The organism is Rapidithrix thailandica (genome assembly GCF_039710355.1).
GTDB classification, from domain to species: domain Bacteria; phylum Bacteroidota; class Bacteroidia; order Cytophagales; family Flammeovirgaceae; genus Rapidithrix; species Rapidithrix thailandica.
Window position 1 is genome coordinate 230687 of sequence record NZ_JBDKWZ010000006.1, and the last position, 57671, is coordinate 288357.

Annotated in this window: 51 protein-coding genes, 2 tRNA genes and 2 pseudogenes (2 of these 55 running past the window's edge); 20 read left to right on the forward strand and 35 right to left on the reverse strand. The window is 41.1% G+C overall.

Translation table 11 applies throughout. From position 1 onward, the window contains the following. The 4 genes from AAG747_RS12280 to AAG747_RS12295 form a co-directional block, all read right to left on the reverse strand. Positions 1–287, reverse strand: partial view of an RNA polymerase sigma factor gene (locus AAG747_RS12280; RefSeq protein ID WP_346821470.1) — the 5' portion only. 286 nt of this gene lie to the left of the window's left edge; only the first 287 of its 573 coding nucleotides appear in the window; its start codon is at positions 285–287; the stop codon falls past the left edge of the window. 17 nt (positions 288–304) lie between these two features. Then, the gene (locus AAG747_RS12285; protein WP_346821471.1) at positions 305–844 is read right to left on the reverse strand and encodes a hypothetical protein; all 540 of its coding nucleotides are present in this window, start codon (positions 842–844) and stop codon (positions 305–307) included. Positions 845–923: 79 nt separating this feature from the next. Beyond that, on the reverse strand, positions 924–1832 hold the full coding sequence (locus AAG747_RS12290; RefSeq protein ID WP_346821472.1) for an N-acetylmuramoyl-L-alanine amidase family protein: 909 nt from the start codon (positions 1830–1832) through the stop codon (positions 924–926). 250 nt (positions 1833–2082) lie between these two features. Further along, on the reverse strand, positions 2083–2559 hold the full coding sequence (locus AAG747_RS12295) for a low molecular weight protein-tyrosine-phosphatase (protein WP_346821473.1): 477 nt from the start codon (positions 2557–2559) through the stop codon (positions 2083–2085). Positions 2560–3362: 803 nt separating this feature from the next. Here AAG747_RS12295 and phhA point away from each other — a divergent pair. Next, a pseudogene (gene phhA / locus AAG747_RS12300) lies at positions 3363–4109 on the forward strand (phenylalanine 4-monooxygenase); the annotation flags it as partial. 281 nt (positions 4110–4390) lie between these two features. Here phhA and AAG747_RS12305 read toward each other — a convergent pair. From AAG747_RS12305 to AAG747_RS12365, 13 genes are all read right to left on the reverse strand, one after another. Then, a complete protein-coding gene (locus tag AAG747_RS12305) occupies positions 4391–5587 on the reverse strand; it encodes a DUF5690 family protein (RefSeq protein ID WP_346821474.1) in 1197 nt (398 codons plus the stop codon). A gap of 367 nt (positions 5588–5954) precedes the next feature. Continuing rightward, the gene (locus AAG747_RS12310) at positions 5955–6368 is read right to left on the reverse strand and encodes a hypothetical protein (RefSeq protein WP_346821475.1); all 414 of its coding nucleotides are present in this window, start codon (positions 6366–6368) and stop codon (positions 5955–5957) included. 181 nt (positions 6369–6549) lie between these two features. Continuing rightward, positions 6550–6957, reverse strand: a complete 408-nt coding sequence (locus AAG747_RS12315; RefSeq protein ID WP_346821476.1) for a hypothetical protein — start codon at positions 6955–6957, stop codon at positions 6550–6552. 90 nt (positions 6958–7047) lie between these two features. After that, positions 7048–7788: a DJ-1/PfpI family protein gene (locus tag AAG747_RS12320; RefSeq protein WP_346821477.1), complete on the reverse strand. Its 741-nt coding sequence runs from the start codon at positions 7786–7788 to the stop codon at positions 7048–7050. 63 nt (positions 7789–7851) lie between these two features. After that, a complete protein-coding gene (locus tag AAG747_RS12325) occupies positions 7852–8391 on the reverse strand; it encodes a DinB family protein (RefSeq protein WP_346821478.1) in 540 nt (179 codons plus the stop codon). Between the two features lie 791 nt (positions 8392–9182). Continuing rightward, complete coding sequence (locus tag AAG747_RS12330) at positions 9183–9674, reverse strand: GNAT family N-acetyltransferase (protein ID WP_346821479.1); 492 nt, start codon at positions 9672–9674, stop codon at positions 9183–9185. Between the two features lie 22 nt (positions 9675–9696). Further along, positions 9697–10368, reverse strand: a complete 672-nt coding sequence (locus AAG747_RS12335) for a YiiX family permuted papain-like enzyme (protein WP_346821480.1) — start codon at positions 10366–10368, stop codon at positions 9697–9699. Positions 10369–10379: 11 nt separating this feature from the next. Beyond that, on the reverse strand, positions 10380–10838 hold the full coding sequence (locus tag AAG747_RS12340; protein WP_346821481.1) for a RidA family protein: 459 nt from the start codon (positions 10836–10838) through the stop codon (positions 10380–10382). A gap of 150 nt (positions 10839–10988) precedes the next feature. Further along, positions 10989–11498 carry a GNAT family N-acetyltransferase gene (locus AAG747_RS12345; protein ID WP_346821482.1) on the reverse strand — a complete coding sequence of 170 codons (510 nt, stop codon included), beginning with the start codon at positions 11496–11498 and terminating at the stop codon, positions 10989–10991. Positions 11499–11584: 86 nt separating this feature from the next. After that, on the reverse strand, positions 11585–12043 hold the full coding sequence (locus AAG747_RS12350) for a hypothetical protein (RefSeq protein WP_346821483.1): 459 nt from the start codon (positions 12041–12043) through the stop codon (positions 11585–11587). A gap of 13 nt (positions 12044–12056) precedes the next feature. Then, on the reverse strand, positions 12057–13193 hold the full coding sequence (locus AAG747_RS12355; RefSeq protein ID WP_346821484.1) for a serine hydrolase domain-containing protein: 1137 nt from the start codon (positions 13191–13193) through the stop codon (positions 12057–12059). Between the two features lie 49 nt (positions 13194–13242). Continuing rightward, the gene (locus AAG747_RS12360) at positions 13243–13410 is read right to left on the reverse strand and encodes a hypothetical protein (RefSeq protein ID WP_346821485.1); all 168 of its coding nucleotides are present in this window, start codon (positions 13408–13410) and stop codon (positions 13243–13245) included. A gap of 453 nt (positions 13411–13863) precedes the next feature. Further along, positions 13864–14634 carry a hypothetical protein gene (locus AAG747_RS12365; protein WP_346821486.1) on the reverse strand — a complete coding sequence of 257 codons (771 nt, stop codon included), beginning with the start codon at positions 14632–14634 and terminating at the stop codon, positions 13864–13866. Between the two features lie 350 nt (positions 14635–14984). On the opposite strand from AAG747_RS12365, the gene AAG747_RS12370 reads away from it, so the two are divergent. The 7 genes and pseudogenes from AAG747_RS12370 to AAG747_RS29210 all read left to right on the forward strand — a co-directional run. Beyond that, a complete protein-coding gene (locus AAG747_RS12370) occupies positions 14985–15161 on the forward strand; it encodes a hypothetical protein (protein ID WP_346821487.1) in 177 nt (58 codons plus the stop codon). A gap of 220 nt (positions 15162–15381) precedes the next feature. Then, complete coding sequence (locus AAG747_RS12375; RefSeq protein ID WP_346821488.1) at positions 15382–15834, forward strand: DinB family protein; 453 nt, start codon at positions 15382–15384, stop codon at positions 15832–15834. An 83-nt stretch (positions 15835–15917) separates the two neighbouring features. After that, a complete protein-coding gene (locus tag AAG747_RS12380) occupies positions 15918–16151 on the forward strand; it encodes a hypothetical protein (protein ID WP_346821489.1) in 234 nt (77 codons plus the stop codon). Between the two features lie 159 nt (positions 16152–16310). Next, entirely contained in the window at positions 16311–16652 is a 342-nt protein-coding gene (locus AAG747_RS12385) for a YciI family protein (protein ID WP_346821490.1), read from the forward strand. Continuing rightward, complete coding sequence (locus AAG747_RS12390; protein ID WP_346821491.1) at positions 16652–17911, forward strand: RNA polymerase sigma factor; 1260 nt, start codon at positions 16652–16654, stop codon at positions 17909–17911. The genes AAG747_RS12385 and AAG747_RS12390 overlap by 1 nt, the downstream gene beginning before the upstream one ends. 76 nt (positions 17912–17987) lie before the next feature. Continuing rightward, positions 17988–18509 (forward strand): GNAT family N-acetyltransferase, encoded by a 522-nt coding sequence (locus AAG747_RS12395; protein ID WP_346821492.1) that lies wholly within the window; start codon positions 17988–17990, stop codon positions 18507–18509. Between the two features lie 62 nt (positions 18510–18571). Next, positions 18572–18709 (forward strand): annotated as a pseudogene (locus AAG747_RS29210) (zinc-binding dehydrogenase); the annotation flags it as partial. A gap of 258 nt (positions 18710–18967) precedes the next feature. On the opposite strand, the gene AAG747_RS12400 reads toward AAG747_RS29210, so the two are convergent. The 4 genes from AAG747_RS12400 to AAG747_RS12415 form a co-directional block, all read right to left on the reverse strand. After that, a complete protein-coding gene (locus AAG747_RS12400) occupies positions 18968–20050 on the reverse strand; it encodes an NAD(P)H-dependent flavin oxidoreductase (RefSeq protein WP_346821493.1) in 1083 nt (360 codons plus the stop codon). Further along, positions 20040–20414, reverse strand: a complete 375-nt coding sequence (locus AAG747_RS12405) for a nuclear transport factor 2 family protein (protein WP_346821494.1) — start codon at positions 20412–20414, stop codon at positions 20040–20042. The genes AAG747_RS12400 and AAG747_RS12405 overlap by 11 nt, the downstream gene beginning before the upstream one ends. 116 nt (positions 20415–20530) lie before the next feature. Then, complete coding sequence (locus AAG747_RS12410) at positions 20531–21097, reverse strand: Crp/Fnr family transcriptional regulator (protein WP_346821495.1); 567 nt, start codon at positions 21095–21097, stop codon at positions 20531–20533. A 199-nt stretch (positions 21098–21296) separates the two neighbouring features. Continuing rightward, a complete protein-coding gene (locus tag AAG747_RS12415) occupies positions 21297–23156 on the reverse strand; it encodes a T9SS type B sorting domain-containing protein (RefSeq protein ID WP_346821496.1) in 1860 nt (619 codons plus the stop codon). A gap of 300 nt (positions 23157–23456) precedes the next feature. Here AAG747_RS12415 and AAG747_RS12420 point away from each other — a divergent pair, with 300 nt between their 5' ends. The 3 genes from AAG747_RS12420 to sov all read left to right on the forward strand — a co-directional run bounded on the left by AAG747_RS12420 (position 23457) and on the right by sov (position 32987). Then, positions 23457–24536: a DUF4837 family protein gene (locus AAG747_RS12420; RefSeq protein WP_346821497.1), complete on the forward strand. Its 1080-nt coding sequence runs from the start codon at positions 23457–23459 to the stop codon at positions 24534–24536. A gap of 319 nt (positions 24537–24855) precedes the next feature. After that, positions 24856–25449: a Holliday junction branch migration protein RuvA gene (gene ruvA / locus AAG747_RS12425; protein WP_346821498.1), complete on the forward strand. Its 594-nt coding sequence runs from the start codon at positions 24856–24858 to the stop codon at positions 25447–25449. Between the two features lie 236 nt (positions 25450–25685). After that, positions 25686–32987 carry a T9SS outer membrane translocon Sov/SprA gene (sov, locus tag AAG747_RS12430; protein ID WP_346821499.1) on the forward strand — a complete coding sequence of 2434 codons (7302 nt, stop codon included), beginning with the start codon at positions 25686–25688 and terminating at the stop codon, positions 32985–32987. Positions 32988–33237: 250 nt separating this feature from the next. On the opposite strand, the gene AAG747_RS12435 is transcribed toward sov, so the two are convergent. The 6 genes from AAG747_RS12435 to AAG747_RS12460 all read right to left on the reverse strand — a co-directional run bounded on the left by AAG747_RS12435 (position 33238) and on the right by AAG747_RS12460 (position 41358). Further along, positions 33238–33873: a porin family protein gene (locus tag AAG747_RS12435; protein ID WP_346821500.1), complete on the reverse strand. Its 636-nt coding sequence runs from the start codon at positions 33871–33873 to the stop codon at positions 33238–33240. Positions 33874–34442: 569 nt separating this feature from the next. Continuing rightward, the gene (locus AAG747_RS12440; protein ID WP_346821501.1) at positions 34443–35099 is read right to left on the reverse strand and encodes a porin family protein; all 657 of its coding nucleotides are present in this window, start codon (positions 35097–35099) and stop codon (positions 34443–34445) included. A gap of 418 nt (positions 35100–35517) precedes the next feature. After that, a complete protein-coding gene (locus AAG747_RS12445) occupies positions 35518–36540 on the reverse strand; it encodes an SPASM domain-containing protein (protein ID WP_346821502.1) in 1023 nt (340 codons plus the stop codon). Between the two features lie 58 nt (positions 36541–36598). Further along, positions 36599–38998, reverse strand: a complete 2400-nt coding sequence (locus tag AAG747_RS12450; RefSeq protein WP_346821503.1) for an endonuclease MutS2 — start codon at positions 38996–38998, stop codon at positions 36599–36601. A 57-nt stretch (positions 38999–39055) separates the two neighbouring features. Continuing rightward, the gene (locus AAG747_RS12455) at positions 39056–39571 is read right to left on the reverse strand and encodes a shikimate kinase (protein ID WP_346821504.1); all 516 of its coding nucleotides are present in this window, start codon (positions 39569–39571) and stop codon (positions 39056–39058) included. A 197-nt stretch (positions 39572–39768) separates the two neighbouring features. Beyond that, positions 39769–41358: a toxin-antitoxin system YwqK family antitoxin gene (locus AAG747_RS12460; protein WP_346821505.1), complete on the reverse strand. Its 1590-nt coding sequence runs from the start codon at positions 41356–41358 to the stop codon at positions 39769–39771. Positions 41359–41891: 533 nt separating this feature from the next. On the opposite strand from AAG747_RS12460, the gene AAG747_RS12465 reads away from it, so the two are divergent. Next, on the forward strand, positions 41892–42980 hold the full coding sequence (locus AAG747_RS12465) for an AMP-binding protein (protein WP_346821506.1): 1089 nt from the start codon (positions 41892–41894) through the stop codon (positions 42978–42980). A 35-nt stretch (positions 42981–43015) separates the two neighbouring features. On the opposite strand, the gene AAG747_RS12470 is transcribed toward AAG747_RS12465, so the two are convergent. The 3 genes from AAG747_RS12470 to AAG747_RS12480 form a co-directional block, all read right to left on the reverse strand. Beyond that, positions 43016–43849, reverse strand: coding sequence for a transglutaminase-like domain-containing protein (locus AAG747_RS12470; protein ID WP_346821507.1), 834 nt, complete (start codon positions 43847–43849; stop codon positions 43016–43018). A gap of 365 nt (positions 43850–44214) precedes the next feature. Further along, the gene (locus AAG747_RS12475) at positions 44215–44595 is read right to left on the reverse strand and encodes a DUF1987 domain-containing protein (protein ID WP_346821508.1); all 381 of its coding nucleotides are present in this window, start codon (positions 44593–44595) and stop codon (positions 44215–44217) included. Between the two features lie 18 nt (positions 44596–44613). Continuing rightward, on the reverse strand, positions 44614–45162 hold the full coding sequence (locus AAG747_RS12480) for a DUF6272 family protein (protein ID WP_346821509.1): 549 nt from the start codon (positions 45160–45162) through the stop codon (positions 44614–44616). Positions 45163–45531: 369 nt separating this feature from the next. Here AAG747_RS12480 and AAG747_RS12485 point away from each other — a divergent pair, with 369 nt between their 5' ends. Further along, positions 45532–46551, forward strand: coding sequence for an oxygenase MpaB family protein (locus AAG747_RS12485; protein WP_346821510.1), 1020 nt, complete (start codon positions 45532–45534; stop codon positions 46549–46551). A gap of 223 nt (positions 46552–46774) precedes the next feature. Here the strand turns inward: AAG747_RS12485 and AAG747_RS12490 are convergent, their stop codons facing one another. Continuing rightward, the gene (locus AAG747_RS12490; RefSeq protein ID WP_346821511.1) at positions 46775–47707 is read right to left on the reverse strand and encodes a hydroxypyruvate isomerase family protein; all 933 of its coding nucleotides are present in this window, start codon (positions 47705–47707) and stop codon (positions 46775–46777) included. Between the two features lie 270 nt (positions 47708–47977). On the opposite strand from AAG747_RS12490, the gene AAG747_RS12495 reads away from it, so the two are divergent. Continuing rightward, on the forward strand, positions 47978–48922 hold the full coding sequence (locus AAG747_RS12495; protein WP_346821512.1) for an FAD:protein FMN transferase: 945 nt from the start codon (positions 47978–47980) through the stop codon (positions 48920–48922). Positions 48923–48979: 57 nt separating this feature from the next. Here the strand turns inward: AAG747_RS12495 and lpxB are convergent, their stop codons facing one another. Beyond that, complete coding sequence (gene lpxB, locus AAG747_RS12500) at positions 48980–50089, reverse strand: lipid-A-disaccharide synthase (RefSeq protein WP_346821513.1); 1110 nt, start codon at positions 50087–50089, stop codon at positions 48980–48982. A gap of 69 nt (positions 50090–50158) precedes the next feature. Continuing rightward, positions 50159–50578 (reverse strand): 6-pyruvoyl trahydropterin synthase family protein, encoded by a 420-nt coding sequence (locus tag AAG747_RS12505; RefSeq protein ID WP_346821514.1) that lies wholly within the window; start codon positions 50576–50578, stop codon positions 50159–50161. 161 nt (positions 50579–50739) lie between these two features. Here AAG747_RS12505 and rfaD point away from each other — a divergent pair, with 161 nt between their 5' ends. From rfaD to AAG747_RS12530, 5 genes are all read left to right on the forward strand, one after another. Beyond that, the gene (gene rfaD, locus AAG747_RS12510; protein WP_346821515.1) at positions 50740–51705 is read left to right on the forward strand and encodes an ADP-glyceromanno-heptose 6-epimerase; all 966 of its coding nucleotides are present in this window, start codon (positions 50740–50742) and stop codon (positions 51703–51705) included. A gap of 267 nt (positions 51706–51972) precedes the next feature. Beyond that, a tRNA-Phe gene (locus AAG747_RS12515) sits at positions 51973–52045 on the forward strand. A gap of 83 nt (positions 52046–52128) precedes the next feature. Further along, a tRNA-Phe gene (locus AAG747_RS12520) sits at positions 52129–52201 on the forward strand. Positions 52202–52439: 238 nt separating this feature from the next. Then, positions 52440–53747 carry a DUF3472 domain-containing protein gene (locus AAG747_RS12525; RefSeq protein ID WP_346821516.1) on the forward strand — a complete coding sequence of 436 codons (1308 nt, stop codon included), beginning with the start codon at positions 52440–52442 and terminating at the stop codon, positions 53745–53747. A 780-nt stretch (positions 53748–54527) separates the two neighbouring features. Beyond that, positions 54528–54968 (forward strand): DoxX family protein, encoded by a 441-nt coding sequence (locus AAG747_RS12530; protein WP_346821517.1) that lies wholly within the window; start codon positions 54528–54530, stop codon positions 54966–54968. A 68-nt stretch (positions 54969–55036) separates the two neighbouring features. Here the strand turns inward: AAG747_RS12530 and AAG747_RS12535 are convergent, their stop codons facing one another. Beyond that, a complete protein-coding gene (locus tag AAG747_RS12535) occupies positions 55037–55771 on the reverse strand; it encodes a 3-keto-disaccharide hydrolase (protein WP_346821518.1) in 735 nt (244 codons plus the stop codon). Positions 55772–56212: 441 nt separating this feature from the next. Further along, entirely contained in the window at positions 56213–56944 is a 732-nt protein-coding gene (locus tag AAG747_RS12540) for a TapB family protein (protein WP_346821519.1), read from the reverse strand. A 526-nt stretch (positions 56945–57470) separates the two neighbouring features. Between AAG747_RS12540 and cysS the strand changes: the two genes are divergently transcribed. Continuing rightward, a protein-coding gene (gene cysS / locus AAG747_RS12545) for a cysteine--tRNA ligase (RefSeq protein ID WP_346821520.1) crosses the window boundary here: on the forward strand, positions 57471–57671 show its start. 1293 nt of this gene lie beyond the right edge of the window; 201 of the gene's 1494 nt are visible here — the first part of the coding sequence; the start codon lies at positions 57471–57473; its stop codon lies off the right edge, out of view.

Genomic DNA, 57671 nt, shown 5'->3' on the forward strand with positions numbered 1-57671 from the left:
CGTTGAGACGAACGGTAGTATTCATTTACTTGATTCGAAGCGATCCGGTATAACCAGGCAGAAAAAGGAACGCCTTTAAACTTATAGCCAGGTAAATTCATCAAAGCCTTCAAAAACACTTGCGACACCAAGTCTCCAGCAACCGAAGCACCCTCTACCCTTCTCTCCACAAAATGGAAGATGGCAGAATAGTACTTTTCATATAAAAAGCCGAAAACTTCAGGGTCTTTTTTAGCTTGTTGAATAATTGCGAGCTCGTCCTGTATTTCTTTTTCAGATTGATGCACGAATGAAGTTGTTAATTTTACAAGGATCCACTCACGCGAAACTCTCCAAAAACATCCATCATCACCGTATCTTCCGGTTGAGCACTCATAAGAAGGAACAGTTCGTAATAAACCGTATCACTCGATAGAATGAGGGATTTCACAGATTCGATGCCTGGCCGGAGTTCTAACGCCTTGGAGGTTTCGCTGATATTACCCAAAGAAGCCACACTTACCTCATCGATACCATTACTCAATCGTAAATTAACCGAATCCAAGCCGGCAAATGTAGCCTCTTGACCGCTGCTCAATTGCAGCACAAAACGATTCGGTTTGATGTCATCCAAGCTCTTTGAGGAGATCTTATTAAAAGCAATCAACTCTTGGGTAAAATCCCAAGTGGTGTCCGCAGCGATCAGAAAAGGCACCTCTTCTGTAATTTGCCCCGGAAGAAAAGCAACCTTCCCGGTTACATTGGATTTAACCTCCAATTCGTCTAAAGAGCTGGAGCATGCTCCTGCGACTCCAAAAACAAGGAAGTATAGTACGATTCGAATACGTATTGATAAATCTTGCATACAAGCAAAGATATAAAACAGATATCAGTTTGCAGTGATCAAAATCCGGAGGATCCTCCCAACAACCCCATACAAAAAGTTATCGGGTTTTGACGATAAAGGCATCTTTAAACCCGGCCTTTTTCACTTCGTTCAAAATCTTAATCGCATCGGAATATTCCGTACACTTACCCACCATATACTTGTAGCGGCATACTTTTTCGGTTACCATCACCCGCTCTACTTTATGCTTCAAGCTTTGAAAAACATTGGACTGGGTAGAAACAGGCTTGGCCGTAGCCATGATTTGGATCTTAAATTCGGAGGCGTCTAGGGTATATTTTCCTTTCAGGTATTCCTTGAAAGCCCGGTAGATCGCAGAGGCCGTATACACCTGCCCTTGCTTAGAGTTCAAATACTTTTCTTCATTGGGATTGGTTAAGAAGCCGGTTTCCACCAATACCCCTGGCATTTTTGCATGTTGCAATACATAGAGGTTATACCCACGGTCATAAGCACTCATGATTCCCCGGCTTTTCCGGCCTCCTCTACTCGCAAACTCATGCTCAATTTGCTGGGCTAGGACCTTACTTCTTTCCAAGCGATGGCTGTGAATATGCGTCTTGGTTCCGTAAATCCCACGATTGGGATTGGAATTGCAGTGAATACTGATAAAATAATCCGCATTGACCTTATTTGCCATATCCACCCGCTTTTCCAACGAACGGTAAATATCCGATTTGCGGGTATAATAAATCTTGATATTCTTAATATTTTTTTCCAGATAGTGGCCCAGTTTTAAGGCAATTGCTAAGTTAATATCTTTCTCATGCAGGAGGTTATCCGAACCCCGTACTTTCCCCGGGTCCTGACCGCCATGCCCCGGATCGATCACTACTTTAACAACCTTTTTCCTATCCGGATCTGCTGCAAAATGCGCCCATGAGTGCCCTGGATAACTCACCAACCAGCACACAAGGAGAATAATTGTCAAAGCGTTTTTCCTCATGTTTGTCTTTAAAGTTGTGTTAGTTTTACGAATTTACAGAGTGATAATAATTGTAATTGTTTCATTATTTCAACCCATCCACGTTACCGGTATATAAGGCTTCTTTCTTCCATTCTTTTTATAATAAAGATACTGAAAGATTCAATGATTAGGCTTATTGCCTGTAAAGATTTTAAGCACATTGCATCTAAACAGACGCGTTGGTTACACATCAAAAAATCCCTGCCAACCACCTAATATATATACCTATTTAAGGTAGTTCTTTACGAACATGCGTCAATAAATTAGCCGTACTTTCTTCCAAAACCCGGAAACACTCTTCGAAGCCATCCATGGAACTCGTATACGGATCGGCGACATCTTTTCCCGATTGATTGTTATCAAATGCTCGCATTTTCAAAACTTCGGCCTTTACTTGCCCTACACGACTCCGGATCGCCATCACATCGCGCATGTTACTATCGTCCATTACAATGATATAGTCAAACTCCCTAAAATCTTCTTCACTGATGGGCCGACTGCGCGAAGTCAATTCAATGCCATGTTTTGCTGCCGTACTTCTCATACGCGGATCCGGCAAATTCCCCTGATGAAAATCGATTGTTCCGGCAGAATCACACGAGATCAAACCGGTTAACCGATGCTCTTCTAACTGATATTGAAACAGTCCTTCCGCCATAGGAGAGCGGCATATATTTCCCAAACACACAAATAGTACTTTCATCATCTTTTTTGTTCGATTGTTTGTCGGATGTTTATAACATCTATTACTAAAATTCCTTTCCACCATTACGTCAACTACCAGACCAGCTCTTTACACAAACAACCGGAATACCTCTGTTTCCACAAAGTAAAAAACCGGCTTCTCCTACCCAAAACAGCACAAAATCAAGGAATTCCAGCAAATCACCTGCGCAAAATAATAAAAAAAAACATAACTTTTCATAGCTAATAACTCCAGCCTTGACTTGCAGTCCTAATTTTTCCAAACAACATTCTACTCCTATTCGCCTGCCTCTCTTATCGCTTTTGCACTTTTACACTGTTTACATACACAATAAGGTTTAGCTAATATTTCATCAAAAGTATTTCGAATACATTTCTAAAGAAATCAACCTCACTCCACTCAAATAAAACTCCGCTCCTTCTTGCTTTCTCTTTCAAACAGGAATAGCATAGAGTAGTGTATCTTATTGACAGTAAGGGATTCACAATGTATAATCCCGGAAATATTCATTTTTTTGTTATATTGCCAGTAATACGAAACCATTTTGGAGTTTTTCATATCTGAAAATGGTTTGTATTTTTGTTTTTATAAAAATTAATTTGACACTAGAAACAAAAAGCCCGATTTCTCTGGAACCGGGCTTTTTTATTTTAAACCGAACTGGTTATATTTCATGTTACAACTACAGAGAGGAATCCCCTCCTATTTACAAACAACTATTTGTTGAAAAAGGAGGGTAAACAATCTGTTCGGCAAAAGGAAGCTTCTAAAAAGCGGTCTTTTTATGTAGTGAATTAACCAATAAAACACACAATACAATGACACAAAATTATGACAAATACACCGAAGAAGATTTTAAGGTGTGGCAACTATTGTTTGACCGGCAGATGAAACAATTACCCGGCTTGGCAGAAAATGCCTTTTTAGAAGGGTTGCAAAAAATCAAGTTTACCAGAGACAAAATTCCAAACTTTGAAGAAACCAACCAATTGCTTGGCTCCATCACCGGTTGGAATTTGGCAGTAGTCCCCGGACTCATTCCCAACAAAGAATTTTTTGAGCTTCTGGAAAACAAAAAATTCCCGGCCACCACTTGGTTCAGGAAACTGGAAGAATTGGAATACCTGGAAGAACCGGACATGTTTCACGATGTGTTCGGGCATGTGCCTATTCTGACCAATCATAATTTTTGTGGGTTTCTACAAGGTTTAAGCCGGATCGCGCTCAAGCATATTGAAAACGAAATGGTGATTGAAATGATTGCCCGCATCTACTGGTATACCGTAGAATTCGGCTTGATCGAAACCGAGAATGGCTTGAGAATTTACGGAGCGGGAATCCTCTCATCCAGTGGGGAGTCCGTATACTCTCTGAGTGACAAGCCTCAAAAAGCGCCTTACTCCATCAAAAAAATCATTCACACCCCTTATATCAAAGACAAGTTTCAAGAAAAGTACTTTGTCATTCAATCCTACAAACAATTGTTTGAATCCGTCCCGGAGATCGAGCGAGCCATAGAGAAGGAATTGGAATTGAGTAAACAGGAGTAAAAAAACATAAACAAACGCCCGGCAGAGTTATTTGCCAGGCGTTTGTTACACAGTCTATTCCGGTAGGGAACTAGAGCATGTTTAAATTTCATCTTTTAGGTCAAAAGCTCTCATTTCAAAAACCTCATCGCAGTATTTTTTCGTGGTCCGGCCCCCCCGGTCAAATAACCGCATTATTCTCCGAAAGTCGAACCATCGAAAATACTATTCTGAGAGCCCTAAAACTGAAAATTTTCACCACTAAAGGGGCGCACCCACAACGAATTTTAAACATACACTTATTACACGGCTGAATAAGCATACTGTTTTTGGTATTTTTTCAGGAAATAAATAATCGAAAACACCAACATGGGTATACCCAAAAGTAACAAGGCATAGGAGATATAGGTAAACAGGTAAAACAGACTTGCTTTGGGTAGGAAGAAGTTTTTAAGGAAAAGTACCCCTACGCTGGCCAAATAGCCCAATGAGTCGGAGATATACATCAAAAACCCGGCATTGCCTTTCATTTTGAAGGCGGCCACCAGCCGTTCGTAAATCACAATTTGGAAAGGGACATAGGCCATATACATTCCCAATCCTACGGACGTCATCCAGGTAAAGGCGGCTATTTTTTGTTGTACAAATAAAATAGTGGAGCTCCCGGACAGGGCTACTCCGGTAAAAAAAATCAAATAGGTAATGCGGAGGGACAATAAATTAGAACGAACCAATACGACCAAGGCGGTGGTACAGGTCACGACCATTGCAATGATAAATTCTGTCTTTGTATAAATGCTCACATCGTTTTCAATGCCCAACTCTTTCCAAATTTCCACCATAAAATTATCCCGGAAGTCTCTGCACACGGTCAATGCCATATAGGTAATCACCAAACAAAACAGCCCGATGCCGTAAGTGGTGATAATTTTTTTGCGGTCGGCTCCTGACATTGGCAAACGTTCCGAACGAAGGGCTTTGTCCTCCTCGGAAGGTTCCGGAATTACGGTCAGCATCCATACGCAAAAAAACAATAAGGGAATAAACATGGCCCCTACGATCACCGGCATCCAGAAGTCGGAAACGCCCCAATCCCGGATCACAAATACGCCTATGGATTTCAACATCCCCGATGAAATAATCGCACTTGTTGACAAGCCTACCCCTAACAATTCGGTGAACTTACGCCCTTCCAAAAAAGAAAAGACAATCCCCCAAACCATTCCCAAAGGTAGTCCATTAAAAAACAACAGAATAAAATTATAGGGATAGGGCACAAGGCCAAACAATAACAACATACTCTCGGCAAAGAGGATAAAAGCGATGATCATCAAAGCCCGTTTTGTTTTATTCAACTCGGAGATCACTTTAATCCCAATAAATTTTGAAGACATATATCCCAATACCTGAGAAATGATCAGAATGTCTTTGTACTGCATTCCCCAAAGCAACAAGTCTTGATACGTACCGGCATTAAAAGGTTTCCGGAAGGCATACATGCAAAAATAGGTTCCAAAGGCAGCCAAAATGCACCAAAGGATAAAAAGGGGTTTTGAATTACTTAAAAGTTTAGATATTTTAAAGGAATATAAAGACATACAGCAGTTGTAATTAAGGTGATTGCTGAGGCAAATCACTATCACAACTTACTCAATATCAAATAAAAATCAAAATTTCAACTAAAATTAACCTACTTAACAAGGATTTAACATTAATATAATTTGTTTATAAATACTAAATTTTTAAATTATATTTATCTTCTGAAGACCGTTATCAACTCCGAAGAAGAGTAGTAATTTCCTTACCAAACAGGCATAAAAAAAGCAGCCGTTAATGGCTGCCTTTGGATACTATTCAAGTTCTGTTTTACTCTTGCGTGCCTGCATCCCCAGATGAAACCCGTTCTACTTTCGTAATGAAATACTTGGTTTCTCCACGCCAGGGAAGCTTAAAGAATTTCTCGTTGTAATACAGTTTCACCCGTTCTTTACTCAAAGCTACGTCTCCCAAAACTTCCAACACTTCCGGATGGCCGGAAGCTACCGAAAAATGCCAGACAGAAGACATGCCCCCTTGTTTTCCTTTGACGGTATTCAAGCCCCCTACATCCAGCTCTCCTTCATTCGTCTTAAACAGGTATCCCCTTTGGCTTACCTTAATGACCACCCCCGCCCGGTAGCCGGAACTATAGTTTCCAAAAATGGAATACAATAAAAACAACGTTCCCAATACCAAAATGGCGATTACCGAGCGTATTAAAATCTTTTTGAGTTTAGACATCTTGTATTTATTTTGAACATTTTGCTTTCAAAATAAAACCATTTTCTCCAAACTACAAAGCAGTCGACAGTAAACAAGGCTCAGGAAATGATGATCAGTGCAGTCCTTCTGCCTCTTGAACCGGAAAGACTGGACAACCTATAAATCCGGGGCTCTATCCAGGCATCCACGGATAATCCGGTTACTGGCCCCAAGCCGTTCCCCAATAAATCAAACCGCTAATAACCAACAACAAACCCCACTGGCCAAGCTTAATCATATTCTTCGGAAACTGCCTGGAGATGAGAATCGTAATCATCCACACAACCGCATACCCTAAAAAATAAACCGAAAGAAGTAGTAGCAATGTATTTTTATCTCTAAAGAAGTCGGTAAAGTTAATAAGCCCTAAGCCTATGGAAGCAAACAACAAATCAAAGGAAATCCAATGCCAACCACACCTTGCCATTGTCCAACGCTCTTGTTTTTCAAAGTTTTCAGCTTGTCCGGCTACCGGTTCGATACTTCTTATTTCCTTATCGCCTATAAATGTATGTACGATAAAGGCCAACAAAGTCAATACATTTGCAATCACAATCGGAATATTCATTTTAGCGTTTTTATACGTTTAAAATCATAACCAAAACGTGGTGTAGAAGTCCAATTTATGGTAAATATGCTTTTATTATAACAAAACCCCTTACTTCCGGCTTACCAACCTGTCTAACAACAGGTGTTCTTCTACATAGCTTCTATGAGAGGAGCTGGTCATTTTTTCCAATAAATCCAACGAAGCGAGATAACTCACCAAACTCCCGTTGGAAGAGATAATTTTTCCATCTTCCACCACCGAAATTTTACTATCATCTTGTACTTTCAAGTTCGGATAATCTTTTTGTAGTGCTTCCCCGCCTGTCACATATGTCACAATTTCTTTTTGATCGGCAACCCCGGATTCTCCCAACAAAAATGCTCCGGCACAATGGCTTGCAATATACTCCGTAGTTTTGTTCTGTTCTTTCAAGAAATTTACCAGGACTTTGTCTTGCACTTGTTTTTCGGGGTGGAATGAACTGGGCACCACCAATACATCCAATGAAGGTACTTCTTCCAGGGTAAAATCCGGCAGTACTTTTAATCCCTCTTCACTGATGTAAACTTTGTTTTCTTTGGCAATCAAGACCACATTAAAAAGTGCCTTCTCGTTTACATCCGTTTTGGAGAATACATCTAAAGGGGCAGTTACTTCATTGGTCAAAAAACCTTCAAATACCAGCACTCCTACTGTAGGTAATTGGCTATTCAGTTTTTTCCCGGGAATTTCGCTGGAGACAGAGACATTTATTCCTGATGTATTGACTTCCACAGGTTGATCATTTTCAGGTTTCGAACAAGCAACTATCAAAAAGAAGGACAGGACAACAAAAATTGAGTTTCTCATAAGTAAGCTATTTTAGTTTGTTACAAACCTAAAATGAGGAGATTGCAAAAAACTTAAACCAGCTTAAGAAATGCTTTGGTAATGAAGATTTGTGCAATCTTGATAAGCTTTTACCACCTTTTCAGCCTGTACCAAATGTCGTTGATTGTGGTAAATCAGGACTCTGAAAGTATCGCCTAAACGCAATTTCAACAGTTTGGTAATACTGATGGAGGTTTTTATTCTAGTAAGATTTACCTTTTTTGCCTTTTCCAGTAGTTCCAGTGTTTTCAATTGTTGGCGAATAAAGCGGTCCAGTGTAGACAGTTCCAAATCGCTACCTGCCGGGTCTTTGTCCTTAAAGGTTTTCATTTTGTTTAACTTCTCTTTGGGTAGAAGGCTATTGGCAAAATAATTACCCAACAAACCGCTATTAAATTCATCCGAGGGAGCCAGGTCCCGGCCATTAGTCATTCTCTCTTCTATTCCCGGAAGGTAAAAATCACCGTATAAATTCAAATGCTCGATGCATTCCAATATACTCCAACTTTCCGGGTTTATTTTCCAATTCAAAGCATCCTTGGTCAGTTCTTTGAGTTTGTTCTGCAAAGTATTGAACCACATAGTACACAATAGGAAACAGAGAAATACAAAAAGGTATTTATAGCTACAAATACAATCATTCTACTGTGGCTCTATGTATCTACTGCGGTTTTAAAAACTTGAACCACATAGTACACAATAGGAAACAGAGAAATACAAAAAGACATTGATAGCTACAAATACAATCATTCTACTGTGGCTCTATGTGCCTACTGTGGTTTTAAAAACTTGAACCACATAGTACACAATAGAAAACAGAGAAATACAAAAAGACATTGATAGCTACAAATACAATCATTCTACTGTGGCTCTATGTATCTACTGCGGTTTTAAAAACTTGAACCACATAGTACACAATAGAAAACAGAGAAATACAAAAAGACATTGATAGCTACAAACACAATCATTCTACTGTGGCTCTATGTATCTACTGTGGTTAAAAAAAGTACTGAACCACATAGTACACAATAGGAAACAGAGAAATACAAAAAGACATTGATAGCTACAAACACAATCATTCTACTGTGGCTCTATGTGCCTACTGTGGTTTTAAAAACTTGAACCACATAGTACACAATAGAAAACAGAGAAATACAAAAAGACATTGATAGCTACAAACACAATCATTCTACTGTGGCTCTATGTATCTACTGTGGTTAAAAAAAGTACTGAACCACATAGTACACAATAGGAAACAGAGAAATACAAAAAGACATTGATAGCTACAAATACAATCACCTGTGGCTTTATGTGCCTACTGTGGTTTTAAAAGTAATGTCCAACAGGCAAATGGTTGAACATTGCTTTTATCATTACCCTTGATAAATATACCTTTCTTCATCTATACCGTCCACTATTTTTGACTCCAGAAAACTGAAATTCAATTTCTTAATAATCTTCTCAGAGGCAACATTTTCTTTTTCAAACACGGCATAAATAGGCCTGAAATCCGTTTCTTTCAGAGCAAATTCAAGTACTTTATGCGCCACTTCATAGGCATAGCCTTTCCTACGGTGAGCACTGCTGATCATCCAGCCGATTTGAACCTGGTTTGTTTTGGGAATAGGTGTTAAATTGACTCCTCCAATCAAGCTGGATGTTTCCAGATTCCTCGCCACCCAATAATACCCTTTCCCGGAGGCAATTTCTTGCTGTTTCAGGCTCAAGTACTCCTTGTATTGCTCTCTGGTTTTATTTTCCAGGTGTTTGATGTATTGAAAGGCCCCTGGCTCTTCAAACATAGTCAATAAGTCCTCATAATCCGCCTCAGTCAATAAATTAAGCTTCGTTCTTTGTGTTTTCATGCGTTATGGTTTAAATAAGTGATTAATCGCTTCCAATCGTTTCGAGTTGCTTGGAGTCAAAAATAGCTGCCGGAGAAATGACCTCTTCATTCAGGGGAAGCGTTTCCCCATACCGTTCTTTCAATTTTTGGCGGACTATGGTAGAGCTCAAATCAAAATCCCGGAGCTTTTCCAATTTCCCTAGTTCAATGCCTGCACCTTCTTTATAGATTTTCCAAACTAATTCGGAACAATAAATTTTTTCATCTGACCATTCAAAGTAAATATCGTAATCCTTGCCCTTGTACTTTGTGCCTGCCATCTTCATTTTCGACAAAGTTTCCGGGGTTAAAATCCGCTTGGCATTTTTAAGTCTTTTGATCACATAATGCCCTTGCTCACCTCGCTGTATCCATTCCTTTAAAGCGGTCAGTTTGACCGGTTGCACCGCTTCATATACCCCCCATTGCTCTCCTTGTTTATAGAGAATTCCCATATGGCTGTATCGGGATTTCGTTGCCAATTGGATCGCCTTACTCTGATTCGACCCAGACGTCTGAAAGATAATATCCCCTTCTTGTAAAGAACCGGACATAAAGGTTTCCACCCGTTTTTGAGCAGTAATCGTTTGCGTCTTTTTCCTTATCTCTTTCCAGTAAAAAACGGTAAGTAAAAGCCCACTGACCACTACAATAAAAACTACTTTCTTAAACATTGAGAAAAAACTTATTGATGGATTGTAAAGGAACTTGTAAGGCCCACCGAAAAATTCCGGGGTAACTTATCCACTCCAAAAATAGCCCTGGAATGGGTCCCTTTCTCCTCCAACACTTTCACAAACGTATCCGAAGCACCATTGACCACCAAAGGCGAATCGTCCCATCCTTCTCCAGCCTGAAAATAAGCATCGATATGGTTAAGCCCAAGCACCTTCTCAAACCCCACTTTCGCATGGACTTGTGCGATCACATTCAGCGCGCAAAGTTCCATGGCTTTATAACCGTCCTCGGTACTGAGTTTCATTCCCAACTTCCCTTGGTAGAAATACTCTTCATTGAGGATTGGAAATTGAATCGCTACATAGGCGATAATTCCCCTGATATTCACAGATACATAATTCCCACCGGGAGTAGATACCTGGGGGAGCGTCAACCCCAACGCATTAAGCCTTTCTTCCAGTTGCATTTCTGTTATAGAATTTATGATATTGTTCTGTTCTTCCTTACTCTCTTTAGTTGGTGAATGAGTGAGTTGGTGAATGAGTGAAATGATGAATGAGTGAGTTTGAAGTTTTTAATTTAAAGCTTACTTACTCCTCACTATTTCACACTATCCCTATTTCACCAACTGATTATCATCCAATCGCTTTTGCATTACCGTATCCCGTTCATCTGACGAAACTTTTTCAAAGCCCATTTTCTCCACCAGGCGTATGGCTTTCAGGTTCCGGGTTTTGGTGTAGCCTAGCATTTTTTTCACCTTCAGGTTTTCTTTGGCCACCCCGATAAGTAATTCAAAAGCAGTTTGCATAATACCCTGCCCCCAATACTCCGGTAAGAGCGCCCCTCCAATCAAGATTTCCGCGTTGTCTTTGTCCCAGTGATGAAGCGCGCAATCTCCTATTGCTTTGTCGGGGGCATCTACTAACCGTACCGTCCAAATGTATTCACAGGCAGAAATAATCCGTTTGGTAAATTGCTGAGGGCTTTCCCCTTCCAACACCGGTAGTTCATCATAGTTCTTTAACAACTCCGGCTGAGAATACAGGTTGTATTGAAAATTTGCATCGGCTTCGGTCATTTTTTTCAAAAGGACATTCCCGTTCGTCAATATATCCGTTTTCATGGTATTGTGTAATTCTTTCTAATACGTAATTCATATTGGGACCTGCTTTAAATGACAAGGCTTCCGGTTTTTGAACCAATTGGTCTTTATTTTTTTGATTTAAATATCTTGTAGCCACTGAGGGTAACGATCCCTCCACAAAATACCACCAATCCCCAAAGGATCCACTTTACCGTACTAAACTGACTTTGAATATCTTCCAAAGAAGCGTTTTGTTTTTCAAGCAAGAGATTTTCATATCCTTGTATCCAGCTCAGGCATTTGATCAAACCTACCAACAACACCAAGACGATAGAAGTGAGAATCATATTCACATTTCTGTTTTCAAGGTTGAAATAAATCCCCCGGATCAAATAGGTAAAAATCATCAAACCTCCGAACAATATGATTATTAAAAGCAATTTCGGAAATACAAAGTAAGTGTTTTGCAACTGTACCTCCATGGGTTCCCCGTCAAACAGAGCGGTTCCAAACAGAAGCACCCCCACCAACATGGTCAACACTACGCCTCCGGCTATCCAATAAAGCTCTTTTAGTAATTTCATAGTTAAGTCGTTATCAATTGTACACTCCCTGCAAAACTCTCAATTCATGGAAATTTTCAATATCCTGATTGGACAAGATTATAATCGTCAATTGCTTGTCAATACACCGGGTCAACCGTGAACGGATACCGGGATGCCCGCCTGCATGCTCTACAATTTTCGAGTCGATTCCATACTTTTTTCCGTCAAACAGCATCCATCCCAACCCGTAGTCAGTACCCCAGGCTTTGGCTAAGGTTCCGTCATTAAGTTTGGTAGGGGTAAACGCCACGTCCAATGTCTCTTTCGAAAACATTTTAGAAGAATACAATAGTTGGTCCCATTTCAGTAGGTCACGGGCCGTAGACACCACCGAACCATCTCCGTAAAAACCGCCTAACCAATACACAAATTCATTCGCAGGCACTAAGTGTGCCGGGATCATTTGATCCTGACCGGGCTCATAAGTATAGCCCATCGCCAACTGTTTTTTCTCAATATTCCGGATGTCGGTGCCCAGTTCGGCAGAAGTACCCTTCATTCCTGCAGGAGCAAACAAGGCTTTTTTCATAAACTTGTCAAAGCGCTTTCCACTTACTTCTTCAATCACCAGCGCCAACAGACAATAACCAATATCACAGTACTCCCAACGCTCGCCCGGTGCTGCCTGAGACGGGTACTTTCCGGAGGCGAGCATTTTTAGCATTTGTGCATTTCCATTGACTTGCGATTTGTCCAAGTCGGGAATCATCGAGTTGACAAAATTTGGCAAACCGGAGGTGTGGTTCATCAAATGTTTTAAGGTGATGCCCGGGTAGGGCAATTCCGGGAAATATTTCTGCAAGGAATCGTCTATGGAAAGTTTCCCCTTTTGTTGTAAATAGAGAATGCCGAAGCTGGTAAACTGCTTGGACAAGGAGGCAATTTGAAAGTGAGTACTTTGAGTAAAAGGTGTTTTCTCTTCAAAGTTGGCATATCCGTAGCTTTTTTCAAAAAACACTTCTCCTCGATGTGCTACCAATACCTGTCCGTTAAAGCGGTGCGCTTGGTGGTAGGCCGTAAATACCGAATCGATATAGGCAGTATTAAAACTTTGGGCCTGGAGAAAAGAACCTCCTAGCAACAGATACATCGAAAGGGTTAGTATACGGGAAAGTTTCAATCTGATCATTTTCTGTTCTTAAGTTGATACTTGTTACTTACAATTACAAGTGCTTGAATTACACTTTTTCGAAATATTGGTAACCGATGGTTTTCACTGCTTTTGCCACCGCTTCCGTTTGCTCTTCAGGCAGAGATTGAAGAGCACCGGGCCCCTTCCCTTCAGGCTCTTTATATTCTTGAGCTTTTCCCTTTTTCCGATTTTTAAAAAAGTCGAACAATCCCATTTTCATTGAATTTTGCGAATTGTCAAAGCTAGTTAAATCCATGAGATTATCACAACCACTCATCCAATCCCCACAGACACTTATCAAATTTTTCTGTGACGGGCTGTTGAATTTCCCAAAACGGATTGGCATTCAAGGAAAATTAAAAAGTAGGCGAGTGCAAAACGGCAAACAACCGGGGGACTATATAAAGCGGCAACTTTTAACAATGGACGGGAGCATATGTAGTCAAAAAAAGGACAGGGTAGTTTCGCAACTATTCTGTCCTTTTTTCATCAAAAGCGCTACATCAAAGAAGCTTTCCGGTTGATTCCATATTTTCCAAATGAGTTTCAACCGTTATATGAAATGTAACAGAAACGTCTCCTTGACGCGTTTCAACTTTTTCCCTACTACTCGACTGCATTTGAAGCTCACTACTTTCTATCTTTCCCTTGACCGTATCAATTTGGCTTATCGTTTTGACCTCACTAAGTCCGGACCGTGTTCCCTTGTATCCGATTTTATTTTGAGAATAGGTATCGAAAAATGAAGAGAATCCGGCCCTACCACAGTGCTTTGTTTTGCTTCAGGTTTGAAATCTCCCTTCGGAAACTCAAAGATATTTTCAAATACACTCAAAAGGTACTTAGGGGCCAAATGCATTTTTATTTCTTCAGCGGGGTTATAGGGAGTCGAAGTCTCCAACTCTTCCCAGGAAAGATTGAACTCGGGAATTTCCAAGGTTCCGCTATCATTTTTCACAACCCGAAACACAAACCCTTTCATTTTCTTAAGTTTTTTCAAGGCTTCTTCAAGCTCATTCCGTCCTTTTTCCGATATGCCAAATCCTGTTCCCGGCCATTCACTGACAATCTCCACGGAATCCATATCGGTATCAAAAGCATAATGGAGAATGGAAGCAGGAAAGTCGTATTTCATTCGTAAAATCTCCACTTTATACCCCTTGGGTTCAGGAGTCACCCGCCATTCCATCACACAATGAGCCTTTTGAGTTAGCCCTGTTGGGTTCATTACCGTTTCGCTTTTTACCGTCACATTTTTTTCCAGATAATAGTCGGTTGACTCGTTTTTCAAGGCCCCGACCGTATAGATAAGTTCTTTTTCTTGAGCTTCTTCAGGTGAGCTACATCCTATTCCAATAACCCCTATCAAACCGAGCAGTCCAAGTTTACCCAATGCATAGGAAGTCCTCTTGGATTTAATGTCCGTTTTATTCCACATAACAAATAAAATAGTTAATTGTATGCATTTAAAAACAAGGTATTGTGATCAAAAACCTTCTTTTTCCTCTTATAAAGCGGGCAAAAATACACAAATTCACCTAAGCCCCTAATATCATTGAAATTAAAATCATCAGCAACGGTACAGGCTAGATGTAGCCCACAGAAAAACAACAGCTTATCAGCTTATACTGCAAGCCGTTACATGAACATACCACCTGCTTCCCTCTGCGATTCCAAAGATCCGAAAAAAGTATTGGCAACCTTCTTCCCTTCAAAAAACCTCTGAGGAAGAGTTAACCGTACAGATAAACGGTTATCAAGCAAAGCTCGTCTCTATCAATAAAGTGAATGAGTACTACAAGAGGAAATGGCAGTTTACCTCATTCAGGTGCTAAAACGGACCACGAAAAGACCAATCCATCGGAGTTAGCGAAGGGCTATGACAAAATCTCAATTACTTTACATTCTCAAGAAACGGATGAATTGGGTAAAGCTGAATATTTTGTCCGGAAAACAGAAAAATAACACCTATTTTTCTTTCAGTTCGACTTTTATCTTAGAGCATTTGCGGGTGGCCGCCCCTTTGGTCGTAAACATTCTCAGTTTAGGATTTTCGAATAGTGCGCGGAGATTCCTGAAAAAGCTGATAAAAGGCAATCGGCTAATCGACCGGAATTCTTCTTTTTTGCTCAAAACCAACTGAAATAGGTATATATTTTAATACATTAAACAAATAAATGTACAAATGAAAGCCTTCTTTACAGAACTCTTTCAATACAACCATCATTACGATCAAGAGCTCATCGTCATTCTGACAAAAAACCCTGAGAAAGCGTCCGAAAAAAGCATCCGGCTCTTAAGCCATATTCCGAATGTGCATAAAATATGGCTTCACAAAATTCAAACGAACCCACTGGCATCGGACCCATGGAAGGAGCGATCCATACATGAGTTGGAAGAGCTGAATAAGGAAAATTATGAAAGCACTCTACAGACCCTCAATACAATTGATTTAGAGCAACTTATTCAATATTCCACCTTTAGCGGACAGGCGTTCAATCACAGTGTCCGTGATATTTTATTTCAAGCGATTAATCATTCCACTTATCATCGCGGACAAATCGCAACGGAGATCCGGCTAAGCGGGCTAGAGCCCCCTTTGACAGATTATATTTACTACAAAATGACACAAAAGTGATCAGAGATAGGCTTACCCATTTGCCATTCAAAAACGTACATGAATATACACTGGTAAATAGCAACTAAAAAAACAACTCGCTTATGGAATACATGGGTTTCGGAATGGACAAGGAGGCTTATTCACGGAAGCCTAGGGAATCATTTAAAAAATTCAAGGAACTGTATGGCAATGACAAACTTAACATCAAACGCAACAAAATTGCGGATTCCAAAGAATTTGGCTCCTATGAATTGATACGAACAGCCCAAGAGGTTAAGGAGTCTAAAAACTTGACCCTAGTTACAGAAAACACGTATTTGCAAAGGATTAAATAAGGATAATGAATACATTGTCTTCAAAAGAAAATTCACAGTAAGAGATACGTACAAAATAACAAATTCAACTCACAGATAAGCGATCTCCAAAAAATGTCCTCTTCATGTCCCTTTTTCAAACTTTCAATCGTCACAAGGGCAAACAAAAAATAATCAACAATGAAAGAATTTGCATTAATTTTCAGATTAAACGATGTTGCCGACTTTAAGCCTTCTCCCGAACAAATGCAGGAAAGAATGAATTGGTTGGGCAGCATTGCCGCACAAAACAAGCTTTCGGACAAGGGGAATACGCTTTTGCCCATGCCCGGAACTGCCAAAGTAGTGAAACCGGACAATCTCGTCACTGATGGCCCTTTCACGGAAATCAAGGAGTTTATCAGCGGGTATGTGGTGGTAAAAGCAGAAAACATCGAAGAAGCCGTGGAAATGGCCAAAGGAAATCCCATTTTCAAAATTGGTGGCAACATTGAAGTCAGAGAGGTATTAAAGCGGGATTGATGGCAAAAAAACCTCAAACTCCTCACGAACTTTTGCCCCATCTCTTCCGGCAAGAATATTCCAAGATGACGGCTGTTTTATGCCGTTATTTTGGCTTGAAAAATATGGAGATTGCGGAAGATATTGCCAGTGACACCTTTTTAAAAGCTTCGGAACATTGGGCGCTGTACGGCATTCCCGAGCACCCGGCAGCCTGGCTTTACACCGTAGCCAAAAACAAAACAAAGGACTATTTTAAACACCGCTCCACATTTGACGACAAGGTCAAAGTGGAAATAGAGAAGCAAACACAGGACTTTCACCAGGAGCTTTCTTTTACCGAAGACATCATTTCCGACAGTCAGTTGGCGATGATTTTCAATGTTTGTAATCCTTGCCTTTCCAAAGAAGCACAAATTTGTTTGGCCCTTCAAGTCCTTTGTGGCTTTAGCGTGGAGGAAATTGCAAATGCTTTTTTGAGTAACAAAGAGACCATCAAAAAACGGCTGCAAAGAGCCCGGACCCATTTGCGTAAGGAAAATTTCCAAATCAAATCCTTAGACGAAACCTCCTTACAGTCAAGAGAACAGGTGGTTTTGAAAACCTTGTACCTGTTATTTAACGAAGGTTATCATTCCCAATCCAGCGACCGGGTGATCCGGAAAGACCTTTGCCTGGAAGCCATCCGGCTAACCTTAACTCTGACCAAACATGCCGCCACCAACAGCCCCAAAGCCAATGCATTACTGGCCCTGATGTGTTTTCAAAGTTCGCGGTTTACCGCCCGGATCGACTCACTGGGGGAAACTATTCTGTACGACAATCAAGATCGAAACTTATGGAACCAGGAATTGATCGATAGAGGTAACTATTATTTAGTCAATGCTTGTTCGGAAAATACTATTTCCAAATACCACCTGGAAGCCGGCATTGCCTACTGGCACACTACCCTCAAGGACGAGAATAAATGGCCGAATATTCTTCAATTATACAATCAACTTTTACAATTGGAATACTCCCCGGTTGTTGCGTTAAACAGGACCTTTGCTTTTGCTCAAGTGTATGGAAAAACGGCTGCCACACAAGAAGCCGAAAAACTTGACTTGGACACGAACCCTTATTACCATGCATTATTGGGATACTTATACGAAACTCACAATATGCCTCTGGCCCTCCATCATTATCAAAAAGCCATAGACCGAACGCACTCAAAGGCAGAAAAGAAAACCTTACAAAACAAAATGGAAAACTTGAAAAAAGAGAGTTCCGAACCTCATTAAAGAAAAGGGTACTTTTTCTGTTTGAAAGAGCTCTGGGAAGAAACTGTAACCCTTTAAAAAACTATTTTTAAAACGTATGCAAACCACTGAAAGACTCATTCTGAAACAACCTGAACATGACGATATAGATCATTTTTTTGAAATCTATAGCGATCCCGAAACTAACTTGTTTAACCCTTTGGGTCCGGTGAGCGATAGAAAAATTGCTGCACGTATATTGAATGCGATGATAGAGCACTGGGAAAAATACAAATTCGGAGCTTGGAAGATTATGGAGAAAAGTCAACCTGATGTGGTCATTGGTTTTGGAGGGCTGAATTATAGACTCTACAACGAAGAGTTGAAATTAAACCTCGGATTCCGGTTCGGGAAACAGGCCTGGGGAAAGGGCTATGCCACTGAGTTAGCCCGGAAAGCCATTGCTTTTGGATTTAATGAATTCAACAAAAAAGCAATTTACGGCTTGGTCAGACCTAAAAATGCAGCTTCGATCAACGTCTTGGAAAAATGCGGATTGACTCCCGTAGCAGAACTCGATGATGTGCCTGGCGAGGAAAAAAGCTTGATCTATAAGATTGAAAATAAAACTATTCGCTAGAGGTTTACCCTTTTCGATCAAAGCCACATTAATGAGCAGCCGGCCCCAATAAAACAGCCCTCACGGATTTGATATCCTTGATGGAACAAGGAAAGCTAAAGGTAATGATCGATAAGGTTTTACCGATGGAGGAGATCGTAGAAGCAAATAATATTATGGGGCAATCAAGGACCAGAGGGAAACTGATCATTAAAATTTAATTTTTGCTTCCGTGATAGCTGAAAAGGCCACAGGGCGTCAGAAGATCAATTCTGACCAAAAAGAAAGATATGTATCACATGTGACATAAAGGGTATTCGGACGGCTCAAGGTTTCTAAAATCCACCAAATATAAGTATTAAAATACTTCATAAGGTATATTCATAAAAAACACAAATCAGCCCCACCAGAGCGAAATAAGATATTATACAATCCAATCATGCTCTTACTTCAATCAATGGGACTGATGGGTTGCCGTCTTATTTCTCTCCCATTGCCAAGGTTATTTCATGCACTAAGGCCTCAAACAGTTGCTCTGCAGAACGGTGTGTAAGGACGGATGAAGGTTGCCCCGACCAAAAGGCGACTAAATCCCACTGTTGTTTTTCAATAGCGGCCTTTCTTAAGGGTGCTAAGAATGTACTTTGGAGTGGGTAAGGAGCCAACCCTTTTTCACAATTTTCAAAATCATGGGATAAGGTATTGGCCATGGCCCTGGCCAGGCGTCCGGTAAAGACTTTTGTTAAGGCGGTTTGGAAAGGCTCCTTTGATTGCAACCGGTTTTTATGTTCTTGGGAAGCATTAGACTCGTCCGTAGCCAAAAATGCCGTGCCGATTTGTACGGCTGAGGCCCCCAGTTGTAAGGCTTCAAAAGCCCTTTTGCCATCGGAAATCCCCCCGGCTGCAATGACCGGTATTTTCACCTTCTCTGCCACCTGTGTCAACAGAGAAAAGGTTGGGTGCAGCGAATCTTCTGCCGGTTTCAGAAAAGAAGCCCGGTGTCCCCCCGCCTCTGCCCCGGAAGCAATGACCAGATCCATTCCGGCCTCTTCAATCAGTTGTGCTTCTTCCAGCGTAGTGGCGGTGGCTATACTCGGAATGCCAGCTTTTTTCAATTCGAGGATGACTTCTTTGGGAGGAATCCCAAAAATAAAACTCATCACCGGTGGACGGGCATTGAAAACCGCCTCCATTTGGCGTTCAAAATCCGGGTTTTTTGTCATTTCCGGCATTTCGGGAAGAGGCACCTGTAATTTGTCAAAATAGGGTTGAAACAGCTTCTTTAAGTTTTCGTATTCTTCTTGCCGGAAGTTTTCCACAGGGTCCTTTACCCAAGGTACCCATAGATTCAATGCATAAGGATTTCTCGTCAACGTTTTGATTTCCCGGTCAATCTCCAGAATCTCTTCAGGGGTATAAGCATTCAATCCGAAGGATCCCATTCCTCCGGCATTGGAAACCGCTGCAAGCAAGCGGGGAGAAGAGAATTTCCCACCAAAGGGCCCTTGAATGATCGGGTATTTTATGCCTAATGATTGACTCGCTTTCGTTTTATGCCACATGTGTAAAAAGTTTATTGACGATCTTCCATTCTCCATTGACCAAACTTAGTGATAAAAGGTCATAATAATTAAAGCCCAACATAGGCACATGCAATTTTGCCATCGCTACCTTTCCCAAAATCTCTATGGATAAGATTTCCATTTGAAATGTTTCCCCCAAGTCCTTTGGACTTTTTCTGTTCTCAACACCGGTCAAATAATCTTCTACTGATTTGACAGCTACTTCTCCCTTCACATCGCCATACAAATAAGCATTGTGAGTGAAAGTGCTCTTGAGTTTTTGCACATCTCCGTTATAAATTCCGTCAAAATAAGCCTTAAGGGTTTTCTCTATTGAGTTCGCTTTTTCTTTGTACGTCATCATTGATTTGATCTTGTTTGAAGTATAATACAAAGATCAGCGATATTTGGTCCGGCACACAGGAAGCAGATCACAACAAATATGTGAGGTAGATCACATCCGGGAAAAATCAATACGTTTTATGTATACAATCGGCTAAGGGTTTCTCTGGAAACTCCCAGATACGAAGCGATCATTTTTTTAGGAACCCGTTGAAAAAGCAGTGGGTATTGCTTGAGTAATTTTTCAAACCGGACTTTGGCAGGGTCTTTTAACAAAGACAGAATACGATTTTGTAAGGCAATGTACCCGAGCTTGGTTTTCTTGGCCCAGAAGCGCTCCATTTTATGCATTTCACTGCTGAGCTTTTCACGGTCTTCGTACGAAATATAAAGCAATTCACAATCTTCAATACAGTCTACCGAAACAGTGGCTTCTACCCGGTTGTTAAAGGCCTCATAATCCGTAACCCACCAATTTTCCATGGCAAACTGAAGGATATGCTCTTTCCCCTCCTTGTCAAAAAAACAGGATTTCAAACAACCCTTGACCACCCAGAATTCCTTATTGACCAACTCGCCTTCCTGTACAAGGTACTGGTGCCTGCGTCTGTATATGGTGGTAAAATGACCGAATATGTATGCAAACTCCTCATCGGTAAGAGGGATAATTTCTTCGATATGTTGCCTGAGAGGGTGTGAATTCATCCGGGATAATTTCAGATTTAGAGGTTTATGATAGGCTATGCCTCATGGTTAAAACCACAAGCTAAATCTCTTTCATATTTTGACATCTTCAAAGCTATTGTAACCTTAGAGATTAAACAATTCTCTATTACAAAATCTATGTGAACTATGGTGTTCTATGTGGTTCGTTTTTTAATATCATAACAAAAGTTCCTATCATTCACCGCACAATCATCACCATCCCTTTCCGGCTAAAGCCCTTTCCGGCAGTATCGATGCCTTGTATCAAATAGGTGTAGCCGCCTTGGGGCAAAGGTTGACCATTGGTATGGTTCCCGTCCCATTGATTTTCCAGTTCGCTACTGGCAAATACTTCGTTACCCCAACGGTCATAAATACGGAGGTGAATTGCTTGAAAATGCTTGGCAAAAAGCACGAAGGTATCGTTCAAGCCATCACCATTGGGCGAAAAGGCTTCGGGAACTTTGAGGTTGACCGGTTCTTGAATTTCCACCCAATTGGAATAGGCAGTTCCGCTTCCTGCAGTATTTTCAATCCGGAGACGATACTTGTGAAACGAAGCTTCCAGGTTGCTTTCAGGGTCGGTGAATTGCAATGCACCGGATGAAAAGGGCCCTTCCGTCCGCCATAAACTCCCCTGCTCATCATATACTTCCAGGTAATGCGCAAATGTACCGTCCCACCCCTGAAAAGCCGTCCAGGATAAACGGGTGTCCCCCCCGGATTTTTGTCCTTGTAGATACGCAGCACAAGCGCTTACCTTTTCCGACTCCTGGCCACAGCCGTCCAATTGAAAGATTTCAAAACAATAACTTCCCGGTGCATTCGCATCAACCGATATCGAATTACTTCCATTTATTGTGACCGTTTCTTGCAATACATTATTCCAATAAATATTCACTTTCTTCTCCTCCGCAGAAGGGCTTGAATCTTCTTCCCAGGAGACCTTTATCTTTCCATCTTCTGTCACAGAGGCATAGGCTTGATTCACCGGGGCAGGAGGGTTTCCTTTGGCCGTTTCAATACTTTTTTTCAACGAAATCACTTCCGCATTTTCCAAAACCACCTTGAGGAAATAGGTATAAGTTTTTCCACAAAGTACCTCTTCATCGTTATATTGGTTCGCATTTTCCAATCTTGCAAGTAAGGCTTCATCCCGGTAGATTTCATAGCGTTGGGCTCCCGGGTATGCCTGCCATTCCAAGGTATTGATCCGGTCTTTGGAAGACAGCTCAAAACCTACCGAACACAGTTCCTCGGATGTAGTAACTTGCTGATCTGTACAAGGGTCCAGCACTTGCAAACGGTAACAGTACGTTTTTTGACCGGTGAATTTATCATTAAGCGTTACAGCCCCTGAGCTTCCGGATTCGGAAAGTGTTCGGAGGGTTTGATAAGTTCCACTCCCTACCTTTTCCTGTAGTGCAAACACCAATCCCGGAACAGTCGTATAACCCAGTCGTAAACCGTTCTCAGAAAGAGCTTCCAGCCTGTGGATTTCAGGAACAGGTAAAATTTCATAGACTTCCATACTCTTTTCTGTACTGCCACAAGAGGCTGTCCCTTCAAAGAGGCCTTGTACAGTAATTCTTTTTTCCCCCTCAGTGCTATACGTGTGGGTACCTGGTTGCTCTCCACTATTTACCTCTACCACCGTTCCATCTCCATAGGCGATACGATATTGATCATAATAAGTATCATCCAAAAGAACATTGACTTTCTTTCCTTGGCATAGTCGCATTTGAAAATAAATCTCCTGAGGTGCTTTTACATCTATTGTTAAAGATTTGGTATCGGTATTATTACCTCCTACATATTGAGTAATTGTATACACACCAGGTTCCTCATATGTATATTCAGTATCGGGTATTTCCCCTTCACCTGCTCCATAATCGTAAGTAATATTATCAAGGTCTGCAGTCGAGCAATTCGTAACCACTACAGTCAATGGCTCACAGCCCTTCTGTACATTGACTTTAAAGCAAGCTTCTTGAGCCAAAGTCAAACTCAAGGTATATACACTGAAAAACAGAGTCAAAAACAGTACTCTCATCATCATATTTTAACATTCTGGTTTTTCCTTCAAAGAACAATTTAATAGAAGGACTCGCAGATTGACAACACAAGTTGTAATTTTACACAAAGATTTTTCTTACGGGCTTGTATCTTTTCAAGAAAGTTACATTATGCCATTAAACATACAAACATAAAACAAAGGCATGAGTACCTTAAGTCTTTTGGAATGAATCACTTATCAAACCCTTAAAAAAGAGGCAATAAAGTATCTTATCTCATAGAAAAACCTAGTGCAATTATAGGCCCATTGAATAAAACAATACAACCGACAAATTTAAAATTTATGAAATATCTTCACATCCGACAACTCTTGACATTGACCCTCTTCCTTCTGGCTTGTTGGTTGACAGCTTGCCAAAGTGGTGGAAAGAACAAAGATTTATTGCCTGTAGCCAAAGGGGAAAAAGGGGAAATCCTGGTAATCATTGATACGGTAAAGTGGAAAGGCCCTTTGGGAGATGCACTTAAGGAGGTATTGAAAGAGAATACGCCCGGAGCCTTGCGCCCCGAACCGATGTTTGATGTGTTGCCCATCAACCCTTTTAAATTTACCGATCTGCTCAAAAAACACAAATCCATCATCTATGTGACGACATTTGATGCCAAAACCGCAGGCAGTCGCAAGTTGCAGAAAAACTTCACCCAAGCCAGTCTGGACAAAATTCAAAATGACAGTTCGCTGTATATGTTAATCAAAGAAGACGAGTTTGCCCGGGGGCAGGTAGTAATGCATTTGTTTGGTCGCAACGATGAGGAGTTGATTCAAAATCTCAAAGAGAACAAACGAACCATTCAGGACTTTTTCAATAAACTGGAGGCCAAACGCTTGGCCCAACATCTTTTCAAGGTCAAAGGAAAAAAGAAATTGGCCAAGCAATTTAAGGAAACACACGAAGTGACGCTCACTATCCCGGCCGGGTACAAAATGGCCAAAGACACTACAGGCTTTTTCTGGTTGCGCTTTCCGGAGCATGATTTTGATAAAAATATTTTCATCGCCTACAAAAATTATGAAGACGAAGCCCAGTTTTCAAACGATAGCCTTATTGCCTGGCGCAATGCCATTGCCAAAGAACATTTGTACGGCAACCCGGATAATCCCGACTCCTTTGTTAAAACCGAGACTTTGGAACCACCAGTCATCCGGCAAGTAAAATTTCAAGACAAGTATGCAAAAGAAATCCGTGCCTTGTGGAAAACCAATAACATCTCTATGGGAGGCCCCTTTGTAGGGTATTTATTTGCAGACAGCACTTCCGGACGCTTGTATTATATTGAGGGATTTTTATACGCTCCGTCCCATGACTCCAAAAGAGAATTGATGCGGGAATTGGAAGTGGTTCTCAAATCCTTGAGTACATAAGAACATCTTCAAGCTTCAGTAAAAAAGAACGGATCACTCTTTCCCAAACCCGGAGTGGTGGCTTGAAATATAAAAGTTGCAAGGCTGCACTGTAAAATTCAGAGACAAGCTTTGCAACTTTTCCTTTTTTTCCACAACTTTAGAGGAGGTTTGGCGAATCGGGCTTTGTCAGGAGAAAGATACTACTTATCCGGTAGCATGTCCGGGGAGATACAAAAAGCAGAAAAAGTAAGGGCCAATTATGCAATTCCCAGGAAACTTGATATACTTGCTAAATTGCAAAAATCACCTTACACTAAAGACTTTATTCTAGACACGAATGTACAACTATATTAGCGGCAAATTAGTAGAAAAAGAGCCCACATTTGCGGTAATTGATGTCAATGGCATCGGGTATGAGTTAAAGATACCGTTAAGCACTTACTCACAACTAGGCAAGCAAGAATATTGCAAGCTGTACACCTATATTCACATCAAAGAAGATGCCCACACTTTATTCGGTTTTATTAACAAAGACGAAAAAGCCCTGTTTTTACTCCTTATCAGCGTCAGTGGCGTAGGGCCTTCTATTGGCCTCACTTTACTGTCTTCGCTTTCGACCGATGAAATCAGAAGTGCAATTTTGCGGGGAGATGCCAAGCTCTTACAAAGTGTCAAAGGTTTGGGGGCCAAAACGGCTCAACGGGTCATATTAGAATTAAAAGACAAACTCAAAAAATCAGGACATGAAGACATTATTCAAGGAGAAGCATTTGCTTCAGATACCCATAACCGGGAGGAAGCCCTTAATGCCTTGCTAGCTTTAGGCATTAACAAAGGCATGGCCGAAAAAGGACTTAATACTGTCATCAAAACACACGGAGACCAACTATCAGTAGAGGAATTGGTAAAATTTGCTTTAAGAAACCGGTAGAACATCGCACAAGGCACTTTCGCAAAAGCAAACCTTTACCCTTTGTCTGATCAGGTGGAGAAACAGGGGCATGCCCCTTTCCGCTCTTTAGGTATGGCACTCTTTTTAAGACCTACTGACAGGCTACTGTGAGTAGTTTTTTTTAGGAACTTCATACAAGTTGAGCCCTACACTAAGGAGGCATTTCATACAACTATCACGCTCGTTTTTACCTGGACTAAACGAAGAAACAGATTTTGAACTGGTTTATTTACTTCAAATCGTTACTCATTTCCATTGCGGGATTCGCTATTACCTATTCGGCCATTCCTGCTGATCATAAAGCGCTTACGCAGCCTTCCCCCTCTCCGGCTTTCTACCAGGAGGTAATGCAGGATACTGTCAAAAAAGACACTACTAAAAAGGTAAAAGCCCCTTCCTATGCATCGGACAGGCGTGGGGATCCGATTTCCAATTATTTTAGCCCTTCTCCCCTCTTGCTCCGGACACCTTCCAATGTCAACTTTTCGATGGAACTGGATACCAGTGGTACCTTTTACCGCCTCTCCGAAAAGCTGGGACCTTATGATTACCGTTACCGGTCTAAAATACCTTTTGACAGCTATAAAGACTTTAAATACCGCCAATTACAAAGGGACTACTGGAAGCGGATTTCTATGTCACAAGATGGAGGCGACAACTTGCCGGGAGACGACTCCGACCGCTTAATCCCGTTGATCGAACTGGGTCCGATAGCCAACCGCTTGTTTGGAGGAAGCCAGATCGATATCCGTACCAATGGTAACTTGGTACTGGATTTCGGAGGACTTTGGCAAAGAGTCAATAACCCCCAACTTCCCATTCGTCAACAGCGAAACGGAGGCTTTAATTTTGACCAGCAAATTAATATGAGTTTGACCGGAAAGATCGGGGAAAAGCTGGAAATCAATACCAATGTCAATACCGAAAACACCTTTCAATTTGAGCAAAAATACAATATCAACTATACCGCTTTTGAAGAAGACATTATTCAGGAAGTACAGGCCGGAAACCTTAGCTTTCCTGTTTCCAATAGCCTGATTACAGGCGCTCAAAACCTGTTTGGAGTAAGTACTAAATTGCGTTTTGGTAAATTGTGGGTCAATGCAGTCGTATCCAGCTCGCGTGGTACCAGCGAGCAAATCACCATTAAAAATGGCGCACAAAGCCGGGAATTCGAACTCCGGGCAGACGAATACGATGTAAACCGGCACTTTTTCCTCTCACAATTCTTCAGGGATAATTTTGAAAACAACCTTCGCTCTTTACCCGTCTTAACGTCCAACATTACTATTAACCGGCTGCAAGTATATGTTACCAACCGGAACAATAATACGCAGACACTTCGCAATGTAGTGGGGATGTTGGATTTGGGGGAAGGAACTCCCTACAGCAATAATCCCCTGATTTTACCTGGTATTCCGGGCCCTGCCAGTAACAATAGCAATGCCTTGTTTGCCAATATCAGTAGCCAAAGTGGCGTCCGGAACCCCGATGAAATCGTCAACACGTTGGAAGCCGCCAATTTTACCAATGGGGAAGATTTTGAACTTTTAAGAGGTGCAAGAAGACTGGAAGACAATGAATTTACCTTTCACCCACAACTAGGATATGTTTCGCTGACCACTCCTCTGCGCAATGATGAAGTGCTGATGGTGGCCTATGAATACCGCTTTAACGGACAAGCCTACAAAGTCGGTGAATTGAACGAAGACTTAACGGAACACAGTGAAAGCGATGTCACCATTCTAAAACTCCTGAAACCCTCCACAATTCGAACGGATTTGCCTACCTGGGACCTGATGATGAAAAATATCTATCCTTTGCAGGCCAACAGTCTGGAAAGAGAAAATTTTCAATTCCGGATCATTTACAGGGACGACCGCACCGGGCTGGATAACCCCAGTTTGCACGAAGGGATTCGCACCAAAGATATTCCCTTGGTTCGTATTATGAACCTGGACCGTCTAAATCAAAACAACGACCCGCAACCTGACGGGAATTTTGACTTTGTAGAAGGCATTACCATTGACCCCGTATATGGCCGGATTATCTTTCCCGTACTGGAACCTTTCGGAAGTCATTTAGAATCTTATTTTGATCCGGGAACTGAAAATCAACTCATTAACAAATACATCTATACGGATTTATACAACAAGACCCAAGCCGATGCGGCTTTAAATACCAGTAAGAATAAGTTCTTTTTGATGGGAAGCTATCAATCCGGCTCTTCCAATGAAATTGTCCTTCCCGGTATCAATATAGCACCGAATTCCGTAGTGGTGCGGGCCGGTAATATCGTGTTGCAAGAGGGTACGGACTATATGGTGGACTACCAAATCGGACGGGTACGCATCATCAACGAAGGCGTAATGAATTCGGGGAAGGAAATCAAAATCCAATACGAGCGGGCCGACCTCTTTAACTTTCAAACCCGGAATTTATTAGGGCTGGATTTAAAATACGAGTTAAATAAAAATGTCAGTTTTACCGGTACCTTATTGCACTTAAGTGAAAAACCAATCATCTCCCGGGTGACAATAGGCAATGAACCTGTAAAAAATACGCTATGGGGATTTGGGGTGAATTACCAAACGGAGTCCCGCCTGTTAACCAAGATGGTGGATGCATTGCCTTTCCTAAGCACGAAGAAAGAATCCAACATTTCATTTCAAGGGGAATTTGCACAATTGATCCCAGGATCACCCAAACTGATCGGTGAAAACGGCACCTCCTACCTGGATGACTTTGAAGGAGCGGAAGTGCCTTACAGCCTGGCCAGCAGCCCGGTTAAATGGGCCTTGGGAACCGTTCCCGATATGATTGCCGAACAAACCCCGAATACCGACCCCTTATCTTATAATTTTAAAAGAGCCAAGCTCGCTTGGTATAGCATTGACAATATCTTCTATGGTTCAAGAAGCCCATCCGGGACCAAAGAAACCATCAACAACCATTATATCCGGGCCATTCCTTTCAATGAAATCTTCCAAAACCGGGACCGGGAACAAATTGTGACCAATGAGCGTAGCTTTGATTTGGCTTATTTTCCGGCAGAACGGGGCCCTTACAATTACAATCCCGATTTAGACGCTGAGGGAAACTTGAAAAACCCGGAGGAAAATTTCGGAGCGATCACCCAGGCCATTACCAACGATGTAGACTTTGATAATATCAACATTCAATACATTGAATTCTGGCTGATGGATCCTTTCATGGAAGGAGAAAACGGTAGACAAATCACCGGCGCGACCGCCAATACCGGAGGAGATTTGTATATCAACCTGGGAAATATCTCGGAAGATTTGATTCCTGACAATCGCCACTTTTTTGAAAATGGCCTTACTTCCAGTCCGGACGGACAGGCCCAAACCGATTTCGGACAAGTGCCTACACAACAGTATTTAACCAATGCCTTTGACGTCACTAATCCCCGTGAGGTTCAGGATGTAGGATTTGACGGTTTGGGAAATGAGGCCGAAAATGCTTTTTATCAAGACCTGTTCATCAATAACCTTCCCGGGAGCTTAACGGCTGCGGCACGGCAGGCAATTATCGATGACCCTTCGGCGGATGACTTTCAGTATTATTTGGGTGGTGAATTAGACGATGCCAATGCCAACGTACTATCCCGCTATAAGAATTTCAATGGCCCGGATGGCAACTCACCGGAAAATACCGGGTCTACCACCTTTACCCCTTCGTCCACTACCATTCCGGACAATGAAGACTTAAACCGCGACAATACCCTTTCCCAACTTAATAATTACTATCAATACCGGGTACAATTGCCTAGCGGGCAGTTGGCAAACCACCGTTATGTAGTAGATCAGGTAGATGCTACCGCTCCTGAAACCGGAGAGCAAGTAACCTGGTACCAATTCCGAATTCCGATTCGTGAACCGGAAGAAACCGTAGGAAACATCGATGGTTTCAAATCCATCCGGTATATCCGTTTATTTCTCACCGGTTGGGAGCAGCCGGTGGTATTAAGAATGGTCAATTTACAAATGAAAGGAGCGCAATGGCGACCTTTTACAGGTAATACGAGAGGCCCGGAGCCGGGAGAAACACCGGAACCTTCTCAAGCAAAAGTCAGCATTTCAACAGTCAATATTGAAGAAAACGGTACATATGACGGCCTCAATACCCCATATGTGTTACCTCCGGGAGTGCAACGGGACTATGATGCCACCTCTACCGTTACCCGGCAGCTAAATGAGCAGTCTATCCAGATGTGTATTGAAAATTTGGAAGACAACCAATTCGAAGCCATTTATAAAAATGTAAATTTTGACCTGATCAATTACAAAAGGGTCAAGATGTTCATTCATGCGGAAAGTGACTTGGCCAACGATGGAGACTTAACGGCCGTCATCCGTCTGGGTACCGACTTCGAATCAAATTATTATGAAGTGGAACTCCCTTTAAAACTGACTCCACGGGGCAGTACTTTACCCGATGTCATTTGGCCAAGTGAAAATAATCTAGATATCCCTTTGGATGCTCTCTATCAAGTAAAAGCCGAACGCAATCAAAACCGTGCAGACAGGGGATTAAAATATACCTCTACTTATGATCAGTATACCGTTTCGGTGATCGGAAACCCGGATGTAAGCTCTTTGCAAACCATCATGCTGGGAGTGCGCAACCCTAAAACTTCCGACAAAGCCGATAAATCCGTTTGTGTATGGTTCAACGAACTCCGTGTAACCGATTTTGATAAATCCACCGGGTGGGCAACCAATGCCTCTTTAAATATGCAATTGGCTGATTTTGCTACGGTCAGCACCAACGTACGGTATTCCAGTGTAGGCTTTGGAGGTATTCAAGACCGTATTGCCGATCTTTCCCGGTCCGAATCATTGGATTTCGACATTTCTTCCAATATTCAGTTAGACAAAATCTTATTCAATAAAATCGGCCTCTCACTGCCTTTGTATGTCAGTTTTGAAAGACGTACGGTCAAACCTTATTACGACCCCTTGGATCCGGATATGCCTCTGGAACTTTCGGCACTTTCCAAAGGAGGGCAATCCTATATCGACCTGGTACAGGATACCTATAAGGCCCGGAGCTTTAACCTCACCAATGTAAAGAAGCAAAAGTTGAATCCCGATGCCAACAGTAATTTTTGGGATATCGAAAACTTTTCACTCGATGCCGCTTACTCAGACAGTTACTTGCGCAATAGCCAAATCGAGTCGCTGGTCACCAAAAACTGGCGTTTGGGAGCAACTTATAGTTATAATTCCAAAGCGAAACCTTGGGAGCCTTTTAAAAACGTCAAAGTGTTTAAAGGTAAATACTTCCGCTTGATCCGCGATTTCAATTTGAACCTGATCCCTAGCAACACCACGGTTCGCTGGGACCTGGACCGTAAGTTCCGCAGAACCCAGTTCCGGAATGAGAATTTGGAAACAACAGGCATTGACCCCACCTTTGAAAAAACTTTTATTTTTAACCGGGTGTACAATCTACAATGGTCATTATCTAAAAACCTTGGTTTACAGTACAATGCCAATGCCTTTGCGACCATTGACGAACCACTGGGCAATCTGGATACACCCATCAAACGGGATTCCGTATGGCAAAACATTCGCAACCTGGGCCGGTTAAAACGCTTCGATCAAACGATTGGCTTGACGTACCGGGTACCGCTTGATAAGATACCGGCACTGGACTGGGTCAATGTCGATAGCCGGTACAATACCACTTACTCTTGGGTGGCCGGGGCCGTTGGACTTGCCGATACGCTTGGAAATACCGCTCAAAACAAACAAAGTATTACGGTAAACGGGAAAGTAGACTTTACCAAACTGTATAATAAGGTCCCTTATCTGAAAAAGATCAATACACAGTCGAGTCGGAGAAGGTCCCGAAGACCTGTACCTGCCGAAGATCCTTATCAAGTGAAAAAACAAAAACTGGAAAAGAAAATCAGGAAAGTTGATGACAGGATCAATAAATGGTACGAACGCAAGAAGAAAAAAGAGCAAAAAATGCGCGAACGGGGCGTAGAAGTGGAAATAGACTCTGCGAAAATAGATCCGTTGCATTTGTTTAGCAAAAAAGAAAAACTGGAAGGTAAGCTGGAAAAAGTAGTAGCCGAAATTGCCCGTAGAAAAGCGGAAAATATTCAGCCTAGGCAAAACAAACTGGCAAAAGGCTTGACAAAAACCGCGATGATGGTCAAAAACGTATCGGTAAGTTACTCTGAAAATAATGCCACGACACTGCCCGGCTTTTTGCCTCAACCCAAACTTTTGGGCTTTGACGAACAATGGGATTCTCCAGGATTACCTTTTATTTTAGGTAGCCAAAACCTGAATATCAAAAACAAAGCTGCCGATAATAATTGGTTGGCACGCAATGAAGTGCAGACCTTGCCCATTATGCAAACCACCAACAAACAGTTCAGCATCAAATCGGATGTGGAGCCATTTAACGATTTCAAAATTCAATTTGAAGCCAAAAAGATTACCTCAGCCTCCTATTCGGAAATATACCGGTTTGTGGAAGATGAGAATCAGTTTGAGACGCAATCCCCTACCCGTACGGGAAATTACGGCATCACGTATTTGCTTTTGAATACGGCTTTCACCAAAGACAACGATGACAATTCTTCGGACTTATTCCAGGATTTTATCGACAACCGGAATGTTATAAAAGCCCGGTTAGATGCTCAAAATCCCAATGGGGAATATGACTTAAACTCCCAGGACGTTTTGATTCCGTCCTTTTTGGCAGCCTATACCGGTAAGGACCCAAGCAAACAAAAACTGAGCTCCTTCCCTCAAATACCATTGCCCAACTGGAAAGTTACGTACAATGGCTTGAGCCGGGTACCCTTGTTTGAAGACTTATTCAAGAGTGTGACGATCAGCCACGGATATGTTTCCGAATTTTCCATAGGAAGCTATAATTCTACCTATTTGTACGGCGCTTCGGCTATTAACCTGGATGTAAAAGAAAACGATACACCCATGGCAGAAGCCGACTCCACGGGTAAACTGGTACCGGTTTTCACCACTAACCAAGTGACTCTTTTCGAACAATTTGCCCCACTGGTCGGTGTAAACGTACGGACTCAAAATGACTTCACATTTAACGTACAATTCCGGAAAACACGGGATATGGCATTGAATTTAACAAACTTCCAGGTTACCGAAATTAAAAGTAATGATGTGCAAATTGATATAGGATTTAAAAAGAGTGGGATACGTCTTCCATTCCGTATTCAAGGCATCACACATACACTGAAAAACGACCTTGATTTCCGGTTTGCATTTGTACTACGCGACACCAAAACCACCCAGCGAAAAATCGAAGAACCCGATGTGGTTACGGCCGGAAACTTACAAATTCAGATTCGCCCAACGGTAGGTTATAATATCAACAAGCGGGCTAAGATCAATTTCTACTTCGAACGGAACATCAATGACCCGAGGGTTTCTAATTCCTTCCGGAGAACAAACACCGCCTTTGGTGTACAACTTCAATACGGATTGACCCAATAATAGGAATTTGGTACTTAGATATTTTTGATGCAAAAAAAAGAAAACCTTCCAGGCGTTAAAAACTGGAAGTTTTTTTGCAGAAAAGGACTACTTACATTCTTAACCGCATAGACTCAAAGCCTTCTAAAAGACGAACAGTAATTGTATACAGAGTTTCCTTCGTTCGTTTTACTTTCTCAAATTCTTTTATAAAAAAAGCTCTGTTGACGATACTGCCAACAGAGCTTTTATCTATATTAAAAGGTAGGTATTAATTTCCACCGAATAATCTGTATCCTACAGAAAGTTGGAAAACACCGTTTTTGATAGCATCTCCTTCATCATCATTTTCACGAGTATCTGATAAACCTAAGTTGTAACGGAGAGTAGCGTTAAGCCCCGCAGGAAGGTTCACACCAACACCAAAAGTAAGTCCAAAATCGATGCTTTTCATATCGTCTTTAATATCCACTTCTGTTTCTTCAGAATGACCCATTGCCTCTACTTCTGACTTAGTCTTTGCACTTAAAACAAACCCTGCTTGAGGACCAGCGTAAATATTGAACATTTCATTGATATTGAATTTTACCAATACAGGGACATTCAAATAATTAAGGTTAACCTTTGTATCATCGCTAATTTTTATTCCAAAATCTTCGTAAGTCTCTGATCTTTTAGCTCCTTGTGCAGAGAATAACAACTCAGGTTGAATGCTAAATTTCTCACTTACATTCGCTTCCAAGTAAGCTCCAAAGTGATAGCCTAACTTAGAATCCATGTCAAACCCATCTTGACTACTGTTTAAGTTGTTAAGGTTCAAACCTGCTTTTAAACCTCCTGATACTTGTGCTTGTGCAAATACTACTGCAAACAAAGCAAACGCAACGGTTAAAATGGTCTTTTTCATAGAAAGTTTTTCTGTTTATGAGTGATATTAAAAATTACCGAGGCAAATTTAAAGCAAGGTGAGGCGCATTTACACAATAAATCCTCCGGCAAAAAGCACATTTGCTTTTCCGTAAAGATTATAGAGCAAATAAAAATTATAGAAAAGTACTAATTACGGGATTGGAAGGTAGTGGCTACCTTATTCTGCTTATTCAGTATTTTCAAAAAGTACTCTTTTTCAGTGAGTTCGAAATCACACATAAAACCCCAATAAAAAGTTACATAATATATAAATAATTTTTCTATTAATCGATTTTAACTTTTCAAAGATATGTATTTAATGCCGGTCGTTTCAAAAGGAAATCAACTTTAAAAATTTTAACATTGTCCACTTTAAAAAATCATACAGCCATGCATCCTTTCAAGAGTAGGTCCAGGAGCTCAATTGACGAAAAAAAGAATTCATTTTAACAAAATAAATTCTCTTTTTAGGTACAAAATAAAGCTCAATCCCACCTTACTATTTTTTCACAAAAAAGCCCGGTTACTTATACAGTTAACCGGGCTTTTTATTTTTCCTTTATTCGTTCAGTAACAGCCGCAACCTCCAAACAACTTATAGCCAATAGAAAATTGGAACACTCCATTAGTCACCGAATCACTGTTTTGTTCTTTTGAGGTGATTAATGCCTTGGTCAATCCCAAATTATAACGCAACGAAGCATTAAAGCCGACCGGGAGTTTTACACCAAGCCCTACAGCAAGCCCCCAATCCACATTTTCCATTCCACGCTTAATATTATATTTCGCTTCATATTCATTACTTCCATCAAAGGCCTCTTGCTTGCGATGTGCTCTTAATATTATTCCCAACTGAGGACCTGCATATACATTAATCACCGGACTCACATTAAACCTCACTAACACAGGAATATTTAAATAATCCAAATGTAACTTTTCCTTGTAACCGGCTTCATAAGTCGCATAAACACTTTTCACTCCTTGGGTAGAATACAGGACTTCAGGTTGGAGGCTTATTTTATCAATGATGTTAACGTTTGCATAAATGCCCACATGATATCCCAATTTATAATCTATATCTACATTGTAAAAGGCACTTAATTTATGATCGTAATTATTCAGCGTATTTACATTCAATCCAGCTTTTAGCCCTCCCGAAACTTGTGCATGCGCCAATACCATAGCAAACAAAGTAACTGCAACAGTTAAAAGGGTCTTTTTCATATAAAAAATCAGATTTTCGATTGTCAAAAATTACCTAAGCAAAGGTAGGGGTAGGAAAGAAGCAAACATATACCAAATAAGTACAATAAAATCACATACAGCACTTAAAAAAGAACTTATACTAAAATACCCTTTGTTTTCCAGCTTACAAAACCGGAATCACAGGCAATCCCAGTTTATTTGGCCTCAGAAAACCACATCACAAGAGACTAAATTACAACTACTTATATAATACCACCTTTGTCTTAAAGAAAATATCCACCACTCTTTACTTATATTATCACAGAAGACCAATTGTACATTTAACCATACTCTCTTTAATAGATTTCTTTATAAAGTCAAGCTATTGATTATTAACATTGTCTACATACCAAAAACCTACACCAAAATTTGTATAAATAAAGAAACAGGTTAATTTCTAAGCCCATACTTTCGTGCCTTCGGTACAATTTTTACACATTTCAATTTTACTTCGGGAACGGAGCAGCGTCTGTCGAAAGCCTTGGTAGGGTCTACTGTTCCACAATTCGGAAAAAGAACCTTTTTGTAAATCTCCCAATCGATGATGGGCATCTTTGTCAAAACAACAAGGCACAACCAACCCATCCCAAGTGATTACGCAAGAATGCCACATTTTCCAACAACCGTCTACCAGTTTGTTTTTGATTGTGTAGCTTCCATCTGCTTGGCGCGCATAGCGGGAATAACGGTCTATGGTAGGAATTAGAGGTGAGCCGTTTTCATAATCATATATTTGGGCTGTTTTCAAGCCTACTTCATCTACGCCTAATTCTTTTGCCAACTTTTTCACATCGGCTATTTGATGTTCATTCGGCCTAACTACTAAAAACTGAAAGACAATATGCGGAGTGCGGGATTTTAATGACTTCTTCCATTTGATGACATTTTTGGTTCCCGCAATCACCTTTTCCAAATCCCCTTCTTTCCGGTAGGATTGGTATACTTCCTGGGTAGTTCCGTCAATTGAAATAATCAAACGGTCCAGGCCGGATTCAACCGTTTTCCGGGCAATGGTATCCGTTAAGAAATGCCCGTTGGTAGAAGTGGCAGTATAAATCTTTTTAGAGGAAGCATACTGTACCAAGTCCAAGAATTTAGGATGAATGAAAGGTTCTCCCTGAAAATAAAAAATCAGATACAACAGGGTTTCATGCAGCTCATCAATGGTTCGTTTAAACAAATCCCCTTTTAAATTACCTGTTGCCCGGCTAAATGCCCGCAAACCACTAGGACACTCCGGACATCGTAAATTACAGGCAGTAGTAGGCTCAAAAGCTATGCTAAGCGGTAGCCCTTTTATATTGGCTTTACCAGTCCAACGCGACCAATAATAACTGGATAAGATTCGCCAAATATTTACCAAACGCTTTCTGTTGAGTTTAGAGAAAAAATTCAGCCCGTCATAAAAATTCCTATTCATACACTAATCGCGTTGGACATGGTTTAATAGATTTATACCTGAAGATTAATATCTCCTGTTATTTCAGAGTAATCAAGGTTACCCCTGCTCCTCCTCTGTCAGCATGTTCGTCTTCAAAATACTTCACTTCTTTAAAGTTCCGCAGGTGGTTGCGCACCACCTCTCTTAAGATACCATTTCCTTTACCGTGAAGGATTTTCAAATGGGTGACACTGAGCATAATTGCCGAATCGATAAAATCGTCAATCATAGACAATACCTCTTCTGCCCGTTTCCCCCGGATATCGATAGAGGGGTTAAAATGTACCATTTTATCGGCCATAGTCGCTCCGGCGGAATGACCGCTTTTCCCTGTGGTAGATGCTTTCCTGAATTCTTTCCGGGTTACTTTTACCAGACGGTTGAGCTTGATATTCGACTTCAAGGAACCGATCATTACCAATGCATCTTTGCCCGAGATGGATAACACTTCTCCGTAGGCGTTTTGATCTTTGATTTTCACATAGTCTCCTAGTTTGATCGTCCCCCCTACTACTTTGTATTCGTCATCAGGCTCTACGGGAGCTTCTACTTTTTCAGGAGTCACAGATTGTTTAAAGCCTTCCAACTCCTTACGGATACGCTTGGTTTCTTCTTTCTCCGCTTTGTTTTCCTTTATCGACCTGATCGCGCTTTCTATCTGTTGATTTGCCCCTTGGAGCAAGCGTTGGGCTTCAATTTTTGCCTCGTTCAGAATCTTCTTCTTATTGGCATCCAGATACTCCTGAATGGATTTATACTTTTCCAATTCCTGAGTCATGGCACGTTCTTTCAACAATAGTTGCTGATTTTTCTCTTCCAGCTTGCTCTTTTCTATTTCCAGGTCATTGAGCAATTGCTCTACGTTGATTTTTTTCTTACCCACTTTTTTCCGGGCTCTGGCTACTACTTGCCGGGGAAGCCGGATATTTTGCGCGATTTCCAGCGCAAATGAACTTCCGGGTTTACCAATATGCAATTCGTACAATGGTTTTAAATTTTCCACATCGTAACGCATGGCTCCATTGGTAATCCCTTCCATTCTCTCCGCATAAAATTTCAAGTTGGCATAATGCGTAGTGATCACCCCATATACCTTTTTGGCATTGAGTTCTTCCAGGATCGATTCGGCAATGGCCCCTCCCAGCTCGGGTTCCGTTCCCCCTCCAAACTCGTCAATTAAACACAAGCTTTGAGCATTTGCATGCCGAAGGAAAAACTTCATATTGGTAAGGTGGGAACTATACGTACTCAAGTCGTCTTCCAGAGACTGTTCGTCACCTATATCCATAAAAACACCTTGAAAAAAACCCGCTTTGGACCCTTCTTGCATAGGCACCAACAAGCCACATTGCAGCATATATTGCAATAACCCTACGGTTTTCAATGTAACGGACTTTCCTCCGGCATTAGGACCGGAAATTACCAGAATACGATTCTCTTGGGACAGATAAATATCCTGGGCAACTACTTTCCTGTTTTGTGCTCTGAAGCTAAGTTGCAATACCGGGTGAAAAGCCTTTCTCCAATCAATAAACGGCTCTTCAATAACCGGAGGCCGGATGGCTTCGGTCTCTAAAGCAAACCTTGCTTTGGCCCGGATAAAGTCCAACATTCCCAAATAATAATTGGCTTTGGACAAGCTCTCCAGATGAGGCCGCAAAGTATTGGTAAGTTTAGTCAGGATTTTAACAATTTCTCTTCGCTCCCGGATTTGCAAATCTTTAATTTCATTGTTCAGATTCAACAACTCTTCCGGTTCGATATACAGCGTTTGTCCGGTAGAAGAAGCATCGTGCACCAAGCCTTTCACATGCCGCTTGTGCTCTGCATACACCGGAATTACCATCCGCCCTTCCCGGATAGTAGGGTTTAATTCTTCGGCTGCAAACCCCTGATTTTTCAGACTTTTAAAGATACTATCTAACCTTCTGCGCAAACGGCTTTTTTCAGAAATCAAACTATGCCGGATCGCATTCAGTTCAGGCGATGCCGTATCCTTCATTTTGCCGTTTTCATCGATTACTTTATCGATATCATACAGCAAATTCGGATTGACCTCAATTTGTAAAATAACTTCCGACAACGTGGGTAACTCTTCTTCTATTTCCGTAAAAAAATGGATACAAGCTTGTAAAGTCCCCAACGTCAAGCGTAGCTCATAAAATTCTTCTTCTGTCAGAAAGGCTCCTTCGATTTCTGCTTTCTGCAAAAACGGAGTCAGATCATTGTAATGATTGTCCGGAAAGTTTTGATCCAGTTGCAGTACTTTCACAAACTCTTCCGTCTGATTGAGCAGCTTTTCCAGCAAAGAATAATTATTTGTAAACCGGACTTTATCTACAAACTGCCGCCCCAGCTCTCCACTGCATTTTTCCTTTAGAAATTGCCGGATTTTATCAAACCCGACCTTTGTTTCAATATTTTTTGGGTATAACATGAATCTAATTAATCAATAGTCAACGAACGTTTTCAATCACTGCGAATACATCGCCTCTTAACGTCCTAATAATTTCAATACCGCCTCTACAGATTGTTCTGCCTCATTCAAGGAGAATTGTGCCTGTTGGTAGTAGGGCAATCGCAACGCATATTTCTTTTGAAGTTCTTCCATCAATTCCTCCTTTTCCTGTTGTGGCAAAAGGGGGCGCTGTCCTTGTTGTTGGCTCACCCGCTTCGCCAACTCTTCTATGGATGTATTCAAAAATATGGAAACCCCCTGCTCTTTGATAAACTGAATATTATTATAAAAACAGGGTGCTCCTCCACCGGTAGCAATGACAGTTTGTTCCAAGGAAGCTGTCTCCAACAAACATTCCCGCTCCACTATTCTAAAATAGGCTTCTCCTTTATGGGCAAAAATTTCCGGAATAGAGGCCTGCTCTTTCTCTTCGATAGAGGCATCCAAATCCACAAATGTATAGGCCAGCTGTTGAGCCAAAGCATTTCCAAACGTGGATTTGCCACTTCCCGGCATTCCGATAAGGTAGACTTTTAAATCTTTCAATACCATAAACAGTCAATTTTGACTTGCCAAAATTACAAATAACTCTTCCGAAGTGCAATGGCTCTACCATTATCCGTTTCCGGAACCGCTGAAAGCCCCTATAAAAAGGATCCCCCGGTAAAGAACCTCATGGGCCTCTTTACCAGGGGAATCCTTCTATTCAGTCAACAATTCCACTTATTTAGGTTCTCTTATGGCAGGATTTATTCATTTTTTTGAGGTTCGAAAGTTTCGCTCTTTATCAATTCTCCTTTTTTATATTCTTCCTCTTTGACTTTATTTCCTTCTTCATCGTAGTAGGTCCAAGTGTTCAGCCTCATCTGTTGGTACTGTTTTCCCGTACTTTTTAACTGCCCGGATTCATAGAAGTTTTTTACCATACCATAAATCACTCCCCGGTCGTAAGGAATTTCAGCTTGCACCTTACCGGACTCATAATACAAGGTGGTCAGACCTTTTTGTTTGCCATTCTGATACTGTTGCTGTTCTTTCATTTTCCCGGAAGGGTAAAACAATATCCGTGAGCCGTTCAACAAATAATTCTTATACGATTCTTTTAAAGACGGCTGGCCATTTTCGGTATAGTACACCCAGTTGCCTACCGGCTTGTTATCTTCAAATTCCTTTTCGGAAAGGAGTTGTTTATTAGCTCCGTAGGTTTTGATCCTTTTATTTTTTTCCAGGTTTCGGTAGATTACCTCCTCTTTCACTTCTCCATTTTCAAAATACTCAACGTTACTTCCACTTTTCTTTCCCTTTATGTAATTAAACTCATTCTTAACCTTTCCCGATGAATAATACACATGGATTTTTCCATCGAGGATCCCGTTCTGCATATGCCCTTCCTTGCTGAGTTTACCCTCTTTGGTATAAGTCTTAAAGTAACCCGTATTTTTACTACCCTCCGTTTTTACGTCTGTATTAACCTGGCCATTTTCATAGTAAGTAGTGTAATTCCCAGTCAGCTTGCCTTCCAGGTACTGCGCCTGGGTTTTCATATTTCCATTTTTATAATAGGTCTTCAACAGTCCGTGTTCCTTGCCATTCAAGTAATTGATTTCTTCGGAAAGTTGGCCGGTTACGTAATACTTTTTGGTCAGGCCGTTCAGTTCATCCTTATGAAATATGCTTTCCACTTTCACTTTTCCACTTTCATAATAGACGGTGAACTTCCCTTCCAGCAAATCGTTCGCATAACTTCCTTTTTGCAAGGTTTTTCCATCAGGCCCGAAAGCCACGACTTCGCCTTCCCGTTTATCATCTTTATAGTTATACTCAGCCATCACCTTTCCATCCTGATAGTAGTTCACCATTTTTCCCTGCCGTTTTCCCTTCTTAAAGTTCACCTCTGCTTCCAACCGAGACGAGGGGTAATACTTTTTCATTTTCCCTTCAATTTCACCTGTTTTATATTCACATTCTATTTTGACTACCTCATTCCGGTAAAAGCTCAAATATGCACCGTCCATTTTCCCATTTTTATACCGGTACGTTGCGCGAGGTATTCCGTTTTCATAAAATTCCTGATATTCTCCATCCAATACCCCCTTAGAATAATTCGCCATAATTTCCACATTGTACGAAGTAGGGTAGTATTTTTTATATACCCCTTCGATCAGAGAGCTATCTCCATCGAGGATAAAATATTCTTCTTTTACATACTGTTTTTGCGGATCATGGTAGGTAATTACCTTTTGGGTAATCTGATGAAATGCTTGAGAAGAGGAGGCCAACAAGATCAATGAAGTAAATACTTGAAGGGCCAAAGTTGTGCGTTTAGTTATCATTAACATGGGTCTTTAGATTTGAATAGAGAACAACGGGTATATGTAGTTGAATTCAATCAGTTGGACAAAATAACTTCAAAAGCCCGGAATATTTCCACTGTATTGATTGATAGTATGGTTTTTTATCAAATTCATTTTTTGCATTCTTTTGCCTTTCTCCGGATTGAGAATTTTACATTAACTTCGCACTAAATTCTTAATCCATAAGAATATTACAAAGAAGTGGTTTACACGTATAGTTTTTGACCAAAGATGGAATCAAAATCGGCTCATCAAGGCACTTTTTGAAGAGAATAGCCAACGCTATTGTTGCAAAAAGCAACACAGAGAAGGCGTTTTGAAACATTTTTCAGGAAAAAGAAAAAGGTTAATTCACTTCAAACTTAAAAAAGACAGAACCGCAAAAATTGTCTCTATTTTTCGGGTTTCTTCTTCGGAAAAGCTTTTATTTCTTTTTCCAGGTACTTCCTTTAGCAAACGGTATGCGTAATTTCAATTTTCGTACCTAATTGGGAATTCTAAAATAATTAAAACGCAAAATGAGATTTGTCCAAATTGAACAGCAAAAGATCACTTTTGACCAAATAGCTCTAAAAGACTATCAAGTAAGAGGTGACTACCATCAAAAAGTACTGGATTTTTGCCATGCATGGCTCAATGGACAAACGACTTTTACCTTGCATACTTCGGGCTCTACGGGCAAACCCAAACCCATTACCCTTCAACGGGAGCAACTACTCGCCAGTATCTGGATGACAGACCAGGCTTTGGGGCTTCAAGCCATGCACAATGCTCTGGTATGCATCAATACGGAATATATTGGAGGAAAGATGATGCTGGCCCGTTGCTTGGAACTCGGACTGAATATGTATGTGGTAAAACCTTCTTCTAATCCTTTCCAAGAACTTCCCGACAACCTGACAATTGACTTCTCGGCACTTGTCCCTCTCCAACTTCAACAAATTTTGGAGCATCCTCAAAGCAAGTATATGCTCAATTCATTGCAAAGTGTGATTGTAGGTGGCGCTCCGGTAAGTCAACAATTACAAAAGGAACTTCAGGCATTAAACGTATTGGTTTATCAAACCTATGGAATGACAGAAACCGTATCGCATATTGCCTTAAAGGCCCTTAATGGCAATTCTGCTTCAACCTTGTACCATACTTTGGATCAAGTGAAAATTTCACTGGACGAACGCAATTGTTTGGTCATTGAGGCCCCCAGTACAAATTTTGCTAAAATCATTACCAACGATGTGGTTAAATTACATTCGGAAAATTCGTTTGAGTGGATTGGACGGTACGATCATGTCATTAACTCCGGGGGAGTCAAAATCCAGTTGGAAGAAGTGGAACGAGCGGTCGAAAACCTCTTTGCCGGGGAAGGATATACGGCTAATTTTCTATTAGGGGCTGTTCCCGATCAAGCCCTTGGAGAGAAGTTGGTATTATTGATGGAAGATCAACCTTGGCCGCAAAAGCAACAAGACCAATTGACTCGCCAACTGCGTCAGAAGATGGATAAATACCACATGCCAAAGGCAATTCATTTTCTGGAAGAATTTCCTAAAACGGCCAGTGGAAAAACAGACCGCACCCGGGCATTCCAAGCAATAGAGCAAGACTAAAAGTAAAATTTACGCACACCGTTTTGCAGTAACTTTTACCGAAGTACTTCCAGTAGTTTTTTCAACTCCTCTACTTTTTGTTTGTTACCGGTTTTGGTAAAAGAAACAATCAAGTTATTAATCACCCTTCTGATAATATCAATATGGCTACAAGGTTCGTAGTAGCTTTCCACGGGTTGCATATTTAAATTGGCAATGTAATTATCAATATCTGCTTTGGAAAAAACCAACCCCTTGTTAAACACATTGATGTAAAAATGAGTATAGTCGTTTTTATAAGTCAGAATGAAGAGATTGGGAAGATTCACTCCGTAAATAGGCAATTTCAACTTGTTTGCAATCATCATATACACAGTACACAAACTGATGGGGTTGCCTTTACGGGTTTCGATCACCCGGTTGATCATCGAATTGCTGGGCGAGTGAAAGTTTTTGGTATCGGGCTTGAATTTCAATTTTCCATAGAAAATACTGTTCAGCATTTTCACTTGGTCAAAGGGCTGCATATCATACCGGAAATCCAACCAAGCCTCATAATAAAGCTGATCCACTTCTTTTTTCAAATCTTGGTAGGTGATGGTCGGGTACAAGTAGGTAGTAATGACCCACATCCCTTTCAATAAGTTCACCCCTCCTTTTTCATGCCATTGGCGCAGGCGGTTTACCAAGGTGCTGAGTTGAAGGTTATGGATAATATCCTCCAATCGCTGTTGTACGGCCGGATCTCCTTGTTTCTCCCAGGCATCTTCTAACAATGGAATCACCGGGTCCCCTAAAGACAACAACTTGCTTTCTACATGTGCCACGATTTCCGAATCGCTGTCGTCCAACAATGCCACTAATGCTTTTATTTCACTCTCTTTGATCATTCCGTCTGGGTTTGATTCGCGATTATAAAAAACTCCGGGAAAACCTCAAGTAGTTTTCATCCTTCTTGCCACATAGTTACTATTTTTTCAAGGTTTTTTTGACCTGAATGGAGTCAATCCGTTTAAGAGTTATATAATTACTAACGAAAAGGAATCAAGCCCTTTTCATTTACGCGTGATAATGTTTATTATGAAAAAAAATTCTCAGAGATTCGTTCAGATTCCAGCATCTACTAAGTTATTCATTTTTTGAAAATGATAACCTATTTCAAAAGTGGAAGTTTTGATCTTTCATCTTTACCGGGAGGGGAAAACACAGTGTAATACAAGTTTAAAAAACAGCCAATCCACTTACAATGAATCCCTTATCCTTTCACCGCTTTCATATGAATAGGGACTTTGATAATTTCCTGAAAGTCTTCTCCTGACTCCAACATATCTTCATCGTCTTTTTCATAATGCCAAACAATTTGCACAAGCCTGCCGATTGCCTGTACTTGTTCGAGTTTTCGGAAGATGTCCACCAAACATTTTGATGAACTGGTATTAAAGTATTCCAAATTCACCTTCAGGGTTGTTTTGTGAGCAGGTCGGTGGATATAGTGATCCAACCATTGATAGACCGGACGGTAAAACTGAGTGGAATTTTCGGGTACAGAACGACCGGCAATGATTAATTCCCCCCGTTTGGCCTGGAATTTTATTTCTGGTGTTTTGTTAGTCGATGCAACATAAAAATCTTTCATGACCCCTTTCAAAAAATATTATTTAATCGACACGGTTACTAACAACTTTAAAAACAAAGTCTCCTGGTTTTTAGTAGGTTTCACTTGGTATTGGATATTCTGCCCGGATTTTCGTTTGACATCGTAAATGCCCAATCCGGCACCCCCTCTGGCCGTAAACTTCCCGTTACCCAATATTTCCCGGTAAGCTTGTACCAATTGCTCTTTGGTTAGCCGGTTCACGATTTCAATCCGTTTGACAGCCGTTTGTACCTCTATGGGCAGGGCCAGATTTCCACACATGATTTCAATCGTTTTTCCTTTTTTCACAATTAAAAAATCCAAAAAGGCAAAACCATCTACCCTGGCCTTCAGATTTACTTCCATATTCTGCCTCACATTTTGCAATAATTCAATGATAATAACTTGAATTTTGCGTTGCAAGGACTTTTTGGGTACAAATTCTAAAATTTTAGACTCGATTAGAAAAAACAAATCATCATACTGCCGGGCAGTAAGGTGCCCCCGGTAAGAAAAAATTACTTTGGGTTTATCAGATTTATCAGTAGAGCCAAATAGAAATCCCAAGATGAATAATCAGTTGTCAGGTTAATAAACAATTTTCGAACGAACTAATTTAAGTAAATAAAGAATGGATTAATAGCGTAAAGTTTCTAATAAACTTTAATTATTCCAATTTTTTCTTAATAAAACCAAACTAATACCAGTTACACAAAGATATCGCTAATTATTTTATTTGTCGAAGTTCTAGTATTCTCCAGGGGATTTATGTAACTTCTCTTACGTTTTATCCAATAAATGTAATGAGCAAGTTTAAACTTGACCCTTTTCCGCTGGAAGATGTTGGGCTTAAACTTGCTCTGATGTGTTTATCCTAACAAACCGCCTATGCATAGATGTTTTACTTTTTAATTTTGAAACAAGCCCTCATGCATTATGAAACGGTTCACCAATTCCTTATTAGAGAAAGCCCGTTTTCAAGCTGACCCACTTGCTGACCAATTAATCTCACAGGTGATATTTGATGACCGACTTTCTCAATTATTCCAACTAAGTTCACCATATGACATCCAAAACTTGCCTGAAGAAGTCCGGGAGTACTTTCTGCAACCTACTCCGTTACCGGATTGGGCCGATGTCCGAAAAATAAAATTGAGTTCGCATTTTTTGGAACAACATCTGGAAATCATTTTAAACCTCTTAGGCAGCTACTCATTGCCCTATTGTTTTGCTGCGGCAAAAGGGGCCAAGGCCTTGCAAATAACCGGACAAATGACCCATAACACCGAGGCCCGTTTGGCTTATACCGCAGCGTTTGTCTTGACAACCCTGCACAGAGAAGCGTTACTTTCTCCGGAAAAAGGACCTTTTGCCATCAAAAAAATCCGTCTGATACATGCCCTTAACCGCTATCAAATCGAACAGTCCAAACAATGGTCCGAAGGCTGGGGTAAGCCCATCAACCAAGAAGAGATGAGTGGTACAAACCTGGCGTTTTCCTTGATAATTTTAAGAGGTTTGAGAAAACTGGGATATGTTATCAAAAAAGAAGAATCAGAAGCCTACCTGCATACCTGGGCCGTCATCAGTTATTTGCTAGGTGTTTCGGAAGAGCTGCTTCCTACCAACGGGAAAGAAGCATACCATCTGGAAAAGTTGATTGCGGGCAATCAGTTCCGCCCATCTGAAGCCGGGCAGGCACTTACAGCCTCTTTGATTTACAACCTGACCAAAGCCACTCCAAAATCCATCAATCAGGACCAAATCCAAGCCTATATCCGGTTTTTGGTGGGAAATGAAGTGGCCAATATTTTGGGCATTCCCGAAACCTATATTTTCTCCAGGCAAGTGCTAAGGGTTTCGCTCTGGGTTCAGAAATTTATGCTTCAGTTTTCTACCCTGTCCAGCTCCGATAAAGTCCATAAAAAGCTCCTGGAAATCAGAGCTAAAATTTAAAAGAAATGGTTCGACTTACCGAAGTGAATTAGTCGTTTTCTTTTTTTTGAAATGTTTCAAAAAGTGCCTTGATGAGCCGATTTTGATTCCATCTTCGGTCAAAAACTATACGTGCAAACCACTTCACCGGATAAAAAACAACCATTCTAACACCGGATAACAACTTTGGCTGTCCTGTATTAGAATGGTTGTACTGAAAAGCAAGTACCGTTATTTCAAAATTTTAAAACGTATCTACTTCTTTATAAGCATCGATCACACGTTGCTCCCCCTCTTTTCCGGATTGGGAATTACCGTGTTCCATCCCGACTATTCCCTGGAAATTTTTTCCATGAATATGTTTAAAAATATTGGTATAATTTATTTCTCCGGTAGTCGGCTCTTTTCTGCCCGGGTTATCCCCTACCTGAAAGTAAGCAACTTCACTCCAAGCACTGTCAATATTAGGAATGATATTGCCTTCCGTAATCTGTTGATGATAGATATCGAATAAAATTTTGCAAGAAGGGCTATTGACTGCCCGGCATACCTCATAAGCCTGTGGTATTTTTTTCAAAAACAATCCGGGATGATCACGGAAATTCAACGGTTCCAATACCATTACCAGCCCGTGAGGTTCCAGTATTTCGCAAGCTCTACGCAAAGCCTCTACCACATTTGCCGTTTGGTACCCCATGTCTTTACGTAAGTCTACATGCCCGGGTACTACCGTCATCCATTTGGCATTTACCCTCTTGGCAACTTCTACCGAGTCTTTAATATCTTTTAAAAACTCATCCAGTTTCCCTTTATCACCACTGGTAAGATTCGGTTCTTTCCAGTAAATTTGATGCGCAACAAACACCCCCATTTGCATTCCGGAGGCTTCCATTTGTTTGGCTATTTTGTCCTGCATGGACTTGTCCCGGCCTTTCATTCCGTTATCTTCCAATGCAGTAAATCCCGCATCGGCCATAAATTTCAACTGGTCTATCAGATCATTCCCCGCATAGTTTCGAAACATACCAAAATGAGGAGCATATTTTAGTTTGAACGAATGCTTTTTGACCAAACCAGGTACATACTCTCCCCCACTCGCACAGTGCACCATGCCTCCCGTAGCCATGACTGCCGCACCCGATAACATACTTTTTTTGACAAAATTTCTTCTTTTCATGCTCATATTTGAATTTTAACTTTTCAGAAAATAATAATCCTATCTTTCTTTTAGTAAAGCCGTTTTCTACATCTTTGTACTCATCAATCCATAAAGTATTGGCAGAATACACCCTTTTGCCTCAATAACTATCTTTAACAGATGTTCCGACTAGTAAATATATTATCAAAAGAGAAAAAAAGTAACAGAAGCATCTTGAGCTGTGCTTTCCTTTTTGCAAGCCTTCTTGCGGGCTTCACTTCCTGCCTCCCACAGAAGGCATCCACCGAAATGCCTCACTACTACCAATTCAGCCAACCTCAAATGGGCACTCACTTTACCTTTTATTTTTACAGTACGCTGGATAGCTCCCAAGCAAAAGAAGTTGCCCAAAAAGCCTTTGACCGGATCGCTGAACTCAATCAGGCACTCAGCGATTACCTTCCGGAAAGCGAATTAAATTTACTATGCAAACAAGCCGGAAGCGGTCAGTTTATTCCGGTAAGCAAGGACTTATGGCAAGTATTAGTCGCTTCACTTGAGGCCTCCGAATTATCAGAAGGAGCCTTTGATGTCAGTGCAGGACCGCTCATCCGGCTATGGAGAAGAACCCGGTATAAAAAGCAGTTACCCGATTCTCTCCGTTTATCCCAGGCATTTGAGAAAGTAGGGTATCAAAAAATTGAATTGGATGAAGCCTCCCGGTCTGTAAAGTTGACCCAACCTGATATGCGTCTTGATTTTGGAGGAATTGCCAAAGGATATACTGCTGACCAAGTAATCCGGGTTTTCAAACAACACCAGATCGAAGCCGTGTTGGTAGATGCCGGTGGGGATTTGACCATTGCGGCAGCCCCTCCCGGTAAAAAAGGTTGGGAAGTGACCTATGACGACTTGAAAGAAGGAAGCAAAACCCAACAGGTCCTTCTCTTATCACACTGTGCCGTAGCCACCTCAGGTGACCTGTACCAACATGTAATCATCGATGGGAAAAAGTACTCTCATATTGTCAACCCTTTCACCGGTATCGGGTTGACCAATCAAGTAACCGTAACCGTAGTAGCACCTACAGGAGTCCAAGCCGACTGGCTGGCTTCTACCATTAGCATATTGGAAAGTAAAACCCTTCCCCACACTATTGAGAAAATACCCGATACCCATTTCTTAATTTTAAAGAATACGGAAGATATCTTGACCCGGCAAGCGAAAGGTTTATTTGAAAAAGTAAAAAATTGAGGAGAACCTTGTGTGTATTATCAACCAACACAATGTTGTAGAGCTCAGGTCGCTTTGTTACCGGTTTTGTTCCTTCAGGTAGTTAATCATCAGAGAGGCTGTTCGTTGGCTGGTCCCTTCGGTTTTAATCAGGTCAATTAATTGCTGATAGTCTTCCATGATTACTTCCCGCTTCCCGTTTAATGCCGCATCCAATTCTTTACCCAGGTTTTCAGGGGTGAACTCTTTTTGAATCAGTTCTTTCACTACTTCCTTTTGAGCCAACAAGTTTACAAGGGAAATATACTTCACTTTTATGACTAACCTCCCAATAAAATACGTCAAACGGTTCATTTTATAACAAACCACCTCGGGAACTTTGAAAAGAGCCGTCTCCAAGGTAGCTGTTCCGGAAGTAACGACAGCCGCCTGAGCATTAGCCAACAAATCATAGGTGGCATTATACACGACCTTCAAGCCTTTGTCCAAAGCCGGTTGGTACATTTCCTCCGGCAGATTATCTACCCCTGCCACTACAAACTGATAACCGGGAAAGTCATCCACTACTTGAAGCATGGTTTCAAAGATAAATTTCAACTCCTGTTTGCGGCTTCCGGGTAACACGGCGATCAGAGGCTTTTCGGTCAGTTGATGCTTTTCCAGAAAACGGGAGTCCGCTTTAAACTGGGAAATGGCATCAAAAAGAGGATTCCCCACATAATCGACCTCCATCCGGAATTTTTTATAGAAGTCTTTTTCAAAATGAAGGATCACAAACATCCGGTCGATGTAGCGCTTTATTTTCCAGGCCCGTTTTTGGTTCCAGGCCCATAGCTTGGGGGAAATATAATAATAATTACGAATGCCATGTTTGTGCGTAAATTTAGCAATACGCAAATTAAACCCGGCATAATCCACGAGTATCACCACATCCGGCCGGTAGTCCAAAATATCCTTTTGACATTGTTTGATAAACTTCCGGATCGTCCGAAAGTTTACAATCACCTCCCAAAACCCCATAAAGGCCATCTCCCGGTAATGCGTTACCAGGTCCACTCCGGCTTTTTCCATTTCATCTCCGCCCCAACCTCTGAAGGTGGCTTCCGGGTCTAAGCGGCTGAGCTCCTTTACCAGGTTGGATGCATGCAAATCTCCCGATTTTTCGCCTGCAATGATATAGTATTTCATGTGGTGGACTTCGAGGGTTGAACAATGGAAAGACCGATTCCTGCCTGGACGGTCTCTTTACGTCTTTGTCTACTCTCCATAATACCGGACAAAGTTGTTCCGGGTTTCAAAGAGTTCGATACAATGTAACTGTACTTCCGGAGCAGCCGCGTTGATTTCCCTCACCAGGATTTCCCAAAATTCAGTCACCAGAATCTCACAGCTTGGCATTTTTCCTTTCAAAAAGCTGACATCCAGATTGAGGTTTTTATGATCCACCTCTTCGATGATATGCTTTTTGATGATTTTACTCAACAGTTTCAGATCCATCACCAATCCGGTGTCAGGATGGGGGGTGCCTTTCACGGTCACGATCAATTCGAAATTATGTCCATGCCAGTTTTCGTTGGCACAAGGCCCGAACATCGCTTCGTTCTTCTCTTTTGACCAAGCCTCGTTGTATAACTTATGAGCCGCATTAAAATGCTCTTTCCTACAAATATGTACCATACTAACCTGAATTATTCAATCAGCCGCAAAATTAGTAATAAAAAACATGAATACCGATGGATTGAGATGGCAGGGATTGGGGAATTCAAGGAAAATTCTGCCCAAAAAGCTATAAATTGCAAGCCAAATACAAGCTTGTTCAACATAAACGACAATATACAATGATCATAGTAACAGGAGCAGCGGGTTTTATTGGAAGCTGTCTGATCAGCCGCTTGAATCAAGATAATTTTAATGCTATCATCGCTGTGGATGATTTTTCCAACGCCGAAAAAAATAAAAACCTGGAAGGCAAAACCATTCAGGAGCGGGTTCACCGGGATGATTTATTTACTTGGTTAGACGAGCACAACGAACATGTAGAATTCATTTTACATATCGGTGCCCGTACCGATACCACAGAATTTGACCGGGATATTTTTGAGCGCTTAAACATCGAGTTTACCAAAAACACCTGGAAGGCTTGTTGTCAATACCAAATCCCATTGATTTACGCTTCCTCTGCGGCCACCTATGGTCTGGGAGAATTAGGTTATGATGACAATGAAGCCATCATTCCCCAATTAAAACCCCTCAACCCGTACGGGGATTCTAAGAACCTCTTTGATATTTGGGCTTTGCAACAAGAAGAAAAACCTTTTTTCTGGGCAGGTTTAAAATTCTTCAACGTATACGGCCCCAACGAATATCACAAAAGCAGAATGGCCTCGGTAATCTTTCATGCCTTCAACCAAATCAATGCTACGGATAAAATGAAGCTATTCCGCTCTCATAACCCTGACTTTAAAGACGGAGAGCAACAACGCGATTTCATTTATGTCAAAGATTTGCTGGATGTAATCCGCTTCTTAATGCATCACCGAAAAGACTCGGGCATTTACAACCTGGGAACGGGCAGCGCCAGAACCTTTTTGGATTTGACTAAGAGTACTTTTAAAGCCTTGGGCAAAGAAGAGGATATTGCATTTATAGATACTCCGGAAGATATCCGAGATAAATACCAGTACTTCACCGAAGCCAATATGGACAAACTTCGCAGTATTGGCTATACCAAGCCGTTTACCAGTTTGGAAGAAGGAGTGTCGGATTATGTAAAAAATTATTTAATGCCAGGAAAATACTATTAGTTTAACACCCGGCCCAAGGGTTAGGAGTTGGTCAAATCCTTGTAAAAACTCATACTCCACTCCTAACCCTTGTTTCTATATTATTTTTTCTTGTTTTTTTTTCAAGCATATAATATTCTGAAAACCATTAGCATTACCATACTTTCCAGCAATCACACCCCAAAAAACCATCAATATTTCTATAGAAAGATTTGGCAGATACCAATCCATTTTCTACCTTTGCATCGCCTTTAACAGAGAAAGGCACTGATAATACAAAAACATCCTGGTGATGTAGCTCAGTTGGTAGAGCATCGGACTGAAAATCCGTGAGTCGGTGGTTCGAATCCACTCATCACCACAAATACAATTCAACGGAATTGTATTGCATTTTTCACTTAATTTTAGAAGTATTTCTTTTAATGGGTACTTCCATCAAAAGATGGTGATGTAGCTCAGTTGGTAGAGCATCGGACTGAAAATCCGTGAGTCGGTGGTTCGAATCCACTCATCACCACTTCCCAATAAAGGCTTGTTGAATTGATCGGCAAGCCTTTTTATTTTTAACTCCTCCCATAGCACTTCACCTGTTTTTCCAGCCATCATTCCTGGGAAATCTTTCCGCTTTTTCAGATAATTCTCTTTAATTTGGGAAATGCGTTTATATTTGTTTGATTTATTGTGTACGACAACAATAAACCCTTACAAGTACTTAAGCAGGTTAACCCAATGCTTACACCCTTTACATTTATATTATGAAAAAAAACTTCTTTTACACATTGCTTGCAACATGCCTGGTACTTACAGCATGCAAGAATGATTTACCTAAACATCAATTTACAGCTTCGGAGTTGACCGTGGCCGTCCCTACCCGGGGAAACAGTTGGGTCCATGACCCCATTGAAGAAAACCAGAACATGATCACGGAAAACGGGATTCAACAATGGAAAAACCCCGCCAGCCAGATTCGTAGTTTTTTCCGGGTGGAAACAAGCGGTGAAATGCATTTGGGCATCCGGGCGAAAGTAGTTTCCGGGAGATCGACACTTAACGTTACCCTAGGCGATAATTCAAAAGAAATCACCCTAAGTAACACTGAATATGACACGATTCCCATCGGTACTTTCAACATCGCACAAGCGGGCTACCAAACGCTTACCATGCAAGGAATCAGTAAAACAGCAGACACTTTTGCAGATGTTAGCCATATCCTGATCGGAGGTCCGGTGAGTACTGAAAAAATGTATTTTGTAAAGGAGGACTTCTACTGGGGCAGGCGCGGGCCTTCCGTGCATTTAAGTTACCAGGTTCCTGAAGAAGTGAAAGATGTTGAGTGGTTTTACAACGAAATCACCGTTCCCGAAGGAGAAGACGTGATCGGGTCGTACTTTATGGCAAATGGCTTTGGCGAAGGGTACTTTGGCATTCAGGTAAACTCCGCTACCGAACGTAGAATTTTGTTTTCGGTGTGGAGCCCTTATAAAACCGACAACCCGGAAGACATTCCGGAAGACCAGCGCATTCAATTGCTCAAAAAAGGAGAAGATGTACATGCCGGAAAATTCGGCAACGAGGGTTCCGGAGGGCAAAGTTACCGGAAATACATGTGGAAAGCGGGCAATACCTATCGCTTTTTGTTAAGAGGTCGCCCATCCTCGGAAAGTACTACGGAGTACAGCGCGTATTTTTATGCACCTGAGATTGGGGAATGGCAGCTCATCGCCAGCTTTAGCCGCCCCAAAACCCATACATACCTCACTCGCCCTCACTCATTCTTAGAAAACTTCATTACCTCCAGAGGGCAAACCAGCCGCAAGGGCCATTACGGCAACCAGTGGGTGTGTGATAAAGAAGGTAACTGGCACGAACTGACGAAAGCAAAATTTACAGCAGATGCTACCGCCCGCAAAGACTCCCGTCTTGACTATGCCGGAGGAGAAGAAGGTGGCCGCTTTTTCTTAAAAAATTGTGGTTTTTTCAGCGAACGGACCGAGATGAACTCTTACTTCACCAGGGAAGCCACCGGACAACAACCGGAAATTGATTTTTCAACATTACCTTAAATTCATATAAAAACAGGGAGTATAGTAGTCAACAAACCTTAACACTATACTCCCTTTTGAAAATAACAACCTCTATAAGGTATTTTTTCAATCGCCTCTCTACTCTTTCTTCGTTCAAAGTGATCCTTTCTCTGAATCAAGTACTTACCTCTTGTTTTTTCCTCTTTCTGTACCCCATAAGTCAAAACCTGCCCTCTTCACTCAGAATGCATGTTTTTCGCTATAATTTGCTCGTTACAAAACCTTAATTATCTTTGTGCCATCGGTTTTTTTTTAAGAAGTTATAAAACTACTCTTCTGAAATTGGAAACCAACAACTTTGACAACTCAATTACATCCTAAACATACTACCAGACTTTCGTAAAACGGTCTGAGTTTTTATATTAATTAGCTAAAACCATATTGGGTGTGCTCAGATATGCTATCTGTGTTATCAAATACAGGTTCAAATTCCTCTTACTTAAACTAACTAAGGCGGTCTATACCTCCTACAATCTTCACCAGGCAAACCCAAAACTATCGCCATGAATTTTGCTACACAGAATTAAAAGGGGTTCTCTAGTATTGTATGTTTTGTCCTTTGGCAGAAACATTGGATACAAGGAAATCCACGGTAAATGATCAACCGTCAAATGAAGAGGTACCGGTTACGAAAACAGCAGCCATCCTCCATTTGATCACAAACAAAATTTCACTTGTTGAAACTACTTGGGGCGCTACCCCAAAACAAGAACAAGTGCTTAAAATTATGTCTCAACCATTTAAAATCCTCTTCAGCCAATGCTAAAAAACTTCCTAATTGGTACCGAACGCATCGAATCTTCTTTAGCCAACATCGGCTTGTTATTGCTCCGTGTATTTATCGGTTTGACAATGGCATTTCAACACGGCTCAGGTAAAATCCCTCCTTCCGAAGGCTTTGTTTCAGTCATTGAGAAGCTACATTTTCCCGCACCTTTTGTTTTCGCCTGGTTGGCAGGCATAGGGGAGTTTGTGGGTGGAATCTTATTGGCCATCGGTCTTTTTTCCCGTCCTTCTGCCCTGATGGTGAGTATTACTATGGGAGTGGCAGCATTTATGCAACATGCACAAGACCCCTTCAGACAAAAAGAAATGGCTTTACTATATCTGTTTGCCGGGCTGATGTTTTTGTGTGTGGGAAGTGGAAAGTATGGAATTGATGCCATTTTTTCCAATAATAAGAAACGATACCCTTATTAAGAATAAAAAAGCACTTCAAAAGTAATTCGAAGTGCTTTGCTTTTACCTTTTGGAAAAACCAGGCAAAATCAATCCAATTCTCTGACCCAAATATTTCGAAAGCTTACAGGATTACCATGGTCTTGCAAAACCAAAGATCCTTTTCCGTGTGCTTTATATTCGGGATGGCCAATGTACTCTGTTGCCCCTTTAATTTCTACATGATTCTGGACCAAGATGCCATTGTGAATGACCGTAACATAGGCCGGAGAAACCAAAGATCCGTCCTTTTTAAAACGAGGAGCTTTGTAAATAATATCATACGTTTGCCATTCGCCAGGAGGCAAACAAGCATTTGCCAACGGGATATGTTGTTTGTAAACACTGGCTGCCTGTCCGTTCGAATACGTTTTGTTTTGATAGGAATCCAGTACTTGGACTTCGTAGATTCCCTGTAAAAACACTCCGCTATTTCCTCTTCCCTGCCCTGTACCGACTACTTTCTTCGGGCTTCTCCATTCAATATGCAATTGCATATCCCCAAAAGAGCGCTTACTCCGGATTACTCCCGCTCCTTTGACCACCGTTAAGGCATCTCCCTCGTGTTTCCAGGTAATTTTCTTCCCCTTCTCCGGTTCCCACTCACTTAGATTCGACCCGTCAAATAATACAATTGCATCGGAAGGAGCTTGCATCCCCTTGCCAGGAGTAACTACTTTGGGCTCAGGTTTCCAAACCTCCGTGTCTTCAGGCTTCATTTTTGTCTGGGCATTGGCCAACAAACCCGCACCCAGCAACACACATAAACATAGCGATTTTTTCATTTTCGATTTCGTTTTTCAGGTTAGATAATTAAATGAAGTGGTTTAAACGTATAGTTTTTGACCGAACATGGAATCAAAACCGGCTCATCAAGGCTCTTTTTGAAAAGAATAGCCAATGCTATTGTTGAAAAAAGTAACGCAGAGGAGGCCTTTTTGAAACATTTTTTAGAAAAAAGAAAAAGGTTAATTCACTTCAATGCTAAATTTATAAATTTCGAACTTAAAAACCGGTACTTACACGCCAAGCTTTACCCGTTTCTTTCTCATGATATAACATGGTCACCTGTTCATATTTCTCTGTATTTCAAATCACAAAAGGCCAGAACAGCGCATTGTCCTGACCTTTTATTTCTAAACATCTCCGAGGCTCGTCAGAAATATTTATTAGTTTGTAATTACAGACTTCATAAAATACCCTTTCACGTACCCGGTACCTTTTTCTCACTTATAAGCTGTCAACATTGTATACCCCAAAAGCTTCCCTTTGGCGTTGTACGATTCGGATTTTACAACCCCCACTCCTTTGGCAATCCATTCTACACTTGCGTATTCAAATTTCTTTTTAATTCCGAATATTTTCGTTTCCCCTATCAAGGTATAGGAAATTTTATAACAATTGAATGTACCGGCCGGAGTGCTGATGTTTTCCTTATTTTCTACTTTCCGGTTGGTAATGGTAAAATTGGTTTCGTTCACCGTCAGGTTCGCTACCGGATTGGAGGATGCTTCGTTCCCTTCCATTTCGATTTTTGTGGTGAAAGATGCGTCCTCCAATGCCATTCCCACTTCCAAGGAGGAGGGAAATTGCAGATCGTCCCCTTCCATCGTCACGTTCACATTTTTATAAGCCGCCATCGCATCATTTGGGATCATCTGGTTAGGATCAATATAAAGCACACCTTCCTTGCATTGGATTTCATAGGACCCCTCCAATACCTCTTTGCTCTTACTATCTGTGGTTTTTGAACGGATGACGGCAAGAAAGTCGCTTCCGTTTACCGTAAAGTCTTGCACGGTATTTTTTACCACGCTCTCAACTTTGTCTTTTTTATTGTAATGGGTTAACTCAAACACCCGCCCTTCTTCCAGGTTGTAAAAGGGATTGCATTGGGCCAAAAGTGTATCCGCGACAAACAGCAATAATGAAAATAATAGCAGGATTCCGGATTTCATAGTTTGTTGTAGTTTAGTAGTAAATAGTTTGTTATTTATCATTAAATCTACAAAAAGTAACCCATTTTTTACAACAAAGCTCCTTGATTCACAAGTAGATACTGGATTTTGGTTATTTCACTTTCAAACAACACGGCACCTACTGGCCATTTCCAGTTTTTCATTTCCAAAATAAGTACAGTTCCACTTGCCGGCTTCTTTTCAGTTATAAATCTTAATTGTTGAAGTGGTTTAAACGTATAGTTTTTGACCGAACATGGAATCAAAACCGGCTCATCAAGGTACTTTTTGAAAAGAATAGCCAATGCTATTGTTGAAAAAAGTAAGACAGAGGAGGCGTTTATGAAACATTTTTTAGGAAAAAGGAAAAGTTCAATTCACTTCGTTAAGTTTATCCATTGAAAAAAGAACTATTTCCACTGTTCAATGCTTTCTGCTGCATACCTTTGAGCAGTTCGGCAGGAATCTACTGCGGTGGGTATTTATTCCATTGCACAACGAGTTTCGATTTTATATTTTTGCGGCTATGGATCAGCAAATCAAAATCTATAATACCCTGACCCGGAAGAAGGAGGCGTTCAAGCCACTCAACCCTCCTTATGTGGGTATGTACGTATGTGGCCCAACGGTATATAGTTATGTACACTTGGGTAATTGTCGTACCTTCACTGTCTTTGACATTGTTTACCGTTACCTGAGCTTCTTAGGCTATAAGGTGCGTTATGTG

Excerpts from the sequence above, each read along its gene's own strand:
- AAG747_RS12285 (WP_346821471.1), bottom strand. The coding sequence starts at position 844 with ATGCAAGATTTATCAATACGTATTCGAATCGTACTATACTTCCTTGTT.
- AAG747_RS12290 (WP_346821472.1), bottom strand. The coding sequence starts at position 1,832 with ATGAGGAAAAACGCTTTGACAATTATTCTCCTTGTGTGCTGGTTGGTG.
- AAG747_RS12295 (WP_346821473.1), bottom strand. The coding sequence starts at position 2,559 with ATGATGAAAGTACTATTTGTGTGTTTGGGAAATATATGCCGCTCTCCT.
- AAG747_RS12305 (WP_346821474.1), bottom strand. The coding sequence starts at position 5,587 with ATGTATGCCTTCCGGAAACCTTTTAATGCCGGTACGTATCAAGACTTG.
- AAG747_RS12310 (WP_346821475.1), bottom strand. The coding sequence starts at position 6,368 with ATGTCTAAACTCAAAAAGATTTTAATACGCTCGGTAATCGCCATTTTG.
- AAG747_RS12315 (WP_346821476.1), bottom strand. The coding sequence starts at position 6,957 with ATGAATATTCCGATTGTGATTGCAAATGTATTGACTTTGTTGGCCTTT.
- AAG747_RS12320 (WP_346821477.1), bottom strand. The coding sequence starts at position 7,788 with ATGAGAAACTCAATTTTTGTTGTCCTGTCCTTCTTTTTGATAGTTGCT.
- AAG747_RS12325 (WP_346821478.1), bottom strand. The coding sequence starts at position 8,391 with ATGTGGTTCAATACTTTGCAGAACAAACTCAAAGAACTGACCAAGGAT.
- AAG747_RS12330 (WP_346821479.1), bottom strand. The coding sequence starts at position 9,674 with ATGAAAACACAAAGAACGAAGCTTAATTTATTGACTGAGGCGGATTAT.
- AAG747_RS12335 (WP_346821480.1), bottom strand. The coding sequence starts at position 10,368 with ATGTTTAAGAAAGTAGTTTTTATTGTAGTGGTCAGTGGGCTTTTACTT.
- AAG747_RS12340 (WP_346821481.1), bottom strand. The coding sequence starts at position 10,838 with ATGCAACTGGAAGAAAGGCTTAATGCGTTGGGGTTGACGCTCCCCCAG.
- AAG747_RS12345 (WP_346821482.1), bottom strand. The coding sequence starts at position 11,498 with ATGAAAACGGATATATTGACGAACGGGAATGTCCTTTTGAAAAAAATG.
- AAG747_RS12350 (WP_346821483.1), bottom strand. The coding sequence starts at position 12,043 with ATGAAATTACTAAAAGAGCTTTATTGGATAGCCGGAGGCGTAGTGTTG.
- AAG747_RS12355 (WP_346821484.1), bottom strand. The coding sequence starts at position 13,193 with ATGATCAGATTGAAACTTTCCCGTATACTAACCCTTTCGATGTATCTG.
- AAG747_RS12360 (WP_346821485.1), bottom strand. The coding sequence starts at position 13,410 with ATGGGATTGTTCGACTTTTTTAAAAATCGGAAAAAGGGAAAAGCTCAA.
- AAG747_RS12365 (WP_346821486.1), bottom strand. The coding sequence starts at position 14,634 with ATGTGGAATAAAACGGACATTAAATCCAAGAGGACTTCCTATGCATTG.
- AAG747_RS12370 (WP_346821487.1), top strand. The coding sequence starts at position 14,985 with ATGAGTACTACAAGAGGAAATGGCAGTTTACCTCATTCAGGTGCTAAA.
- AAG747_RS12375 (WP_346821488.1), top strand. The coding sequence starts at position 15,382 with ATGAAAGCCTTCTTTACAGAACTCTTTCAATACAACCATCATTACGAT.
- AAG747_RS12380 (WP_346821489.1), top strand. The coding sequence starts at position 15,918 with ATGGAATACATGGGTTTCGGAATGGACAAGGAGGCTTATTCACGGAAG.
- AAG747_RS12385 (WP_346821490.1), top strand. The coding sequence starts at position 16,311 with ATGAAAGAATTTGCATTAATTTTCAGATTAAACGATGTTGCCGACTTT.
- AAG747_RS12390 (WP_346821491.1), top strand. The coding sequence starts at position 16,652 with ATGGCAAAAAAACCTCAAACTCCTCACGAACTTTTGCCCCATCTCTTC.
- AAG747_RS12395 (WP_346821492.1), top strand. The coding sequence starts at position 17,988 with ATGCAAACCACTGAAAGACTCATTCTGAAACAACCTGAACATGACGAT.
- AAG747_RS12400 (WP_346821493.1), bottom strand. The coding sequence starts at position 20,050 with ATGTGGCATAAAACGAAAGCGAGTCAATCATTAGGCATAAAATACCCG.
- AAG747_RS12405 (WP_346821494.1), bottom strand. The coding sequence starts at position 20,414 with ATGATGACGTACAAAGAAAAAGCGAACTCAATAGAGAAAACCCTTAAG.
- AAG747_RS12410 (WP_346821495.1), bottom strand. The coding sequence starts at position 21,097 with ATGAATTCACACCCTCTCAGGCAACATATCGAAGAAATTATCCCTCTT.
- AAG747_RS12415 (WP_346821496.1), bottom strand. The coding sequence starts at position 23,156 with ATGATGATGAGAGTACTGTTTTTGACTCTGTTTTTCAGTGTATATACC.
- AAG747_RS12420 (WP_346821497.1), top strand. The coding sequence starts at position 23,457 with ATGAAATATCTTCACATCCGACAACTCTTGACATTGACCCTCTTCCTT.
- ruvA (WP_346821498.1), top strand. The coding sequence starts at position 24,856 with ATGTACAACTATATTAGCGGCAAATTAGTAGAAAAAGAGCCCACATTT.
- AAG747_RS12435 (WP_346821500.1), bottom strand. The coding sequence starts at position 33,873 with ATGAAAAAGACCATTTTAACCGTTGCGTTTGCTTTGTTTGCAGTAGTA.
- AAG747_RS12440 (WP_346821501.1), bottom strand. The coding sequence starts at position 35,099 with ATGAAAAAGACCCTTTTAACTGTTGCAGTTACTTTGTTTGCTATGGTA.
- AAG747_RS12445 (WP_346821502.1), bottom strand. The coding sequence starts at position 36,540 with ATGAATAGGAATTTTTATGACGGGCTGAATTTTTTCTCTAAACTCAAC.
- AAG747_RS12450 (WP_346821503.1), bottom strand. The coding sequence starts at position 38,998 with ATGTTATACCCAAAAAATATTGAAACAAAGGTCGGGTTTGATAAAATC.
- AAG747_RS12455 (WP_346821504.1), bottom strand. The coding sequence starts at position 39,571 with ATGGTATTGAAAGATTTAAAAGTCTACCTTATCGGAATGCCGGGAAGT.
- AAG747_RS12460 (WP_346821505.1), bottom strand. The coding sequence starts at position 41,358 with ATGTTAATGATAACTAAACGCACAACTTTGGCCCTTCAAGTATTTACT.
- AAG747_RS12465 (WP_346821506.1), top strand. The coding sequence starts at position 41,892 with ATGAGATTTGTCCAAATTGAACAGCAAAAGATCACTTTTGACCAAATA.
- AAG747_RS12470 (WP_346821507.1), bottom strand. The coding sequence starts at position 43,849 with ATGATCAAAGAGAGTGAAATAAAAGCATTAGTGGCATTGTTGGACGAC.
- AAG747_RS12475 (WP_346821508.1), bottom strand. The coding sequence starts at position 44,595 with ATGAAAGATTTTTATGTTGCATCGACTAACAAAACACCAGAAATAAAA.
- AAG747_RS12485 (WP_346821510.1), top strand. The coding sequence starts at position 45,532 with ATGAAACGGTTCACCAATTCCTTATTAGAGAAAGCCCGTTTTCAAGCT.
- AAG747_RS12490 (WP_346821511.1), bottom strand. The coding sequence starts at position 47,707 with ATGAAAAGAAGAAATTTTGTCAAAAAAAGTATGTTATCGGGTGCGGCA.
- AAG747_RS12495 (WP_346821512.1), top strand. The coding sequence starts at position 47,978 with ATGCCTCACTACTACCAATTCAGCCAACCTCAAATGGGCACTCACTTT.
- lpxB (WP_346821513.1), bottom strand. The coding sequence starts at position 50,089 with ATGAAATACTATATCATTGCAGGCGAAAAATCGGGAGATTTGCATGCA.
- AAG747_RS12505 (WP_346821514.1), bottom strand. The coding sequence starts at position 50,578 with ATGGTACATATTTGTAGGAAAGAGCATTTTAATGCGGCTCATAAGTTA.
- rfaD (WP_346821515.1), top strand. The coding sequence starts at position 50,740 with ATGATCATAGTAACAGGAGCAGCGGGTTTTATTGGAAGCTGTCTGATC.
- AAG747_RS12525 (WP_346821516.1), top strand. The coding sequence starts at position 52,440 with ATGAAAAAAAACTTCTTTTACACATTGCTTGCAACATGCCTGGTACTT.
- AAG747_RS12530 (WP_346821517.1), top strand. The coding sequence starts at position 54,528 with ATGCTAAAAAACTTCCTAATTGGTACCGAACGCATCGAATCTTCTTTA.
- AAG747_RS12535 (WP_346821518.1), bottom strand. The coding sequence starts at position 55,771 with ATGAAAAAATCGCTATGTTTATGTGTGTTGCTGGGTGCGGGTTTGTTG.
- AAG747_RS12540 (WP_346821519.1), bottom strand. The coding sequence starts at position 56,944 with ATGAAATCCGGAATCCTGCTATTATTTTCATTATTGCTGTTTGTCGCG.